The following is a 57,671-nucleotide window of genomic DNA, read 5'->3' as shown; positions in this document are numbered from 1 at the left end:
ATCCGCCGAAAGCGTTCCACTACTGGACGGAATACCGGTGGGCACGGATTGGCTCGGCACCGGAGCCGGTTCCGGCGCCCTCCATTGCGCTGGTGCATCCGGTGCCGGCGCTACAGATCCAGAGAATGAGCTATCCGGAGCCGCGAACGTCTGCAGCGGTTCCGAATTCTGCTGCGGCACCATAACCGTGACGCCCGACTCTTGCGCAGCAGCAGGACTTGTCATGGCAGGCGGAACAGCCGGACGCTGAGCCTGCCGCGCCGAAACCTCTTCGGAAACAGGCGTTCCCGAGTCGACGACGGGTATCGCCCCTCGCTTAACCGTTGCGCAGCCTTGCACCAGCACAGCGGCCATCACAACTATCATCCATTGTTTGCTCAACATTCGAACCTCTTGAAATTCCATACAGCTGGCCGATCAGGGTAACCAGCCACGAACCCAATCCATGACCGATTCGGCCGGCGCCTGGATTCCACAACCAGGGCCCGGCGCAGGCTCGCTACCGCGAATGTAGGGGATCTGTACGGCGTCAGGACAGTTTTCCAGCGTCCCCTCACCGGTTCGAGCATCTACCCAGGCCATCTCGACATTCTCAGGCAACGCGGCCTGCAGCGGCAGCGGATCGGCACGGCGCATGAAATCTGCCCATACCTGCAACGCTCCGGTGGCGCCGGTCAGCGACGTTTTGCCATTGTCATCACGCCCCAGCCAGACCACCGCAAGCAGGTCCTGACTGAACCCGGCGAACCAGCTATCACGTGAATCGTTGGTGGTGCCTGTCTTGCCCGCCAGCGCTAATGACTTCGGCACGTGATTGTATGCTGAGCGGCCCGTCCCCTCGCGCATGGCGCGCTGCATGGCGTACTGGGTCAGATAGATAGCGCCGGCATCGAAACGCTGTTCGATCTTGAACGGATAGCGACTCAGCGGCTCTCCGTCGGCGGCCACGACACTGCGAATACCTCGTAGCGGCGTATTGAAACCTCCGTTGGCCAGCGTCTGGTACATGTCTGCAACCTCGATAGGCCGAAGCCCGCCAGCACCCAACAGCATCGAGGGATAGGCTGGCCAATCCGGCGAAGCGCCCAGTCGTTCCAGGGTCTTCAATACATGAGGCACCCCCAAATCGAGACCGAGGCGCGCCGTCGACAGATTGTAGGAATTGGCCAGCGCCTGATAGAGATAAACGGTACCGTGCGCGGTGCGCCCGTAATTCTGCGGCTTCCATACCTGGCCATCGGCGCCCTTGACCGAAAAGGGTTCATCTTCCAGCAGACTGGTCAGCGTGTACTGACTCGGTTTCTCCAGCGCCGCGAGGTAGATTGCTGGCTTGATCAGCGACCCGATGGGTCGCGACGCATCCAACGCACGGTTGAAACCGGCGAACCCAGGCTGACGACCACCAAGCATCGCCTGCAACTCTCCGGTTTCCGGGTTGGTCACGAGCATCGCTCCTTCGACGCCTTCGGCGGCCTTGCCGAGGCGTTTCAGCGTTTCGCTCATCGCCCTCTCGGCCTTCATCTGCAGAATCGGATCGAAGCTGGTGAAGACCCGCAGCCCCTCTTCCGTCAGATCCTCGTCGCGGTAATCCTCGCGCAGCTGGCGCTTGACCAGATCGAGGAATGCCGGATAGGAACTGTCCGCCAGGCTGCCCCGCTGCGTCACCCCGAGCGGAGCTTTCCGAGCCGCTTCCGCTTCTTCGGAAGTGAGTACCTGCTGCTCGGCCAGAAGGTCGAGGATAAGGTTGCGGCGTTCGAGCGCCCGTTCCGGATGGCGCCGCGGATTATAGTAAGTCGGACCCTTCACCATGCCGACCAACAGCGCGATGTGCTGAACCTTCAATTCGGCCAGTGGACGACCGAAGAAGTATTGACTGGCCAGACCAAACCCGTGAATGGCTCGGCGACCGTCTTGCCCGAGAAACACCTCATTGAGGTAGGCCTCGAGGATTTCGTTCTTGTCGTAATGCAGCTCCAGCAACACGGCCATCATCGCTTCGGTGGCTTTGCGGCTGAGGCTGCGCTCGTTAGTCAGATAGAAGTTCTTGACCAGCTGCTGGGTGAGCGTGCTGCCACCCTGGCGCACTTCGCCGGCAGTCAGGTTAACCCAGACGGCGCGCGCGATGGATTTGGGTGAAACACCAAAGTGATTGAAAAACTCCCGATCCTCGACCGCGACCAATGTCTCGACCAAATAAGGCGGCGCCTGCTCGAGCTGGATCAGGATGCGGTCTTCGTTATGAGCCGGATAAAGTCCACCGATTGTTACAGGCTCGAGGCGGGCCACCGGCAGCTCGTCACCATTGGCGCGAGTGAGACCGGCGACGAAATCGCCAGAAAAACGCACGCGGATGCGCTGCGACTCTTCGATCCCTTCGTAAAACCGGAACCCGCGGGTGTGCATTTCCACGGTGCTTGCGGCAACCGACATACTGCCAGGACCGCTGACAGCCTTTTCGCGGCGATACCCCAGCGCATCGAGCTCCGTCAGGAAGTCGTCCTTGGCGAGCTTTTGCCCAACGAACAATTCCAGCGGTCGCGCATAGACCGTCGCCGGAATGGTCCAGCGTTTGCCGGAGAATTTCTCCTGCACCACGGCATCGAGGTAAACGGCGACGCCGGCGAGTATCACCAGGGCCACGATAGATAGCTTGATTACCCAGCCCAGCCAGGGGCGAGACCCACTGGAACGGCGCTTGGTACGGGATCGAGAGGAGCGTGCTTTAGTCATGGCGGCGCATTATACGCACTTTGATTTGCCCGGAAGACGGCCTCCTGGCGGTTTGCAGGTCTGGTCGGGGAAGACATAATGGAGCGCTTTCGACTGTGTGATCTGCGTCCCATTGGACCCGCACACCCCATCGACAAACTGCAAGGAATGACCGTGAGCCAAGCATTGATCGCCGCACTGCAAGATCCGGCCCTCTACCCACATCCGGTCGACGGCTTCCGGGTCATCGAAACCCATATCTCCTGGGTCATCCTCACCGGCACCTATGCCTACAAAATGAAGAAGCCGGTGGATTTTGGCTTTCTCAACTTTACCGACCTGACGGCTCGCAAGCACTACTGCGAAGAAGAGCTGCGTTTGAATCAGCGAATGGCTCCAGACATCTATCTGCGCGTCCTGCCTATTACCGGCAGCGTTGACGCCCCGGTGATCGACGGCGACGGCGAGCCGATCGATTACCTTCTGCAAATGCGCGAGTTTCCGCAGACTCAACTAATGGCCGAAGTGCAGGCACGCGGCGAGCTGACCGACGCACATATCGACGCCCTCGCCGAGCAAATCGCCCAGTTTCATCTGAGTATCCCTCAGGTGCCGGCGGGCCACTCGCTGAACAGCGCCGACGCGATCGTCGCGCCGATGCGGCAAAACTTCGAGCAGATCCGCCCCTTACTAAGCGAGCAGTCCGACCTGCAACAACTCGACGCGCTACTCGATTGGACCGAAACGAGCATTGCCCGATTGCAACCGCTGCTGCAGCAGCGCACCCAGCAGGGGTTCATCCGTGAATGCCATGGCGACCTGCACCTCGGCAACGCAACGATCATCGACGACAAGGTCGTGCTGTTCGATTGCATTGAATTCAACGAGCCCTTCCGCCTGATCGATATCGCTTCCGATGCGGCGTTCCTGGCGATGGACCTGGAAGACCGCGGCCTGAAGTGCCAAGCACGCCGCTTCATCAACGGCTGGCTGGAGCGCACCGGAGATTACGCCTCGCTCGAATTGCTCAGCCTGTACAAAGCCTATCGGGCGATGGTTCGTGCCAAGGTCAGCCTTTTCCGGCTGCATCAGGAGCAGGACGCGGTACAGCGCCGCGTGATCCTGCGCCAGTACCGCAGCTACGCCAATCTGGCGGAAAGCTACAGCGCCATTCCTTCTCGCTTTCTCGCCATCACCCATGGCGTCTCGGCAGTGGGCAAAAGCCAGGTTGCGCTACGTCTGGTCGAGGCGTTGGGCGCCATCAGGTTGCGTTCGGATATCGAGCGCAAGCGGTTGCATGGTGAGCAGCCGCAAGGCCTTGTCGCCGAGCTGGACGCTGGCATTTATAGCGCCGAAGCGGGCGAAGCGACCTACCAGCGGCTGCACTCAGTGGCTGTGACCGCACTGAATGCCGGCTTTTCGGTGGTGATCGATGCAACGTATCTCAAGCAGCAGCAGCGTCAGACGGCGTGGCAAGTGGCTGAGTCGACCGGCGTCCCGTTCCTGATCCTCACGTGCGAAGCGCCCGAGGCGGTGATCGAGCAATGGCTTACCCAGCGGCAGGCCGAAGGCGGTGACCCATCCGACGCGACCATGGCCGTGATCAAGGCGCAACAGGCCTCCCGTGAGCCGCTGACCGAACGCGAACATTTGCTCAGCCGCCAGATCAACACGCCCGAGGCAGGCAGCCTCGACAACCTCGTCAGTGTGGTTCGCCAGCGGCTGCCAGGGCTCTAACGCACGGATACGACATCCCGCAGGCGCAACGCGACAGCATTAGCGCACCGCTACGGGCAGAACCCGGCGGTGCTTCTATACTTGGCGATGCCTGCCTGCGGAAGTCGACCATGCCACACTGCGCTCTGCCTCTAGTGCTGCCGGACCATCACCATGGGTGACAGCGTCCGGCTTTTTTCGATTCGCTCCGACGAATATGCACAGTTCCGCCCTACCTATCCGGACGACTTGTTCCGCTGGCTCGCTGATAGGAGTCCACGACGTCGCTATGCCTTAGATGTCGCGGCTGGCAGTGGCCAGGCGACGCTTCCTCTGCTGGATCATTTCGAGCAGGTCCTTGCCTGCGATGCCAGCCCTCACCAACTGAGCGGCAGTTCGGGCTGGCGGTCCGCAACGCGCCTCGCTGCCGAGGCCGAGCGGCTGCCGTTGCGCGAAGGCATGGCCGATCTACTAGTCGTCGCGCAGGCGTTGCACTGGTTTGCTACCCCAGCGTTCTTCGCCGAGGCAAAGCGAGTGCTCGCGCCCGACGGTTTCTTCTGCGCCTGGTGCTATTCCCTGCTTCGTATCGAGCCGATGCTGGATGCGGTCATTGCTTGTCTGCATGGCGATACACTGAACGGCTACTGGCCACAAGGACGCGCCAGTGTCGATGCAGGCTATCGCGATATTCAGGCGCCCTTCAAAGCCCTCGAGCCTCCGAACTTCGCAATCGAGGCCCATTGGAATCTGCCCCAACTGCTCGGCTATATGCGGACATGGTCAGCCGTCAAACAGTGGCAAAAGGTCCATGGGAACGATCCGATAACTCAGCTCGAACCCGAACTCGCGCAGTGTTGGGGCGATCCGGAGCGACAGCGCAGGGTTCGCTGGCCGCTTCACTTCGTTGCCGGCTATCCGGGCCGATAGGAGCAACCGTGCACGACGAGCTGCTGACCCTGAAAAACCTCGGTAAGACATCCGCGCAATGGCTGCACGCCTCGGGTATCCATACAGCCGATGACTTGCATCGGCTCGGCGCGGTCAACGCTTACCAGGCGGTCAAGTCACGTGGATTCAACGCATCGCGCGTGTTGCTTTATGCCATCGAAGGGGCATTGCGGGACATGAACTGGAAGGAGCTTCCGGACACGCTCAAGAATGAATTGAATCAGCGGCTCAATGGCAGCGACGCTGGAGACAAGAGCTAGCTCACAACCTCTACGTAGCGTGATTTACTCCTACCCCTCGGCAGCATTATCGTGAGTGCGCGCATCGCTCAACCGTTCTGAGCCCGCTGTTCAAGGACTGTCGTCATGTATCTACTCGGGGAACAACCGGCTTATGCCGATCAGCTGATCAACCGCTTGCAGGGGATCCCCGCGCAACTTCTGGATGGCCTGGCACCTACTGCCCCACCTATCGAAATCAAGGGTTCTGACGATTTCACCGATGAATTGCCCGAACAGCAACTGTTCATCATCGAGAGCGGGCTACTGCATGCCCTCGTTGATGAGCGACCGTTGTTCTATATGCAGGAAGGGGATCTTCTCGGCCTTCGCCAAGGCATCGACTTGCCGGCTTGTCGTTATCGCAGCGACGAATCGATCCGCCTGATTCCGTATTCACGCAGCGCGGTGTTTCAACATATCCATGCCGATCAGCACCGACAGGAGCTCTTCACGCAATATCTCATCGGCCAGACGGTACTGTTATCCGATGCGCTGGCCCGCCTGAAGCAGCCCGAAATTCATCCGACGACCGGATTCCAGCATTTTGCTGCTGGCGAAGAGCTGATCCGTCAGGGCGACGATGCAGACAATGTATTCATCATCATCGAGGGTCACGCCGAAGCGATTGTCGACGGTCAGAAGGTCGGTGATGTCCAGCGCGATGAAATCTTCGGCGCGATGGCTGTGTTCACTCACGAAAAGCGCAGCGCGAGCGTCGTTGCGACGTCCGCCTGCACCGTCATGCTGATTCCCAAGTATCAGTTCCTCGGTTTGATGCAGAACAACCCAAAGATCGCGCATAGCCTGATAGAAAGCATGGCCAGGCGGATCGACCTGCTCAACAAGGAAGTCACGCAGTTGCGCCTGCCAATCCCCGCTTAAGCGCGCAATGAAGCCGATTTATTCTGACGGAAATTATTTCGAATTAGCCATTGACGTCGAAATGAGAATTGTTACTATTAGCACCACTGATCGAGAGATCAGTTGGTAAGCTGGAAGGCCAGGCAGTCGGACTTTCAGGTTATCTCCTCATCAGGCTAATCACGGTTTTGACCCGGCTCTTGCCGGGTCTTTTTTTGCCTGAGATAAATGCATTCCGGCTCGCTTGCCTGAAACAGCTACTGCAATTTCTTACCAAACTCGGCGCAATGGTCCTGCTGCGGCTGGGCCGGTGTGAACCAAACGAAATCAGCCTGCTCCGCACTCAAGGTCTCGCCTACCTCGACGAGCACCAAGACCTTCGTGTCACGATTCGCAAGATGCAAGGGCACGCCGAGGTCACGTCGCACATGAAAGGCTCCTGCCAGCAGCACCGCAGGTTTCGGGGCCGCGTTCAGTTGCTCGGCCATCCGGCGGTCACGCTGCTGTTGCACGGCCAGCATTGGCGGCAGCTGGGCCTCAGGTAGCATGTCGCAATGAGAAGCGCGTATCTGCGCTAGCAGTTTCTTTTGCACTGGCTCCGCAGCTGCGCGCCCCCTCAACTGCGGTTTGCGGCGGTAGATATCGGTGATCTCAGCGCGATCGAGATTCGCCGCCAGCATCGGATAAGGTTGCGCCAAGGCATACTCGACTACTGGCGCGTAAAGGTCCCAATCCCAGCCCCTTTGCCATGCAAGCGCTTCGGGCAGATCCGCCGGCCATTGCCCTCGCCCGATAGACGCCTGCACGCGCGCGACGCGCTTCTGTTGATCCGGGTTTAGCATTTCCAATAGCAGGCTGCCCTGCTCGCGCCGCTGAGCCAGCGCCTGAAGAAGCCAGCGCTGTAGCGTGTGATGGTCGGGGTTATCATGGCGCTCACCAATCAACACCTGATCGACATCGGCCAATTCGCTCACCAGCTGCTGCGCCGAAAGCCGTTCACCGCTGCGCAGATCTATGATCTGACCAAGATCAGAATGCGCCAGGCCCTCGGGGCTCTGCCAGGACGGCAATGGCGGGGGCAATTGACACGCCGCCAGCAAGATCAGGGCAATAGGTAACAAAATTCGCATCGACAGCTCCTCAGGTGCAATGGCAAACGGGTTTCCCTTTCCAGGGTGCCGTTGTATCAAACATCGAGGCCGAATACCGATCTCAGCGAATCGGCACACAGCACTGCCCGGGCGCGCCGATTAACCGGGGCCGACCAACAGACTTCCCAAATGGGGCACCAGCAACCCAACGAACCCGATCATGCCCGCTGCAGCCACTCGGGCGAAGGAAAAGCCAGCCAGCCGGTCCGCCACCTTTAATCCGTCTTGGTTCTCCACCAATCCGAGCACCTAGGTGATAATCCCGGGCTGACAGGGGGAAACATGATTCGATTATGCGCCGCGAGCGATATCGCCGAAGGCCAGAGCAAAGGCTTGGAAATACAGGGGCAGCGCCTGCTCGTTATACGCAAGGACGACATCGTGCATGTCTACGAGAACCGCTGTCCGCATCGAGGGATACCCTTGGAATGGGTTCCGGACCGGTTTCTCGACAGCAGCGGCAGCCTGATCCAGTGCGCCACCCACGGCGCGCTGTTTCTCATCGACAGCGGCGAGTGCGTTGCCGGCCCCTGTGCCGGTCAAGCCCTGCGAGCACTGCCAAGCACCGAGCGCGACGGCATCATCTGGTTGCAAAACGCGCGGTAGTGCGACGTTGCGCCCAGGCGACGATTCGCCACGTTGGGTATCATTCGCCCACTGCCCCAAGTGAGATGATCATGCGCCGTTTGCTGTGTCTGCTGATCCTGCTATTCACCCTTCCTGCCACCGCGGGCCTGTTCGATGGTCGCCCGAGTGCCACCCTGGGCGGCCTGGACAACAGCGCCGACTTTCTACCGGTGCGTGAAGCCTTCCGCCTGAGCTTGGTAGACGCAACGCCCGAGCGGATCAAACTGCGCTTCATCGGCGCCGAGGGCTACTACCTCTACCGGCATCGCTTCGAGTTCAAGACGAGCGACGCCGGTGTGATTCTCGGCGACGCACAGCTTCCGGCAGGCGAGCAGAAGACGGACGAGTATTTCGGTGAGGTCGAAGTCTATTACGGCATTCTCGATATAGAGCTGCCGGTGCAGAACCCCGACAACCGACCCTTCACGCTGCTGGTCGGCTACCAGGGCTGCGCCGACAAGGGGCTGTGCTATCCACCTGAAACCGAGTCGTTCGAGATCACCGCAAGTGGCACTCCGGCCGCCGCTGCACCCAGCGATACCAGCGATGGCGATACGCTTTCTTGGCGCTCCGTAGCGCTGTTCTTTCTCGCCGGCCTGGGCCTGACCTTCACACCCTGCGTGCTGCCGATGCTGCCGATCCTTTCCGGCGTGGTGCTGCGCGGTCAACCCGGCGGCATGCGCAGCTTCCTGTTGTCGCTCGCCTACGTATTGCCGATGGCCGGCGGATTTGCCCTGTTGGGCGCACTGATGGGCGTGTTCGGCGCCGAACTGAACCTGCAGGCACGCCTGCAATCTCCCTGGGTGTTGGTGCCCTTCGCGCTGTTCTTCGCGGCGTTCGCGCTGGCGATGTTCGGTCTGTACGAACTGCGCCTGCCACAGGCACTGAGCAGTCGTCTCGATCGTCTAGCCGGGAACGCCAAGGGCGGCTCGTTCACTGGCGCCGCCCTGCTCGGCGGCGTCTCCAGTCTACTGGTCTCTCCATGCGTATCAGCGCCATTGGCCGGCGCCCTGCTGTATATCAGCGCCAGCGGCGATGCGCTGGGCGGGGGATTGAAACTGTTCGCGCTGGGCCTCGGCATGGGCGCCCCGCTGGTACTGTTCGCCACCAGTGGCGGTGCGCTGCTGCCCAAGAGCGGCCCTTGGATGATCAGCGTACGCAACACCTTCGGCGTGCTGCTACTCGCCGTGGCGGTCTGGATGCTCGAACGCGTGCTGCCGGGCCCGCTGGCGCTGGCGTTGTGGGGGTTGCTGGCCGCTGGTACGGCGTTGTTTCTGGGCACGCTTGAACTCACTTCCAAGACGCCTCGACAGAAGCTCGCACAGCTGCTTGGCCTGGTATTGCTGGTTTACGCCCTGGCCGCATGGATCGGGGCATTACAGGGCGGCTCCGATCCGTTGCGGCCGCTGCCACATGCCACATTCGTTGCAGGCAGCGGGGCCGCGCAGGCTGAAAACTGGCACACCCTGTCGACCCCAGCGGAACTCGACGCGCAACTGGCAGCCGCTCGCGCTGCCGGAGAACCGCTGATGCTCGACTGGTATGCCGACTGGTGCATCAGCTGCAAGGTGATCGAGCGCGAAGTATTTGCCGATCCGCTGATCGCGCCTCGCCTAGCGGACTACCGCCTGATCCGCTTCGATATCACCGAGAGCAATGCGCAGCAGCGAGCACTTCTCGATCGCTACAAACTGTTCGGCCCACCGGCCGTCCTGTTCTTCGATCACAGCGGCCAGGAAATCTCCGATGCCCGTGTCGTCGGCGAAATCGACGTAGCTCAATTCGCTGAACGGTTGAACCGCGCGGAAGCATTGCGCTAGCGCCTGCCCCGCTTCGCCGCGATCACAGCGAAACGGGATTACGCCCCAGCAACCTTGCGGCAATCTCCACTTATAATGCGGGCATTTACGCCGATCGCAGCATGACTGGACAGTCAGCCCCTGCTTCGTGCATAGTTTTTCCCCTTCTCGATCAGCCCCGCCCTACTGGCGCGATCGGGCACAACAACAAGGAATATTCATGGCGACGTTTCTGGTCCTTCACGGCCCGAATCTGAATTTGCTCGGCACCCGCGAACCGGGCGTCTACGGCTCGATGACGCTGGCGCAGATCAATCAGGATCTGGAGCAGCGCGCGCGCGATGCTGGCCATCATCTGCTGCACCTGCAATCTAACGCCGAATACGAATTGATCGAGCGCATTCACGCCGCTCGAAATGAGGGTGTCGATTTCATTCTCATTAATCCTGCCGCCTTCACACATACAAGTGTCGCGTTACGTGACGCGTTGCTGGCAGTGAGCATCCCATTCATCGAAGTGCACCTCTCAAACGTGCACAAACGTGAACCTTTCCGCCATCACTCCTACTTTTCGGATGTCGCGGTAGGTGTGATCTGCGGCCTGGGCGCCAGCGGCTATCGGCTGGCATTGGAGGCCGCCCTGGAACAACTCGCTGCTTCCTGACGGGCCTGCGCGCAAGCATGCCGGGGCTCGATAAAGCGAGCGGCAACACCCTTTGAACTTACCTGGGAGTCAACGCTTCATGGATATTCGCAAAGTCAAGAAACTGATCGAACTGCTGGAAGAGTCCGGGATCGACGAACTGGAGATCCACGAGGGTGAGGAGTCGGTACGCATCAGCCGCCACAGCAAACAAGTAGCCATGCAACAGCCGATCTATGCACAGGCCCCCGCCGCACCAGCAGCGGCACCAGTGGCTGCTGCCCCGGTCGCTGATGCCGCTCCAGCTGCTCCGAAGCTGAACGGCACCGTGGTTCGCTCGCCGATGGTCGGCACCTTCTACCGCGCCTCCTCGCCAGAATCCAAGCCGTTCGCCGATGTTGGCCAGAGCGTCAAGAAGGGCGACATTCTCTGCATCGTCGAAGCCATGAAGATGATGAACCACATCGAGGCCGAAACCAGCGGCACCATCGAATCCATCCTGGTGGAGAATGGTCAGCCGGTCGAATACGACCAGCCGCTGTTCACCATCGTTTGAACCGCGGAGAGCCAGCGATGTTGGAAAAAGTATTGATCGCAAACCGCGGTGAAATCGCCCTGCGGATCTTGCGAGCCTGCAAGGAGCTGGGTATCAAGACCGTCGCGGTGCATTCCACTGCCGACCGCGAACTGATGCACCTGGCCCTGGCGGATGAGTCCGTTTGCATCGGCCCGCCCCTTGCCACCAATTCATATCTGCACATCCCGTCGATCATCGCCGCGGCAGAGGTGACCGGTGCCACCGCCATTCACCCCGGCTACGGTTTTCTCGCCGAGAACGCCGACTTCGCCGAACAGGTGGAAAAATCCGGCTTCGCCTTCGTCGGCCCAAAAGCGGAGACCATCCGCCTGATGGGTGACAAGGTGTCTGCCAAGGACGCCATGATCAAATCCGGCGTACCCGTGGTGCCCGGCTCGGACGGCCCGCTGCCGGAAGACGAGAAGGAAGCGCTGCGCATCGCCCGTGAAGTGGGCTATCCGGTGATCATCAAGGCCGCCGGCGGCGGCGGTGGTCGCGGCATGCGTGTGGTGCACAAGGAAGAAGACCTGATCAAGTCGGCCAAGCTGACCCGCACCGAAGCCGGTGCTGCCTTCGGCAACCCAATGGTCTACCTGGAAAAATTCCTCGGCAACCCGCGCCACGTCGAAGTTCAAGTGCTTTCCGACGGTCAGGGCAACGCCATTCACCTGGGCGATCGCGACTGCTCCCTGCAGCGTCGCCATCAGAAGGTCCTGGAAGAAGCGCCAGCCCCTTACATCGATGAAAAGGCCCGGGCGGAAGTACTCAAGCGCTGCACCGACGCCTGCGTCGAGATTGGCTATCGTGGCGCCGGCACTTTCGAGTTCCTTTACGAAGACGGGCGCTTCTACTTCATCGAGATGAACACCCGCGTGCAGGTCGAACACCCGGTGACGGAAATGGTGACTGGCGTTGATATCGTCAAGGAAATGCTCAGCATCGCCGCCGGTAACAAGCTGTCGATCAAGCAGGAAGACGTCGTCATTCGCGGTCATTCTCTGGAGTGCCGGATCAACGCCGAAGACCCGGAGAAATTCCTCCCGAGCCCCGGCAAGGTCAAGCACTTCCACGCACCGGGCGGCAACGGCGTTCGCGTCGATTCGCACCTGTACAGCGGTTATTCGGTTCCGCCGAACTACGACTCGCTGATCGGCAAGCTGATCACCTACGGCGCCACGCGCGAAGAAGCCATGGTGCGCATGCGTAATGCCCTGGACGAAATCGTCGTCGACGGCATCAAGACCAATATCCCGCTGCACCGGGATCTGGTCCGTGACGAAGGCTTTTGCAAAGGCGGCGTGAACATCCACTACCTGGAAAAGAAACTGGGTATGGATAAGCACTAAGCTGCAAGCGATATGATGTGCACCCGAAGGGAGCGGCTTAGCCGCTCCCTTTCTTTTTCTTGCAGCTTGAGGCTTGTCGCCTGAAGCCGCTTTCGAAGGGAGCTTCGCATGCCCTGGTTACAACTCCGCCTCGCCATCAGCCCCGAACAGGCACAGCCCCTTGAAGACGCCTTGCTCGGCGTCGGCGCGGTATCGGTGACCTTCATGGACGCCGAGGACCAACCCATTTTCGAGCCGGACCTGGGCACCACGCCGCTGTGGTCGCATACCCATCTGCTGGCCCTGTTCGAGGCCGATGTGGACGAAAGCAACCTGCTCGCGCATCTGCGGTTGCTGGTCGACGGCCAATTGCCCGCCTACGAACTGGAGCGCATCGAGGACCAGGACTGGGAGCGCAGCTGGATGGACAACTTCCAACCCATGCGCTTCGGCCGTCGTTTGTGGATAGTGCCCAGCTGGCATGCCGCGCCCGAGCCAGAAGCGGTGAACCTGTTGCTCGATCCCGGCCTTGCCTTCGGCACCGGCACCCACCCCACCACCGCGCTATGCCTGGAATGGCTGGATTCTCAAGAGCTGACCGGCCTGCAGGTGCTGGATTTCGGTTGCGGCTCGGGCATTCTCGCCATTGCCGCGCTGTTGCTGGGTGCTGCCAAGGCGGTTGGTACCGATATCGATATTCAGGCCATCGAGGCCTCTCGCGACAATGCCGGACGCAACGGCATCGACCCGGCACGCTTCCCGCTGTATCTGCCCGAGCAACTGCCGGAAGGCCAGTCCGACGTCGTAGTCGCCAATATCCTGGCCGGACCGCTGGTGGAACTGGCGCCACAGATCATTGAGCGCGCCAAACTTGGTGGGCGCCTGGCTTTGTCCGGAATTTTGGCTGAACAAGCCGAAGAGGTTCGCGCCGCTTACGCGGGCCACTTCGACTTGGACCCCACCGCTGAAAAAGACGGCTGGGTGCGGATCACGGGAACTCGACGCTCTTGAGCAAAGCGTCGAATCGCGGCAGCAATGCCGCGATTTCCGTTGCGAGACGCCACTGCCGTACATTGATGCGCATGCGCTAGACTACGGGCATTTTTCGCCGGACCAACGCATGACCAGCTTCGTCACTCAGTGTCCTCATTGCCGTACAAGCTTTCGTGTCAGCCGCGCTCAACTCGCAGCTGCCCAAGGCGTAGTGCGTTGCGGCGCCTGCATGGAACTGTTCAATGCAGCCCGCTACCTGCAAGGGGACGATATCGCAAGCGACGTTGCCCTCGATTCGGCAGCAGCCAGCCAGCCCTCCCGCAGCGAACCGGCACCGGCTCACGCGACGTCACCCGCGCATCCCACCGCTGACGAAACGCTCTGGATCCATGATGACCTTGATCTGGACAGCCTCGACCTGGACGAGGAACTGGCGAAGCTCGAACGCCAGGAATTGGAGTTGTCGCGAGAGTTTCTGGAGCTGGAGCCTCAACCTGGCGAACGCCTGCGCGCGCCAACGGATGAACTCTCGTCGGCCGATGACGAGGCCTGGGCCGAGCAGCTGCTGAGCGCGGAAACTGACACGCCGACAAACCACAACCGAACGCAAGCGGAGCCAGCGCTCACTGCAGAGCCATTGGCCAAGACGGCCGATCTTCGCTTCACGCCTGTAAGCGCCGAGCATCCCGTGCCGCCAAGTCCATTGACAAGCCGGTCCGTTCCGCTGAACGAGCACCCCGATTCGCGGGAGCGCGTCGAGCCTGTCTTCACCAGCCTGATCGAGCCGGAAGTCGCGGCCGAACCGAGGGGCGACGCGGAGCAGGCTCCTGACCGAACGACTCGCAGGAACCGTGAGGACCCGCTGTTCGAACTCGACGACGAGCCCCTGCAACTCGGCTGGGAGGCGCACCGCCGCCCCTGGGGACGCTGGCTGGGCTGGGGCCTGCTGAACTTAATCGCCCTGCTTGCGCTCGCTGGCCAATATGTTGCGTACAACTTTGATGAAGTGTCGCGACAGGACCAATATCGCCCGTGGCTGGAGCGAGTCTGTCCCGCTCTGGGCTGCGAGCTGCCGCCCAGGGTCGATATCAGCCAGATCAAGAGCAGCAATCTGGTGGTGCGCAGCCACCCCGACTTCGCCGGAGCGCTGGTGGTCGATGCGATCATCTACAACCGCGCGTCGTTCGCCCAACCGTTTCCGCTGCTGGAAATCCGCTTCGCCGACATCAACGGGCAGACACTGGCGCAGCGCACGTTCAAACCTGGCGAGTACCTGTCGGGGGAGCTTGCCGGTCGGCGGGAAATGCCATCGCAGATTCCCATTCATATCGCCCTGGACATCCTCGACCCAGGCGCAAAGGCAGTTAACTACAGCCTGAGCTTCCGCTCGCCGGATTAGTGCCAAGCACGCTATAGCCTCCACCGCCTGTCGTATCGGCGTGCCAATCCCTGCGCTGGTTATAAGCTTAGGGCTGCTCAGATTTTGTTCAAAACAACCTTTAACCCGTCATCCGGAGCGGGTATTATGCACACCCTTTTTTGCTGTCCCGATCGACCTAACAAGCAGGCTCCAAGCAGGGAATCTTCATGTCAGCGGTACGCATCGGCCCCTATACCCTTCCGAATCGATTGATCCTCGCACCCATGGCCGGTGTGACCGATCAGCCGTTCCGCCAGCTTTGTCGGCGTCTCGGCGCAGGTCTGGTGGTGTCAGAAATGGTGACCAGTGACGTACGCCTGTGGAACAGCCGCAAATCGCGACTGCGCCTGCTGCATGAAGGTGATCCGGAGCCGCGTTCAGTGCAGATCGCCGGTGGCGATCCGCAGATGCTGGCCGAAGCCGCCGCTCGCAATGTCGAGCTGGGCGCGCAGATCATCGACATCAACATGGGCTGCCCGGCGAAGAAAGTTTGTAACAAGGCCGCCGGATCGGCGTTGATGAAAGATGAACGGCTCGTCTCTGAAATTCTGGAGGCCGTCGTCGGTGCGGTTGATGTTCCGGTGACCTTGAAGATCCGCACCGGTTGGGACAGGCAGAACAAAAATGGATTGACGGTGGCGAAGATCGCCGAACAATCCGGAATCGCAGCCCTGGCCGTACATGGCCGTACCCGTGCCGACCTTTATACGGGCGACGCCGAGTACGACACCATCGCGGCGATCAAGCAGGCGGTGTCGATACCGGTATTTGCCAATGGGGATATCGATACGCCGCTAAAGGCGCGTCAGGTGTTGAGCGCAACAGGTGCCGATGCACTTTTGATTGGCCGAGCGGCACAGGGCAGGCCCTGGATCTTTCGCGAGATCAATCACTACCTGGCGACCGGCGAGCTGCTGGCTCCGCCGGGTCTGGCCGAAATCGAAGACATTCTGCTGGAACACCTGAGCGCGCTGCACGCCTTCTATGGCGATGTCATGGGTGTGCGCATCGCGCGCAAGCATGTCGGCTGGTATCTCGCAACACTACCCGGCGCGCGTGAATATCGCGCCCGGTTCAATGGTTTGGAAGACAGGGACGCGCAATGCGCCAGTGTTCGAGCATTCTTTGCCGAACGCCGAACAGGCCCTGACTCGGGGGAAGGGAAAGGGGTGGCTGCATGACGCTGTTGAACGAAACACTGGTAACTGGAACAACATCCGTGAGCGACAACGTGAACCTCAAGCAACACCTCAACACGCCGAGCGAAGCAGGCCAGACCCTGCGTGGCAGTGTCGAGAAGGCGTTGCACAATTACTTTGCCCATCTGGAAGGTGCGGACGTCACGGACGTTTACAACCTGGTCCTTTCCGAAGTGGAAGCACCACTGCTCGAAACCGTAATGAATTACGTCAAGGGCAACCAGACCAAGGCCTCAGAACTGCTGGGCCTGAATCGCGGCACTCTGCGCAAGAAACTCAAGCAGTACGACCTGCTGTAAGCCGAACCAAAGCTGGAAGCCGGACGTTTCCAGCCTCGGCATACGGCTCGACTTCTAGCTTCTAGCTTCTAGCTTCTAGCTTCTAGCTTCTAGCTTCTAGCTTCTAGCTTCTAGCTAGCTGACCCGAATCCGCCTCCATCGACTGGAATAAAGATGACCGACCATTCCCTCCGCCTTCCCGTCTGCCGCGCGCTGATCAGCGTGTCCGACAAGACTGGCGTCGTTGAATTCGCCCGTGAACTCGCCGCCCTCGGAGTCGAGATCCTGTCCACTGGCGGCACCTTCAAGCTGCTGCGCGAGAACGACATCGCCGCCGTCGAAGTCGCAGACTACACCGGCTTCCCGGAAATGATGGACGGTCGGGTCAAGACCCTGCATCCGAAGATCCACGGTGGCATTCTCGGCCGCCGCGATCTGGACAGTGCGGTCATGGCCGAGCATGGCATCGCCCCGATCGATCTGGTCGCGGTCAACCTCTACCCGTTCGCCGCCACCGTCGCCAAACCCGGCTGCACGCTCCCGGACGCCATCGAAAACATCGATATCGGCGGTCCGACTATGGTTCGTAGCGCTGCGAAAAACCATAAAGACGTGGCCATCGTGGTCAATGCTGATGACTACGCCGGCATCATTGAGAATATGCGCAACGGCGGCCTGACTTACGCGCAGCGCTTCGATCTGGCCCTCAAAGCCTTCGAACACACCGCTTCCTACGACGGCATGATTGCCAACTACCTGGGCACCATCGACCAGAGCGTCGAAACCCTTTCCACCGAAGGTCGCAGCCTGCTGCCGCGCACCTTCACCACGCAGTTCGTCAAGGCGCAGGACATGCGCTACGGCGAGAACCCGCACCAGATCGCCGCCTTCTACGTCGAGCAGCCCGATGAAGCCTGCGTCGCGACCGCTACCCAACTGCAGGGCAAGGAACTGTCGTTCAACAACGTGGCCGATACCGACGCCGCACTGGAATGCGTGAAGAGCTTCGTCAAGCCGGCCTGCGTCATCGTCAAACACGCCAACCCTTGCGGCGTCGCCGTGGTGCCGGAAGACGAAGGCGGCATCCGCCAGGCCTACGAGCTGGCCTATGCCACCGACAGCGAATCGGCGTTCGGCGGCATCATCGCCTTCAACCGCGAGCTGGACGGTGAAACCGCCCGCGCCATCGTCGAGCGTCAGTTCGTCGAAGTGATCATTGCGCCGAGCATTTCCGCCGAAGCCCGTGAGGTTGTCGCCGCCAAGGCCAACGTGCGGCTGCTCGAATGCGGCCAGTGGCCGGCCGAGCGCGCGCCGGGTTGGGACTACAAGCGGGTCAACGGCGGCTTGCTGGTACAAAGCCGCGACATCGGCATGATTACCGCGGACGACCTGAAGATCGTGACTCAACGCGCCCCGACCGAGCAGGAAATCCACGACCTGATCTTCGCCTGGAAGGTGGCAAAGTTCGTCAAATCCAACGCCATCGTCTACGCCAAGAACCGCCAGACCGTCGGTGTCGGCGCCGGTCAGATGAGCCGGGTCAACTCAGCCCGCATCGCCGCCATCAAGGCCGAACATGCTGGCCTGCCGGTACCCGGTGCGGTCATGGCCTCGGATGCCTTCTTCCCCTTCCGCGATGGTATCGACAATGCCGCCAAAGCCGGCATCACCGCGGTGATCCAACCGGGCGGCTCGATGCGCGACGCCGAAGTCATCGCCGCAGCAGACGAAGCAGGCATTGCCATGGTGTTCACCGGCATGCGTCATTTCAGGCACTAACTGACGGTCGCACTCGGATTGGCACCTGCTGGTTGCCCGGCTCTTTCCCAATGCTCATTTGCCAGAAGGCAACCGCTTGGTGAAGAGCCGGGCGCATTGCATCTACCGACCCGATTACGACCTCGAGATCCGTAGGTTGGGAGGAGCGAAGCGATACCCAACGATCCGGCATCGTCCGGACCCATCAGGAGAATTTCATGAACGTACTGATCATCGGCAGCGGCGGCCGCGAGCATGCGCTGGCCTGGAAGGTCGCGCAGGATCCGCGCGTTGCGAAGGTTTTCGTCGCGCCAGGCAATGCCGGTACGGCGACCGAGGCCAAGTGCCAGAACGTCGCCATCGACGTGCTGGCCATCGAGCAACTGGCGGACTTCGCCGAGCAGAACGTGCAACTGACCATCGTCGGTCCGGAAGCGCCGCTGGTCAAAGGCGTGGTCGATCTGTTCCGTTCGCGTGGCCTGGACTGCTTCGGCCCTACCGCCGCCGCCGCACAGCTGGAAGGCTCGAAGGCCTTCACCAAAGACTTCCTCGCTCGTCACCAGATTCCTACCGCCGACTATCAGAACTTCACCGAGGTGGAGCCGGCGCTGGCTTATCTGCACGAGAAAGGCGCCCCCATCGTGATCAAGGCCGACGGCCTGGCCGCCGGCAAGGGCGTGATCGTCGCCATGACCCTGGCCGAAGCTGAAGAAGCCGTACGCGACATGCTCTCGGGCAACGCCTTCGGTGATGCCGGCGCACGCGTCGTGATCGAGGAATTTCTCGATGGCGAAGAGGCCAGCTTCATCGTCATGGTCGATGGCGAGAACGTCCTGCCGATGGCCACCAGCCAGGATCACAAGCGCGTCGGTGACGGGGACAGCGGGCCGAATACCGGCGGCATGGGCGCCTACTCGCCCGCTCCGGTGGTCACTGCTGAGGTTCATCAGCGTGTCATGGACGAGGTCATCTGGCCGACCGTCAAGGGCATGGCCGCCGAAGGCAACGTCTACACCGGCTTTCTCTATGCCGGCCTGATGATCGACAAGGCCGGCGCACCGAAGGTCATCGAGTTCAATTGCCGCTTCGGCGACCCAGAAACCCAGCCCATCATGCTGCGCCTGCAATCGAGCCTGGTGCTCCTGGTCGAGGCCGCACTGGCGAAGGCGCTGAATAAGATCGAGGCACAATGGGATCCTCGCCCGAGTCTGGGCGTCGTTCTCGCGGCTGGAGGCTACCCCGGCGATTACAGCAAGGGCGCGACGATTCGCGGCCTGGAGGCTGCAGCGCAACTGGAAGGCAAGATCTTCCATGCCGGCACGACGCTGGCGGACGGAGCGATCACCACCTCAGGTGGACGCGTGCTCTGCGCAACGGCCATGGGCGAAACGGTCTCGGCAGCCCAGCAGAACGCCTACGCGCTGGCTGCACGCGTCGAATGGGACGGCCACTTCTACCGCCATGACATCGGCTACCGTGCAATTGCGCGCGAACAGGGCAAAAGCTGAGCGAGAAACTCGCTGGAATGTGCGCAACGGCAGAGCTTATCTTCCGTTGCACGCATTACAGGGGCACATGGCGATGGCTATAATCTGCCGTCAGACAGATGAAGGGACTTCAATCGTGCGTCGACTCAGAGTCGCCATTGCTTTTGCCTTCAGTCTATTGCTGGCTGCGCTGTCGTCATTCGACGCGGTAGCCGAGCCACTCCCTCCCGACCCCGCTGCCGCCACGCAACAAACGGAACCCAACTGGCGATTGCTCGTCGACCAGTCAGGCCTGCTTACGCTCGACGAGGTTCTGGATCAGCGTAGTCTGTTCCAGCGAATCGACACCCGCTCCTATGCTGCTCCGGCAAGCGACAGCGCCGTTTGGCTACAGGTGAGCCTCCCCCCCTTCACTCAGCCGAACTGGCTGTGGGTATTCGCCCCTCGCGTGCAATATCTCGATTTCTACCTGCTACGCGATGGGCAGCTCGAGCAACATATTGAAACCGGCGAGCTGAGACCGCTGGATTCGCGCCCTCTGCCGACGCGCGCTTACCTGTTCTCGCTGCCCAACGACGATGCGCCTCGCGAGGCCTACGTTCGGTTGCAGTCGTCGCACCCGATCATGACTTGGTTCTATACGATCGACGAAGCTGGGCTGGTCGAGCAGGCCCGCCCGGCGTACCTGTTCGGTGCGTTGTTCGGTGCCCTGGCGCTGCTGATGGTCTACAACCTGCTGCGCTTCGCCTACACGCTCAGTTACAGCCATGTATGGCTGGCTTTGCTACACGGCGCGCTGCTGATCTGCGCCATGGCGAACCTCGGATTGCTGGCGGTATGGATACCGAACCTGATCTATAGCCAGCCATTGATTGCCGATATGGCGGCGCTGCTCACCTGCCTGTCCTTGCTTGCCTACACCTTTGGTTTCTTCCAGCACCGCACGCGACCCTGGGTGACGTGGTTGCTGGCGACGCTAGCAGGCGTTGTCATCGCTTTGGCAACCATCATATTGCTCACCGGCGAATTGTGGTTCAGCTGGCTGATCTACGTCTCGGTATTGGTCACTGCGCTCAGCGTTACCGCGGTGGCGATCCATCATTGGCGGCAGCGCTATGAGCCCGCCAGACTAGTGGTCGCCGGTATGCTGCTGTTCGATGGCGGCTTTGTATTCGTTCTGCCCATTCTGCTGGGCTTCGACCAGCTCGATCCCAACTGGCTGACCGGCATCATGTTCAGCGTCGCGACATGCTCAGGGCTGATCCTCAGCTTCGCATTGCTGGAGCGACAACGGCAGATCCAAGCCAACAGTCGCAATCAACACACTGCTGAGGCGGTCACCAGCGCTGAGCTACGGACCAAGGCAGACTTTCTGGCCAAGATCAGCCACGAAATTCGCACCCCCATGAACGGGGTGCTGGGTATGAGCGAGTTGTTGCTGGACACTTCCCTGTCGGCCAAACAGCGCGATTACGTACAGACGATTCACAGCTCCGGCAACGAACTGCTCAACCTGATCAACGAGATCCTAGATATTTCCAAGCTGGAGTCCGGACAAATCGAACTGGACGATGTTCAGTTCGACCTCAATGCGCTGATCGAGGATTGTCTGAGCATCTTCCGGGCCAAGGCCGAACAGCAGAAGGTCGAGTTGATCAGCTTTGTTCAACCGCAGATTCCACACGTCGTCGCAGGCGACCCCACCCGTCTGCGCCAGGCCTTACTGAACCTGCTTGAAAATGCCTTCAAGCAGACGGAAGAAGGCGAAGTCCTGCTGATCGCAGCGGTGGACGAGCACGAAGCGCCTCCGCGTCTGCGCATCACTGTGCAAGACAGCGGGCGACCCTTGGAAGCGCAGGAACGCGATGCGTTGCTCAATGCAGCCCTAGATAGCCGCGACTTCCTCGCCGCTACCCGCCACGGCGGCCGACTCGGTCTGATCATCGCCAGACAACTCGTTCACTTGATGGACGGTGAGTTCGGCATCCAGACCGGCGGCATCTCGGGCAACACGTTATGGATAAGCCTGCCGTTGGGTGCTGAGCTTACCGAACAACCCGCCAGCGATCTCGACAGCCAATTGAAAGGGGCACGCCTGCTGGTGGTCGATGACAACGACACCTGTCGGAAGGTAATCAGCCAGCAGTGCAGCAGCTGGGGCCTGGATGTCAGTGCCGTGGCCTCTGGCAAGGAGGCGCTTGCCTTGCTCCGCACCAAAGCGCACCTGCACGAATACTTCGATGTCGTCCTGCTCGATCAGGACATGCCCGGCATGACGGGTATGCAGCTGGCCAGCAAGATCAAGGAAGACTTCAGCATCAACCACGACATTCTGCTGATCATGCTGACCGGTATGAGCAGCGCGCCGAGCAAGATCATTGCGCGCAACGCCGGAATCAAGCGCATCCTGGCCAAACCCGTTGCCGGCTACACCCTGAAAACCACCCTCGCCGATGAGATCTCTCGCCGCACCACTACCGTAGCCTCCACCGCCATTCAATCCAACACATCGTTTTCGGTACCGGACGACTTCCGCATCCTGGTCGCCGAGGACAACAGTATTTCCACCAAAGTCATCCGAGGCATGCTGAACAAGCTGAACCTCAAGCCGGACACGGCCAGCAACGGCGAGGAAGCGCTCGAACTGATCAAGACGCAACCCTACGATCTGGTGCTGATGGACTGCGAGATGCCTGTCATGGACGGCTTCGAGGCGACCGCGAGGCTACGCGCCTGGGAGTCTTTGGCAGGCCGCCCGCGAACGCCTGTGGTGGCGCTGACAGCTCATATTCTCAGCGAGCATCGAGAGCGCGCCCGCGAAGCCGGCATGGATGGGCACATGTCCAAACCCGTCGAGATGTCGCAACTGCGTGAACTGATCGAACGTTGGGTAGATATCCGAACGGCAGCCTCTGCGGATCGGCACAACCGCCCCTGATCAAAGCTGGGAAATTGGCGGCACGCTGCGCACATCCTCAATTATCAGGAGGCTTTCCGGTTGCGCTGGCATTCGTGAAGCGTCCATCCGTAAATCCTGAGCAGGGACCGCGTAAGTCATCCGTCGCGTCAGCATGCGCAGTGCACTCATCAGCAGTGAGATCGCCAAGGGCTCGCCGGGACAGCGATGCCCTGTCGCGGCATCGCCACCGCCCTGAGTGATGAAATTGAACGCGCTGCCATCCCAGGTGGCGAAACGTTCGGGACGAAACGCTTCAGGCTCAGTCCAGAGCCGCGAGTCTCGATTGGTCCCGTAGAGGTCCAGGAGCACTCGCGTACCTTTTGGGAAGTGATAGCCCCGCCATTCGAAATCCTTTCGCACGCGCGCCGCCGTGAAAGGAAAAAAGGCATGGAGTCGGCGAACTTCCTGTGCAAAGGGTTCCAGCGCAGCATCATCTCGCTGCAACCGCTGCTGCCATTCTGGATGCGCCAGCAACTCCAGCGCGGCGTAGATGATGAAGCGTGTAACCGCTACAGTCGGGCGCAGCAGGTTGAGCATTTCGACCGCCGCCGCTCTCTCATCAAGCGCCTTTCCGCCCAAATCGAGATACCGCGCAACCACGGCCAGAGCCCGAGTTTCATCGACCTGCAGCTCCCCGGCTCGCACTCGGCTGATCAGCCCGATCATCCAATTTTCCGCCTCTTTACGCGCCTTACGCGCTCGCAAATGGCGGGCTCCAATACCACCTGCGCCATCGATCATGGCGGCCAGCTGATCACGACGCAGTAGTACTTCACCCTCGGCGAGCGGTACGCCGGCCCACTCACACACCGAACGGGTGAGAATCGCCTGGACCTCGGGCATGAGGACGATGCGATCGCTACGCTGCCACGTCTCGATCGCTGCCTGCCAGTGGGTCTCGCTCAGCCGCACCAATTCAGCGACCGCACCGTCGGTCAGTAACGACATAAATAGTCGCTTGCGATGCCGATGGGCCTCACCATCCAGCCCCTGCACACCGCCTTGGCCAAACAGCGTTTTCTGCAGCATGCGCGGTGCGGCGTGCTGACGCTCGAATAGCTGCTCGTCGTAAAACAACTTCGCAGCCTCTTCGCCGCTCATGCAGATCGTGTTCTGTAGCAGCAGGCGGACCTGGAAGATGTCTGATCCAAGCCGCTGACATCGGCTGGGTATGAACGAGTACCCTTCGCTGAGCAACGAAAGCGAACTCTCTGCTTGTAGATCACGCGGGATATCAGGCACTACTGTTTCCTCCCTTGATGTCTGGCACTACGGTGGACCTCATCCCGTTGTCTCGGTGCCCGTTCCTGCTCACACCGATGCCAGAATGAACAAAACGCGCGCTCCGATGCCGATAAAAGACTGGCCGAACTATTCCGCGACGCTTGTGACCCATTGTCCGAACCTTCGCTTCGAGGCATAAGCCGTCGCCAAGGAGCCAACCCAATGATGAAGAGGAGCGATGTCGTCTGGACCTTTGTCGGCATCACCGCGGTACTGCTTTCCGGCTATCTGCTCTATCAGGAAATTCACAATCTCTCGTTGGCCGACCTCACCGAAAGTCTCGAGGCCATCAGCTATCGGGACTGGCTGCTGGCCGGCCTGGCGACGCTTGGTGCCTACACTGCGCTAGCCTGGTATGACCGGATTGCCATAGCCCACCTGGGCAAGAACATCTCCTGGTGGTTCATCACGCTTTGCTCGTTCACCACCTATGCCCTGGCGCACAACGTGGGCGCGTCGGTGTTTTCCGGCGCGGTCGTGCGTTATCGCGCATATCGCAGCAAGGGACTCAGTCCGCATGAGATCGGCGTACTGATCGTATTCTGTTCCCTCACGTTTTTTCTTGGCACCTTGCTGGCTGGCGGGGCCGTTCTGATTCTGCGGCCGGATTTGCTGAGCAGGCTCATCGACGCAGAGCCTTGGCTTTCGTTCGCCATTGGGACGTCCCTGCTGTGCCTAGTCGGTCTTTACGTGATTGGGGCCTGGCGACATTTCGCACCCATGCATCTTGGGAAATGGCGAATCGATTACCCACGCCTTCCGATCGTCGGCAGGCAGCTGATTGCCGCACCACTGGAGCTCGCCTGCGCCGCGGCAATCATCTACTTTGCACTGCCCGAAGCGCAGAACCCCGGCTACCTGGTGGTACTGGGAGTATTTCTCGCATCCTTCTCGCTGGCGTTGTTGTCCCATGCACCCGGCGGGCTCGGGGTGCTCGAAGTGACCTTCATCGCAGCCTTGCCGGAGCTGCCTACCGCCGATGTCCTGGCTGCACTGATCGTATTCAGGGCCTTCTACCTTCTGCTGCCATTCGCCCTGGCGATATTGATCGTGATGGTATTCGAAGCCACCCAGTGGTCGGCAAAACGACGCACCGGCATCGGCTCCGGTCAGTAAACTACGGAGAACACCACCATTGCAGTATGGCTATGTTCGCTCGCTCGGGTGATCATTCGCCTCCATCCGAGATGAAACACGAAATCAAATGACCGATACCCGCACCACCCGACCAGGCTCCAATCAACCGCCCGAGCACAAGCCAAGGCCCTTGATGGACCTGGCGATCAGCATCGTGATCCCATCATTGATCCTGATGAAGCTTAGCGGCGAGAACCGCCTTGGCGCCGACGGCGCACTTCTGCTGGCGCTGGCGTTTCCGCTCGGCTGGGGTCTCTTCGAACTGGCGAAATATCGTAAATTCAACTGGATCGCCCTGCTGGGCCTCGTCAGCGTGCTGCTTACCGGCGGCATCGGCCTGCTGCAACTCGACCCCCAATGGCTGGCAGTCAAGGAAGCCGCGATTCCCGGCATCATCGGCATTGCGGTACTGGCCTCGACCCGCACCCGCTTCCCGCTGATCCGCACCCTGCTCTACAACCCCAAGGTGCTCAACGTCGACAAGGTCCACGAGCAACTCGAGCGCAACGGGCAAACCGCTCACTTCGAAACGCGGCTGCTGCGCGCCACTTACTTTCTCAGCGGCACCTTCTTTTTCTCTTCTTTCATGAACTATGTACTGGCCAAATGGATCGTCAACAGCCCGGCCGGCAGTGAAGCCTTCAACGCCGAGCTGGGTCGCATGACCCTGCTCAGCTATCCGATGATCGCGATCCCGAGCATGTTGATGATGATGGCGATCTTCTATTACCTCTGGCGCACCATTCACGGCCTGACCGGCCTGCGCCTCGAGGACATCATCGCCCCGCACGCGCACGCCGATCGGCGTGATGGAAAATCCTGACCGCCTCGGCGATCACGCCGACATCAGCAACATCCACAACGGCAGGCTGATCGCCGCAAGCATGGTCGAGAGAAACACCGTCGAACTAACCGCGCGGGTATCGTCCGGATTGGACACGAAAGCGAGCACGTTCACGCCACTCGGACAGGCCGCCAGCAGTACCAGCACGCTACGGGCTTCATGACTCAGTCCGGGCAACAATCCGCTGACGTACCACACCAGCAACGGAAACAAGCCCAGCTTGACGAGTGTCAGCGCCAACGCAGCAGTGCTGGGGCGCAGCCGGTAGCGTGACAGACTGATGCCCAGCACCAGCAACGCGCAAGGCAACGCCGCCTGGGCCAGCCATTCGGCGATGCGCCAGATCGGCTGCGGCAGACCGAAGCCCGAAACGTTCAGCAAGGCGCCGAGCAGCAGCCCCACGATAAGCGGATTGGCCAGATTCTTCAGCAGCGCCTTGCCACTGACCTTTTGCCCCGAGCCGAATGCGCTGTAGAAGCTTTGCAGCGAGAACAGGATCAGGCTGTGAAAAACCAGAATGGCGAACACGTACACCAGGCTCGGCTGCCCGAGCAAGGTGGTCACCAGTGGGATCCCGACCAGCACGTTGTTGGAATAGGCGGCCGTCAGCCCCAGCGGCGAGGCGCGCCCCAGCACGCGATGCGCAATCAGCCCCACGAAAATGAATACGGCGAGCACCGGACCGAAATACGCCAGCAACAACATCGGTGACATGCCGTCGCTCAGCTGAGCGCGAGCGATACCGGTGAACAGGACGGTCGGCATGAACAACTTGAAGGTGATGTTGGCAAGTCCGGTTGCCGCTTCGCCAGCGAGCCAGCCTCTCCAGCCCAACAGATAGCCGAGCATGATCAAGCCAAAGATGGGCAGGATTGCCTCGAACACGACCACGTGGCGTCTCCAGCGACCGGTACGGCCTTATGCCGCCCCGTAAGAAGGTGGCAAAGAATACCGACTCGGGGGCAGGATCACCAATCAGGCGTAGCCCAGCTTGTGCGGCGTCGAAATTCGCAGCTGACGGTCAGACCTGGGGAGGCGCAGCGACCTTCGCAGTATTCTTCTCCGCTACGGCCAGCGTATCGAGCACGACCGACAGGTCGTCGTGCCAGTCATGCGTGTCGATGCCGAAGGTCGTTTCGAAACGGGTGCAATCGAGCACCGACCAGGCTGGCCGGCGTGCGGGCGTCGGGTATTGCGCGGTCGTGATCGAGGAGACTTGCGGCTGTTTGGCCAGCATGCCCTTGGCGGCTGCCTGGCGAAAAATCTCTACCGCAAAATCGAACCAGGTGCAGGGCGATCGGCCACTGTAGTGATAGAGGCCCCAGGCAAGCGAGCCTTCGCGAGCATAGCGCCGAGCCAGCTGCAGCAGCGCGTCGGCAATGCTGCCGGCCTGGGTAGGGCAACCGAACTGATCAGCGACCACCGAAAGCGAATCGCGCTGACGCCCCAGGCGCAGCATGGTCTTGACGAAATTGTGACCCTGCGCGCCGTAGACCCAGCTGGTCCGCAGAATCAGGTGCTCATCCAGCACAGCACGAATGGCCTCTTCACCCGCCAGCTTGCTCGCGCCGTATACCCCTGTTGGCGCGATCTCGTCATCTTCGCGGTAAGGCGTTCGGGCTTCGCCGGAAAACACATAATCCGTGGAGATATGTAGCAACGGGATGGAGGCATACCGGGCGGCTTCGGCCAGTCTGGCGGGACCTTCGCAGTTCACGGCGAACGCCTGTTCCCTATGCGTCTCGGCGTTGTCGACGTGCGTGTAGGCTGCCGCGTTGATGATCATCCCTGGCTTGAACAGGGCCACGACCGCTGCCACCTGATCGGCATCGGTGATGTCCAGCTGCCCACGAGTCATGCTAAGCGCCTCTAGACCATACTTATTCGCACGGTCTACCAATTCGTGGCCAACTTGGCCACCGGCACCGCATACAAGGATTCGCATCTGGTTATCACCTCAGTCAAAGCTCGCCGACAACGGCAAACCGGTTTCGTAAAACAGATTCGACACATACGCATCGCTGTAACCGCCGAGATAGCGCGGTTGAAGCTAGGTCAGGCCAGCATAAACGAATTTTGTTCCGTCGAAAGCAAGGTCCGATAAGAATTATTCCCAGTTCGTCGCCCAAGCATGGCGGCAGCGTGATTGCAACTTCATGACCACTGCTCGCAAAGCCGGCAATGCCAACCGGCGTGAAACTCGGCACAGCTGGTGGGGACCAACACAAAGAGGTGTTAATGCGGGGCCTGAGACGCCCGGACCCACACGCCTCGCATCGCTCATGCCGTGGAGGAACCGTTATGCCTAGAGGTGAGAAAACCAAGTACACCGACAAGCAACAGCGCAAAGCCGAACATATCGAACAGAGCTACGAAGAACGCGGCGTGCCAGAGAAGGAGGCCGAAGCCCGTGCGTGGGCCACCGTGAACAAGCAGTCGGGCGGCGGCGAGCGCAAGGGTGGCTCGGGCCAGAAGAAAAACGAGACAGCCAAGCGCGCCGACCGCAAGGATTCTGCACATCGCGCAGCGAAGACACGTGCGGGCGACTCGCCCAACAAGGGCTCGGCACGCAGCAATCGCTCCGGCAGCAGTTCGCTCACGGAGCTGACGCGGGACGAACTGATGCAGAAGGCCCGCGAGCGGGACGTCCGTGGCCGATCGAAGATGCGCAAGGATGAGCTGATCAAGGCGCTCAGCTGATGGAGACCGACATGCATGCCCCCGATCCGCGGGACGATGGAACGCCCAGTCCTATTCCGGAACCGGAGCGCAAGGACCCGGGCGAGCCGGTTCCCATCGAGGAGCCCGGCAACCCTGACCGGCCAGAGAAAGACGGAGCCGGATAAACTTTCTTAGCTATTGTCCATCACAACAAAGGTCAACAGACCTAACGCCCAGCGAGACGCCAACAGGCGCGGCGGCGGTATAGCTGAATAGCCCTACAGAACCAGGAGACCGTGATGAGCTATGTACAACTGAGCGACAAACAGACGTTGCGCGAGCGAGCCCGGCAACATGTCGAGAACGGTGCGGTGACCGAAAGCTATTCGGCGGATCGCGACACAGTGATCAATCTGCTCAACGAGGCATTGGCCACCGAACTGGTCTGCTACCTGCGCTACAAACGCCATTACTACATGGCGACCGGATTGAAATCGAGCGTTGCAGCAGCCGAATTCCTCGAGCACGCCAACGAAGAACAGGAACATGCCGACCGACTGGCCGAACGCATCGTACAGCTGGGTGGTGCGCCTGACTTCAATCCGGACAGCCTCACCGAGCGAGCGCATGCGCAATATGCCGAGGGCAATGGTTTGCGCGATATGGTCTTCGAAAACCTGGTTGCCGAGCGCATCGCCATCGACAGCTACCGCGAGATCGTGCAGTACATCGGTGACAAGGACCCAACCACACGACGGATCTTCGAGGACATCCTCGCGCAGGAAGAAGAGCATGCCGACGACATGGCCAGCCTGCTCGACGGAATGAACTGAACCGCAAGACGAAAAAAAGGCCACCCTAAGGTGGCCTCAAAAAAGAAGGAGAGTACTACTCAGCCGGCAGCTGCCGGACGCATGTAGGAGATCGGTGCGGTCTGGGAATCATCGAACGTCACCATTTCCCACGCATCCTTCTGTTCCATCAAGGTGCGTAGCAAGCGGTTGTTCAACGAATGTCCGGATTTAAAGCCGCGGAATTCGCCGATCAGACTGGTGCCCAGCAAGTAAAGATCACCGATCGCATCGAGTATCTTGTGCTTCACGAATTCGTCCTCATAACGCAGGCCGTCTTCGTTGAGCACATGGTCTTCGTCGACCACGATCGCGTTTTCGACGCTTCCACCCAAGGCCAGGTTATGCGAGCGGAGGAATTCGATGTCGCGCATGAAACCGAACGTTCGTGCACGACTGACTTCCTTGACGAAGGAAGTGCTGGAGAAATCCACGCTGGCAGTCTGGGTGCGTCCCTTGAATACCGGATGGTCGAAGTCGATCTCGAAACTCACCTTGAAGCCTTCGAATGGTATGAACGTGGCGCGCTTGTCGCCGTCCTCCACCGTGACCTCGCGGATGATGCGGATGAACTTCTTCGGGGCGTCCTGCTCCTGCAGGCCGGCTGATTGAATCAGGAATACGAAGGGGCCAGCGCTACCGTCCATGATCGGCACTTCCGATGCGGAAAGCTCGACATAAGCGTTATCGATGCCAAGTCCAGCCATGGCCGAAAGCAAATGCTCCACCGTGTCGACTTTGACATCACCGCTTACCAGGGTGGTCGACATGGTTGTCTCGCCGACGTTCTCGGCCCGTGCGGCGATCTGCACGGGCGGGTTGAGGTCGGTGCGACAGAACACGATTCCAGTATCCACGGGTGCCGGCTTCAGGGTCAGGTATACCTTTTCCCCCGAATGCAGGCCGACGCCAGTGGCGCGAATGATGTTCTTCAAGGTGCGTTGTCTGATCATGGCTTGGTTTCGCTATTGCGCTGTTGCGAATGGTTTCCAACAAAGGTGGCGATCATAGCAGAACCCCAGTTTGCTGAATACCAATCAACCCAATACTCCTGATAAATCAAATCAATCAGCCTGACGACGCAAGAAAGCCGGAATATCAAGGTAGTCCAAGTCCTCCTGAGGATTCATTTTCGCCGCAGTCGCCACGTTGGCCTGATTGCGCATGATGGTCGGACGGTCCAGATCACGATAGTTCACCGCTGCCTGATCCTGACGAGGCGCCGGCGCTGCCTGCGGCGCGACCGCTGCGGTTTGCAGAGTGTTGTCAACAACCTTGACCGGCTTCTCATGACGTGGGCCGAGTCCGGTAGCGACGACGGTAACGTGCAATTCGTCGAGCATATCGGGATCGATCACAGCACCCACCTTGACGGTCGCTTCATCGGACGCGAACGCCTCGATGATCTCGCCGACGGCGGCGTATTCACCGAGCGAAAGATCAAGACCAGCGGTGATGTTGACCAGAATGCCGCGAGCCCCCTGCAGATTGACGTCTTCGAGCAGCGGATTGCGGATAGCCGCTTCGGTGGCTTCGCGAGCGCGGTTGGGGCCGGTGGCACAACCCGTACCCATCATCGCCATGCCCATTTCACCCATGACGGTCTTCACGTCGGCAAAGTCGACGTTCATCAGGCCGGGGCGCTGCATGATGTCGGAAATACCGCGCACGGCGCCGGTGAGTACGTCGTCGGCCTTAGCGAAAGCCGCGAGCAGGCTCGCATCCTTGCCCAGTATGGTCAGCAGCTTTTCGTTGGGGATGGTGATCAGCGAGTCGACGCACTCGGAGAGCTGACGAATACCCTCGTCGGCGACCTGCATGCGGCGGCGCCCCTCGAACGGGAACGGGCGGGTCACTACTGCTACGGTCAGAATGCCCATTTCCTTGGCAACCGAAGCGATGACCGGCGCAGCGCCGGTACCGGTACCGCCGCCCATGCCGGTGGTGATGAACACCATGTCGGCGCCCTGCAGCACTTCGGCGATGCGCTCACGGTCATCCATGGCAGCCTGACGACCGATATCGGGATTGGTGCCGGCGCCCAGTCCTTTGGTAATAGCGGAACCCAACTGCAGTACGGTCCGCGCTTCGATTTTCTTCAGCGCCTGAGCATCGGTGTTGGCGCAGATGAATTCGACGCCTTCGACGCTGTTGCGCACCATGTGATTGACGGCGTTGCCGCCGCCTCCGCCTACGCCAATGACCTTAATCACTGCACTTTGCGGGGTATGATCTACGAGTTCGAACATTTCCCTCTCTCCTTCCAGCTTTCTAGTTGTGGTTACTGCTACTGCCGCACTGCTCAGAAATTGCCTTGGATCCAGCTTTTGAGCCGGTCCACGACAGATGTTTTGGGTTCTTCGGCGAAGTGGCCGAGACCGGACATGGTCGTGCCATCGGTCTGCTTGCGCATGCCGTATAGCAACAGGCCCACGCCCGTTGAATAGATAGGATTGCGGACCACATCCGTGAGTCCGTTGATGCTGTGCGGTACGCCCAGGCGCACCGGCATGTGAAAGATTTCCTCGGCCAGCTCGACGGCGCCTTCCATCTTCGCCGTACCGCCGGTGAGAACGATCCCTGCCGGGACCAGATCCTCGTAGCCGCTACGACGCAGCTCGGCCTGGATCAATGTAAAGAGTTCGTCATAACGCGGCTCCACGACTTCGGCCAGCGCCTGGCGTGAGAGTTCCCGCGGCGGACGATCCCCGACGCTCGGTACCTTGATGGTTTCGCCAGGGCCCGCCAGCTTGGCCAGCGCGCAGGCGTAGCGGATCTTGATCTCTTCGGCGTACTGCGTCGGCGTACGCAGAGCCATGGCGATATCGTTGGTGACCTGGTCACCGGCGATCGGAATGACTGCCGTATGCCGAATCGCGCCTTCGGTGAAGATGCAGATGTCGGTGGTGCCGCCGCCGATATCCACCAGGCAGACGCCCAGTTCCTTTTCATCATCGGTCAGTACGGCGTGGGCCGATGCGAGTTGTTCCAGAATGATGTCGTCGACTTCCAGGCCGCAACGACGTACGCACTTTTCGATGTTCTGCGCTGCGTTGACGGCGCAGGTGACGACATGGACCTTCGCTTCCAGGCGCACACCGGACATGCCCAACGGCTCGCGAACGCCCTCCTGGTTATCGATCACGTAGTCCTGCGGAAGCGTATGCAGCACCCGCTGATCCGCCGGAATCGCCACCGCTTGCGCGGCATCGAGCACGCGTTCGAGATCCGCTGTACTGACTTCGCGATCACGGATCGCGACGATGCCATGGGAGTTGAGGCTGCGAATATGATTGCCGGCCAGACCGACGAAGGCGGAGTGGATACGGCAGCCCGCCATCAGCTGCGCCTCTTCGACAGCACGCTGGATCGACTGAACGGTGGACTCGATGTTGACCACCACGCCCTTCTTCAGGCCACGCGACGGATGGGTGCCGATCCCGACGATTTCGAGTTCGCCGTCCGGCGTCACTTCACCCACCAGCGCCACCACCTTGGAGGTGCCGATGTCGAGGCCGACGATCATCTTGCCGCTTTGCACGCTAGACATGTGTTTCATTCCTCAATTCTTCGCAACGACGGATTCGTCCGTCGTGGTCGGGCTCGGCTCGCGCCACGCAACGGCCAGGCCATTGGCGTAGCGGAGGTCGATCCGCGCAATTCTTTCGCTCTCCGGCGCCAGCTCCTGCTGATAGATGGCCGTGAAGCGCCGCATTTTTTCGATTATCTGATCCCTTCCCAGTAACAGCTCAACGCCCTGCCTGGTCGTCAAGAACCAGCTGCCCCGAGCGCGCAATTCCAGACGGGCAATGGAGAACCCGAGCGGCCGAAGCATCTGGCTGAGCATCTGGTATTGCTGCATCACTCGCTGCTGGGCCCGTTTCGGACCATGCAACTGCGGCAGGTGTTCATACTGAGCCAGGTCATTGGGCGCAAAGGCCTGACCGTTGTTGTTCAACAGCGCCTCATCGCCCCAACGGGCGATAGGCAATTGCTCATCGAGGCGCACCATGACCTCATCCGGCCAGATACGGCGCGCTTCCACATGCGCGATCCACGGCATTTGTTCCAGGTCGCGACGCAGGGCATCGAGATCGACCTTGAAGAAGCTGGCCTCGACGAACGGAGCCATGCGCGCCTGCACGACCTGCTGATCGACATAGCTCAGCTCACCCCGAACGCTGACCTTGGCGATGGGCCGATCGGCATAAGGCGCGAGCCGCTCGACCAGTTCGTAAAGCCCGACCACCAGCGCAACCAATAGCACCGGCCAGAGGACACGCTTGAGCGAACTCAGGCTTGGGCGCGGCAGGCGCGCGGAAAGCGGTTCACGTTGCACCAGCCGGCTCGCACCCCGCTGCGCCGGTTTGCGCGAAGCGCGGCCGGTAGCGGGTTGTGAGTGACGCAGCGTGGTAATCATGAGTTAGTTACCTGCCGCCAGGCTGGCGTCGAGAATGGCCAGCACCAGCTGCTGGAAATCCAGCCCCGCCGCGCGCGCCGCCATCGGCACCAGACTGTGATCGGTCATTCCCGGAACGGTATTCACCTCCAGCAGCCAGAAGGCGCCGGCGCTGTCCTGCATGACATCGACACGCGCCCAGCCCTGAATACCCACGGCCTCGCAGGCACGGGCGGAAAGATTCTTTAGTTCTTCTTCCTTGGCCGCATCCAGACCGCAGGGAATGCGGTACTGGGTATCGCTGGCCAGATACTTGGCGTCGTAGTCATAAAATGTGTGCGGGGTACCCAGCCCGATCGGCGGCAAGACCGAACCGCGAAGCGTGGCGACCGTGTATTCCGGCCCTTGAATCCATTGCTCGACCAACACCTGAGAGTCATAGGCACTGGCAGCGCGCCAAGCGGCAATCAGCTCGGCGATGCCGCCGACCTTGGCCATGCCGATGCTCGAACCTTCATGCGCGGGTTTTACGATCAGCGGAAAGCCCAGGCTTTCGGCCGCAGCGTGGCAGTCAGCCTCAGTCGTCAGCACGGCATGGCGCGGGGTTGGCAGACCGAGGCTCTGCCACACCTGCTTAGTGCGCAATTTGTCCATGGCCAGCGCCGACGCAAGAATGCCACTACCGGTATAGGGGATGCCGGCGCACTCGAGCAGGCCCTGCATGCTGCCATCTTCGCCGCCACGGCCGTGCAGCACGATGAAGGCGCGGTCAACATGCTCGCTGTTCAGGCGAGCCAGCACATCGTCGCCGACGTCGATGCCGAACGCATCGACACCTGCCGACTGCAGCGCGGCCAGTACCGCAGCACCGGACTTCAGCGACACTTCACGCTCGGCACTCTTGCCGCCGAACAGCACGGCAACCCGGCCAAACGCCTTGGGATCACGGGTCGATTGCAGGCCAGTCATTCACTCTTCCTCGCGGCATCGCCAGCAAACAGGGGACTGTTGATAAGTTGCGGGGCCAGGCCGCCGATATCGCCAGCGCCTTGGCAAAGCAGAATGTCGCCTGGGCGCAGCAGCGGCTTGACCAACGGGGCGAGCTCGATGCCCCGCTCGATATAGATCGGGTCCAGTTGCCCACGCTGCCGGATGCTGTGAGCCAGATGACGACTGTCAGCACCCGGAATGGGCTCCTCGCCAGCCGGATAGACTTCCATTAGCAGCAGCACATTGGCGTCGTTCAATACCTGCACGAAGTCGTCGTACAGATCACGGGTTCGGCTGAAGCGATGGGGCTGGTAGACCATGACCAGCCGGCGCTCGGGCCAGCCGCCGCGCACTGCCTGGATCACCGCGGCCACTTCACGCGGATGGTGGCCATAGTCGTCGACCAGCATCACGCTGCCGCCTTCGACAGGCAGCTCGCCGTAGACCTGAAACCGCCGACCGACACCGCCGAATTGCGACAGCCCTTGCACAATGGCTTCGTCGTCAATGCCCTCGTCGGTGGCGATGGCGATGGTGGCCAGCGCGTTGAGTACGTTGTGGTTGCCCGGCATGTTGACCGATACATCGAGCGCGTCGAAGCCGTCACGCAGCACGGTGAAGTAAGTGCGCATCCCTTCCTGTCGGATGTTGACGGCCCGTACATCGGCGTCTTCGCGAGTGCCGTAGGTGGTAATTGGCCGGCCGACTTGCGGAATGATCTCGCGTACCACCGGATCATCCACACAGAGCACTGCCAGTCCGTAAAACGGAAGGTTGTGAAGGAATTCGACGAAGGTTCGCTTAAGCTTCCCGAAGTCACCGCCATAGGTGCTCATGTGGTCGGCGTCGATGTTGGTCACAACCGCAACCATTGGCTGCAAGTGCAGGAAGCTCGCGTCGCTCTCGTCGGCTTCGGCAATTAGATAGCGGCTGGTGCCCAATTGCGCATTGGTACCGGCGGCGGTCAGGCGCCCACCGATGACGAAGGTCGGATCGAGTCCGCCGGCAGCAAACACCGATGCCAGCAGGCTGGTCGTGGTGGTCTTGCCGTGGGTGCCGGCAACGGCGATCCCGTGGCGATAGCGCATCAGCTCGGCCAGCATCTCGGCACGCGGCACCACCGGGATCCGCTGTTCAAGCGCAAATGCGACCTCGGGGTTGGAAGCATTCACCGCACTGGAAACCACCAGCACATCGGCCCCAGCCACATTGCCGGCCTGATGTCCGATATAAATTTGCGCACCGAAACTCTGCAGTCGCTCAGTGCTCGCCGATTCTTTCAGATCCGAGCCGGAGACGTCGTAGCCGAGATTCAGCAGGACTTCGGCGATGCCGCACATGCCGACGCCGCCGATACCGACGAAATGAATTCTGCGGATGCGGCGCATGCGGCGCACTTCGGCCTTGACCGCTGCGGGAGACTTAGCCATGCGCCACCTCCAGGCAGATATCAACGACGGTACGGGTGGCGTCCGGCCGAGCCAGGCGGCGTGCCGTGGCCCCCATGGTCTTGAGTTTTTCCGGCTGCATCATTACCTCGGTCAGCTGCGCGGCCAGCGCGGCAGCATCGGTCTTTGCTTGTGGGAGAAGAACGGCAGCGCCCTCCTTCGCCAGATATTCGGCGTTGCGGGTCTGGTGATCGTCGATCGCATGGGGCAAAGGCACCAGGAACGATGGCAACCCGGCCGCGGCCAGCTCGCAGACGGTCAGCGCACCCGCGCGGCAGATCACCAGGTCAGCCCAGGCGTAGGCACGGGCCATGTCTTTGATGAAGGGAGCGACTTCGGCCTCGACGCCCGCGGCGGTATAGCGCTCCCGGGTGATATCGGCGTGCTGCTTGCCCGCCTGATGGAACACCTCGGGGCGCAGCTCGTGCGCCAACTGACCGAGGGCTTCGGGCAACAGTTTGTTCAACGGCTCGGCGCCCAGACTGCCACCCAGCACCAGCAGACGAGGACGACGCCCTAGCAGCGTTTGCCGGGGCGTTTCGAGAAACAGTTCGTGGCGCACCGGATTACCGGTCGTGCGGCGCTTCGCGCTGTTGGCGAAGGTATTCGGAAAGGCCTCGCAGACCCGCTGCGCGAACGGCACCAGACTACGATTGGCGGTTCCAGCGACGGCATTCTGCTCATGGATCACCAACGGCACACCGGCCAGCTTCGCGGCCAATCCGCCGGGCCCCGTCACGTAGCCACCGAGCCCCAGTACGCAGACCGGCTTGAGCTCACGCATGATCCGACGGGCTTGCCCGAGCGAACGCAGCAACTGGAAAGGAGCCTTGAGCAAGGAGGCCACACCCTTGCCTCGCAGCCCGCTCACCTGGATCAGATGCAGCGGCAGACCGGCGGCCGGCACCACTTCGTTCTCAATCCCGCGAGGCGTGCCCAGCCAATGCACGCTGTAGCCGCGACTCTGGAATTCATGCGCACAGGCCAGCGCGGGGAAAACGTGTCCGCCAGTGCCACCGGCCATGATCAGTACGTTAGCGGCCATGGGCGACCCCCTTGGCCTTGGGCGCCGGCACTTCGGCGAAGTCTTCTTCGCTGAACTCGGCGTCTTCGCTACCCAATACGGTGCGGCTCTCCCACTCGATACGCAGCAACAAAGCCATGCTGGCGCAGGTCACCACCAGCGAACTGCCGCCATAGCTCAGGAATGGCAGGGTCAGCCCCTTCGTCGGAAGGAGCCCCACGTTCACACCGACGTTGATCAGAAACTGTCCGAGCCACAAAAACGCCACGCCCCAGGCGATATAGGCGGCGAAGAACTGGCGTGCGCGCTCGGCTGCCAGCCCGATATACAGAGCGCGTACGCCGACGAAGGCGAACAGCAAAATCGTCAGCAACGCGCCGACCATGCCGAGTTCTTCCGCGAGCACCGAAAACACGAAATCGGTATGCGCTTCAGGCAGATAGAACTGCTTCTGCACGCTGTTACCTAGACCGACACCCAGCCATTCGCCCCGCCCGAACGCGATCAGCGCCTGGGTCAATTGGTAGCCGGCGCCATATTGATCGGCCCAGGGATCGGTGAAGGTGATCAGACGCTGCAGGCGATACTCCTGGGTCTGCACCAGGATGAACACCGCGCCGACCGCCAGCAGCACCAGCAGACTGAAGCGGATCAAGCCGACACCACCAAGGAACAGCATCGCCACCGCCGCGCCCATCATGACGACGGTCGCACCGAAGTCGGGCTCGAGCAGCAACAGCATCGCCATCGGCAGCAGCACCAGGAATGGCTTGAGAAAGCCCCAGAGGCTTTCGCGTACTTCTTGCTGACGGCGCACCAGATAACCGGCGAGATAGACTACGACGAAGAGCTTGGCCAACTCCGACGGCTGCACGTTGAAGGCGCCGAAGCCGATCCAGCGCATGGAGCCGTTGACCTCACGCCCAATGCCCGGGATCAGTACCAGGATTAGTAACGCAAACGCGGCTAACAGCAGCATCCAGTCCGACCGCTGCCATACGGACAAGGGCACCAGCAACACAACCGCCGCGGCCCCCAGACCGAGCAGCACGTACACCAGATGGCGAACCATGTGGTACAGCGAATTGCCGGCATTCACCGCAGCGACTTCCGAAGACGCTGAGGTAATCATCACGAGCCCCAGGCCCAACAGCGCCAGGCAACCCGCGAGCATCGGAAAATCGAGATCCAGGCCACGGCGGCTGAATAGCGGAGACGGCGCACTGCGCAGGAAGGCGAGCATCAGTTGAGCGCCCCCACCGCAGCGGCGAACTGACGTCCGCGATCTTCGAAATTGATGAACATGTCGAGGCTGGCGCAGGCCGGAGACAGCAATACCGCATCGCCAGGCTGCGCCAGCTTGGCCGCCTGCTGCACAGCCTCCTGCAGGGTCTGGACACGGTGAATCGGCGCAGCGCTATCGAGCGCAGCCGCGAGCAGCTCGGCATCACGCCCCAGCAGAACGACATGGCGGCAGTGATGCGAAACCGGACTACGCAGCCCCGAGAAATCGGCACCCTTGCCGTCGCCGCCGGCAATCAACACCAGCTTGCCGTCGATATCGCTGCCCAAACCATCGATGGCGGCCAGCGCAGCGCCCACGTTGGTCGCCTTGGAGTCGTCGTAATAGTGAACGCCCTTGCGCTCACCCACCCACTGGCAACGATGGGCAAGTCCGGCGAAGCGGCGCAACGTAGCGAGCATCGGTTCGAACGGCAGCCCCGCCGCATGCCCCAGGGCCAGAGCGGCCAGCGCGTTGGATTGGTTGTGCGCACCGCGAATCTTCAACTGATTAGCAGGCATCAGAGCATCGAACTGGAAGGCCAGATACTTTTCTCCGTTCTCCTCGAACAGCCCGAAGCCCTTGAAGTCAGGTTTGCCAAGGCCGAATGACCATGCTGGCACGTCATCACCGATCAACGGACGGCTCAGACGATCGTCACGATTGATCACGACTTGCCGTGCGCCGCGGAAAATCCGGTGCTTGGCCTGGTGATACGCCGGCAGCCCGTCGTAGCGATCCATGTGGTCTTCGCTGATATTCAGACAGGTCGCAACCTGTGCGTTCAGCTGATCGGTCGTTTCCAACTGGAAGCTGGAGAGTTCCAGCACATAGAGCTCGACGTCGTCGTCAAGCAGATCCAGTGCGGGGGTTCCGAGATTCCCGCCCACCGCGACCTTGCGACCGGCTGCAGCGGCCATTTCGCCGACCAACGTGGTTACGGTGCTTTTGGCATTGGAGCCGGTGATTGCAATGATCGGCGCCTTGGCTTCGCGGGCGAACAGCTCGATGTCGCCTGAGATCTTCACGCCTCTGGACGCGGCGACTTGCAGCGCCGGTGTGCTGAGCGGCAGGCCGGGGCTGACCAACAGCTCGCTGGCGCGGCAGAGAAACTCGGCATCGAGCTCGCCACAACGGACTTCGACATTCGGATATTGCGCTTGCAGAGTGGCCAGTTCCGGCGGATTCGCGCGCGTATCGACCACGGCAAACGGCACGCCACGGCTCGCCAGATGGCGAACCAGGGACATGCCGCTCTTGCCGAGACCGACGACGATGCGGAACTGATCGGAAGCGATGAGCACTCTTTATTACCTCAGTTTCAGGGTGGCGAGACCAACCAGCACCAGAATCACCGTAATGATCCAGAAGCGCACGATGACCCGCGGCTCGGGCCAGCCCTTGAGTTCGAAATGGTGGTGAATCGGTGCCATGCGGAAGACCCGCTTGCCGGTCAGCTTGAACGAGGCGACCTGGATCATTACCGACAGGGTCTCCATCACGAACACACCGCCCATGATGAACAGCACGACTTCCTGACGAACGATCACGGCGATCGTGCCCAGTGCAGCGCCGAGTGCCAGGGCACCGACGTCGCCCATGAAGACTTGAGCCGGGTAGGTGTTGAACCAGAGAAAGCCGAGCCCGGCACCGATCAGCGCACCGCAGAACACGATCAGTTCGCCTGCGCCGGGGATATAGGGAATCAATAGGTACTGGGCAAAGTTCACGTTGCCCGAGAGGTAGCAGAAGATACCCAGCGCGCCACCGACCATCACGGTCGGCATGATCGCCAGACCATCCAGGCCGTCGGTGAGGTTGACCGCATTGCTCGAGCCGACAATGACGAAGTAGGTCAGCACCACGAAGCCGATCCCGAGCGGAATCTCGATGTTTTTCAGCAGCGGCAGGATCAACGTGGTTTCGACGGGCGTCTGCGCAGTCATATAAAGGAAGATTGCCGCGCCGACTCCGAACACCGATTGCCAGAAGTACTTCCAACGGCTCGGCAAGCCGCGCGAGTTCTTCTCGATCACCTTGCGATAGTCGTCGACCCAACCCACCGCCCCGAATAACAACGTGACGGCCAGCACCACCCAGACGTAGCGGTTGGACAGGTCCGCCCAGAGCAGCGTACTGATGGCGATGGCGCTGAGAATCAAGGCGCCACCCATGGTCGGGGTACCGGATTTAGACAGGTGCGTCTGCGGCCCATCAGTCCGTACGGACTGGCCGATCTGGCGCAGCTGCAGGGTGCGGATCAGCCAGGGTCCCATCCACAGCGAGAGCACCAGCGCGGTAAGCACGCCGAGGATTCCGCGCAGGGACAGGTACTGGAAGACCGCGAAGCCCGTGTGGAACCGTTGCAGATACTCGGCGAGTAGCAGCAGCATCAATGTTTCTCCATGCCGGACGCAGAAAGCGCGGCGACGACCTTATCCATCGCGGCGCTCCGTGATCCCTTGATCAATATTGTTGTGGCGTTGCCCTGCTCCAGGCGCAACGCATCGATCAGGCTCTGCTGATCGACGAAATGACGACCGCCAGCCCCGAATGCATCGACGGCATGCTTCATCAGCGGCCCGACCGCGAACAGTGCTTCCACCTTGCCTGCGGCGTAGCTGCCCACCTCGCGATGGCCCTGTTCGGCCCAATCGCCCAGCTCGCCCATGTCGCCCAGCGCCAGCACGGTACGCCCGGCGAAGCCAGCCAGCACGTCGATGGCGGCGCAGATGGAGGCTGGGTTGGCGTTGTAGGTATCGTCGATCAGGCGAACGCCATTGCCGAGCATCTGCGCAACACCCCGGCCCTTGACCGGCTGCAGGCTCTCGAGGCCCGCGACGATATGTTCGCGCGCGACACCCAGCGCGTGCGCGGCGGCCGCGGCGGCGAGCGCATTGGCCACGCTGTGGCGACCGAGCAGATTGAGCTGGACGCGAGCGGACCCGGACGGGCCGTTCAAGACGAAGTTCGGGCAACCGCGTTGGTCATAAGCGATCGATGAGGGATGAAAGTCCGCCAGGGGGCTTTGTATCGCGAAGCTGAGCACCGATTTTCCAGCCACCCGCTGCTGCCAAGTGGCATAGGCGCGGTCGTCGCGATTGAGCACGGCGATGCCATCAGCCGCGAGGCCGTCAAGAATTTCACCCTTGGCCTCGACGATCTTCTCGGGGCCGCCAAACTCGCCGACATGAGCGGTTCCGGCGTTGGTAATAAGACTGACATCCGGCTGCGTCAGGCTGACGGTATAAGCGATCTCTCCGAGCCGCGAAGCGCCCAGCTCGATCACCGCGGCCTTGTGTTGAGGGGACAGCTCCAACAGCGTGAGCGGAGCGCCAAGATCGTTGTTGAGATTGCCCCGAGTGGCCAGTACCGCATCGGCGCCAAAGGCGGCGCGCAGGATGCTGGCGAGCAGCTCCTTTACGCTGGTTTTGCCACTGGAGCCGGTAATTGCCGCGACCGGTCCGGTAAAGGCGGCGCGGTTCAGCGCACCCAGCTGACCCAGCGCGATGCGGCTGTCAGCCACCACCAATTGAGGCAGCGAAATATTGTCCACGTGCCGCTCGACCAGAGCGGCAACGGCGCCCTTGGCAGCGACCTCGGCCAGATAGGCATGGCCGTCGAAGCGGGGACCGGTCAGCGCCACGAACAACTGCCCTGGCTCGATGGCACGACTGTCGGTGCTAACCGAACTGAACGCCACATCGGCATTCAACAGCCTGGCGGACAGCGACTCGACTAGATCACTCAGGCGAATGGTTTCAAGCATCGGAACCCCTCCAGGCAGCCAGGGCGATCGATGCCTGGTCGAGATCGGAGAACGGCAGGCGCTCTCCTTTTATCTCCTGATAATCCTCATGGCCCTTACCGGCCAGCAGCACTACGTCATCAACATGGCTATCGGCGATGCAGCGGGCGATGGCGTCGGCGCGACCCGGCACGAAAGCAGCCTGCTCGGGTGCGCCGAAGCCGGCACGAATCTCATCGAGAATCTGCAGCGGATCTTCATTTCGTGGATTGTCATCAGTCACAACGACGCTGTCCGCCAGGCGCTCGGCGACCTGCGCCATCAGCGCACGCTTGCCGCGGTCGCGATCGCCACCGCAGCCGAAAAGGCACAACAACCGGCCACGAGTATGCGGACGCAGTGCGCTGAGAACCTTTTCCAGGGCGTCAGGCGTATGGGCGTAATCAACTACGACCAGCGGACGCTCACCACCACCCAGACGCTGCATGCGTCCAGCAGGACCGTCGATCTCCGGCAGTACGGCGAGGATTTCATCCAGCGGATAGTTCATTCCCAGCAGCGCGCCGATCGCCGCGAGCACATTGCTGACGTTGAAACGGCCAAGCAAAGGGCTACGCAGCGAGCGTTCACCCTGCGGGGTAATGAGGCGTGCATGGATTCCGTTGTCGTCCAGCCGCGCCTCTGGGCAGTAAAGGTATGCGGAGGCATCGTCCAGGCTGTAGGTGATCAGCCGCGATTCGCCTTTTTCAGCAGCAAGAACGCGCCCGAACGCATCATCCAGATTGATCACGCGGCAGCTGAGCTCCGGCATCTTGAACAACCGGGCCTTGACCTCACCGTAGGCTTCCATGGAGCCGTGATAGTCCAGATGATCGCGTGAAAGATTGGTGAACACGGCGACATCGAACGCCAGCGCGGCAACCCGTCCCTGATCCAGACCATGGGACGACACTTCCATCGCAACGGCCCGTGCGCCTTGCTTGCGCAGATTTGCCAGGTTGGCTTGCACGCCGATGGCATCGGGCGTCGTGTGCTGGCCGAGTATCAGCTCGCCATGAAAACCGGTGCCCAGCGTACCGATGATGCCGCAACGCTCGCCTAGGCGATCCAGGGCCTGAGCGACCAGATAGGTAATGCTGGTTTTGCCGTTGGTTCCGGTAACGCCGACCAGGTGCAGACTGCGGCTCGGCTCGCCATAGAACCGTCCGGCTATCGCCGACAACTGTTCCGCCAGATGACGCACGGGAACCAGCACGGCACTTGCGGCGGTCATTTCGCCCGCGCCTTCGCCCGCGCCTTCGGCTTCGTAGGCCACCGCCGCCGCGCCGCGGGAAACGGCATCGGCAATATGCACGCGACCGTCCTGCTGGTAACCAGGCACAGCCAGAAACAGGTCGCCCGGCCGCACCTTGCGGCTGTCTAGAGTCAGCTCACGAATCAAGGTGGCGCTGTCGGCCTGAGGCAGCAACTGATTCAACGGCATCGGCATCAGATCCGTCCTCCCTTGACCTTGGCCGCCTCGGCGGTTTGAACATCTGCGGGTGGCGGTAGGTTGTCTGGCGCAACGTTCATCAATCGCAACGCGCGAGCGGCCACTTTGCCGAACACCGGCGCGGCGACCAGCCCGCCGTAATACCCGCCCTCGCTGGGCTCGTCGACCACGACGACGACGGCGATGCGTGGATTGGAAACCGGTGCCACTCCGGCGAAGAACGAACGATAGGCGTCCTTGGTATAGCCGCCGGTTCCGGATACTTTTTTCGCCGTGCCGCTCTTGCCGGCCACGTGGTAACCCGGAACCTTGGCACGGGTGCCGCCGCCGCCCTCTTCCTCGACTACGGACTGCAACATCCGCAACACCGTGGCGGAAATCGTCTTGTCGATGACTTGCACGCCTTCCTGCGGCTGGTCCAGACGCAGCAGCGACATGGGTACGTTGTTGCCTTCGTTACCGAGTACGGCATAGGCATGAGCGAGCTGCGCCGCCGTCACGGACAAGCCGTAGCCGTACGCGAGCGAAGCGGTCTCCGCATCCCGCCATTTGCGGTGATTGGGAAGGTTGCCGACGCGCTCGCCTGGAAAACCGAGACCGGTCGCCTGACCAAACCCTGCCTGCTGCATGATGCTGTGCACTGGCTCCGGACCGATATCCAACGCGATCTTGCTGATCCCGACGTTGCTGGACTTCATCAGAATGCCGGTCAGGTTGAGCATGCCCCCGCGAGAAACGTCGCGGATGGTGTACCGGCCGATACGCATCCAGCCCGGCAAGGTATTGACCACCGACTCTGGCTGATATTTACCTGTCCCGAGCGCTGCCGCGATGCTGAATGGCTTGACCGTCGAGCCGGGCTCGAACACGTCGATCAACGCACGATTGCGCATTGCCGATGGCTGAAGATTGCGGCGATTGTTGGGGTTGTAGGTAGGCTGGTTGGCCATGGCGAGGACTTCGCCGGTTTGCACATCAACCATCACCAGACTGGCAGCTTTGGCACCGTGCTCCTGCACCACTTTGCGCAACTCGCTATGAGCCAGATATTGCAAGCGCAGATCGATGGACAACGCCAGCGCCTTGCCGGGCTTTGCGTTCTTGACCACCTGCACATCCTTGATCAACCGGCCACGGCGGTCCTTGAGCACTTGACGCTTGCCGGGAACGCCGGCCAGCCACTCGTCATATGCCAGTTCCAGGCCTTCCCGGCCACGATCGTCGATATCCGTGAAGCCAACCACATGCGCGGCAACCTCGCCGGCGGGATAGAAGCGACGGAACTCCTCCTGGGCATACACGCCCGGAATGTCGAGATCCAGTACGCGCTGGCCCTGTTCGGGTGTCAGCCCACGCACCAGGTAGATGAATTCGCGCTCGGCTTGCTCTTTGAGGCGCTGCTGAAGCGCGACCGGTTCTTGGCCTAGCGCCTTCGCCAGCTCTGGCCAACGCGCCTGCGCAGCCTGGAGCTCACGCGGATTGCCCCAAAGCGTGGTAACCGGCGTGCTGACTGCCAGGGGTTCGCCGTGGCGATCGGTAATCAGGCCGCGATGCGCCGGGATGGGAATGTGCCGCACACTCCGAGCGTCACCCTGATTCTGAAGAAAGCCCTGGTCGATCACTTGCAGATCGACGATACGCCACGCAATGGCACCGACCATCAGCGCCAGCAACGCCAGTACGATACGAAAGCGCCACGGATACAGCGCGCCCTGGAGCCTCATTGAGCCACCAGCCTGACATCAGCCGCTTCAGGGATGAGCATCTTCAGCTGCTCGGTCGCCAGCGTCTCGATACGGCTATGCGCCGTCCAGGTGCTCTGTTCCAGAATCAAGCGCCCCCACTCGGCCTGCGCCTTGTCGCGTACGCTGAGTTCGCCATACAGCTCGTTGAGCAGCTGGCGGTTCCAGTGCGCGCTATAGGCAACCGCGATCGCCGACAAGAGCACGGCAATGAACAGCACCAGCATCATCAGGCTGCCGTTGGGCATGGCGCGTCGTAGCGTATTCACCGCAGCTTCTCCGCAACGCGCATCACGGCACTGCGTGACCGGGGATTGGCTTTGACCTCTTCGGCGGATGCGTACTGCGGCTTGCCCAACAGCTTCAGACGCGGCACGAACTTCTCAGGAATGATCGGCAGGTCGCGCGGCAGGTTGTCGGCTTCGCCTTTGGCGTGGCGGCGCATGAATTGTTTGACGATGCGGTCTTCAAGCGAATGAAAGCTGATCACGACCAGCCGGCCACCGACGTCGAGCACCTCGAGGGCAGCCTCGAGCCCGGCCTCCAAATCACCGAGCTCATTGTTGATAAAGATGCGCAGCCCCTGAAAGGCGCGAGTCGCCGGGTTCTTGCCTTTTTCCCAGGCGGGGTTGGCAACGGTCAGCACCTGAGCAAGATCGGCCGTGCGCTCGAACGGACGCTCGGTTCGCCGCTGCACCAAGGCGCGCGCCATGCGTTTGGCAAAACGCTCTTCGCCGTAGTCCTTGAATACCCGCGCGATATCTTCCTCGCTGGCCGTGGCGATCCAGTCCGCAGCACTGACTCCGCGACTGGGATCCATGCGCATATCGAGCGGGCCATCGTTGAGGAAACTGAAGCCGCGCTCCGGATCGTCCAGCTGAGGCGAGGACACGCCGAGGTCCAGCAGCACGCCGCTCAACGTACCGGTCCAGCCGCGCTGCGCAACTTCGGCGCCGAGCTCGGCGAAACTTCTCTGCACAACGACAAAGCGGCCATCCTCGGCCGCCAGTGCTTGCCCCGTAGCGATTGCTAGCGGGTCTTTGTCGAATCCTAGCAAACAACCCTCAGGCCCAAGCTGCCGCAATAGCAGGCGGCTATGGCCTCCGCGCCCGAACGTGCCATCCAGATAGCGGCCATTCGGGCGCACAGCGAGCGCCGCAACGGCCTCGTTGAGCAACACGGTGACATGGTTATAGCTGCTGGTCTGGGTCACAGGATTAGATCACGCAATGCTTCCGGCAACGCGCCGGGTTGTTTTATGGCCGCCAGGTCCGCATCCGCTTGTGCGTTCCAGTCGTCCTCGTTCCACAGGCTGAACTTGTTCAGCTGACCTACCAGCATGGCCCGCTTGTCCAGACCAGCGTATTCACGCAGGCGTGGCGGCACCAGCACGCGCCCGCTACCGTCCATTTCCAGATCCACTGCGTTACCGATGAGCAAACGCTGCAACCGGCGACTTTCCTCATGCAGCGATGGCAACTCGCGGAGCTTGGCTTCGATTTGCTCCCACTCTGGAAGTGGATAAATGCAGAGGCAGCGATCCACGGCGTCGATAGTGATGATCAACTGGCCCTCGCAGCGCGAAACGAGCTCGTCGCGATACCGGCTGGGCATAGCTAGCCGCCCTTTGGCATCGAGACTGATGGCGTTTGCTCCGCGAAACACGGCTGCGCTTCCTCTGAATTTAGCTATCCGTATCCATAATTACCCACTTCACTCCACTTTTTACCACTCGTGCGCACTATAGAAATGCAGCAGCCCCACCGTCAAGGTGAGCCTGAACGGAAAAAGCCTTACGGAACGGCAATTTAGAGAAAGGGAAGGGGATGAACGGCAAAGCAATGAACTTGCGAGACGGTCTTTTACAGGCAAACCAAAATGCTGCACCACAAAGTTAATGTGCTTTGTGAAGAGCAATAATATTTTGGACTAAGAAGAAGGGGTGTTACGGAGGAAGAAGTCGGAGAGTCGATCTGTAAGCCGGGTTCTGTCGAGGACAGTCATTCCTCTACGACAGCCATCGCTGACTGCCTCTAGCAACCTACCCGGATCCAGCGCGGGCCACGCCAATGGATCCCTATTTGGTCTTGCTCCAAGTGGGGTTTACCTAGCCACGGACTGTTGCCAGCCGCGCGGTGCGCTCTTACCGCACCTTTTCACCCTTACCGGCGCCGAAGCGCTTAGGCGGTTATTTTCTGTGGCACTTTCCGTAGGCTCACGCCTCCCAGGCGTTACCTGGCACTTCGCCCTATGGAGCCCGGACTTTCCTCCCTCCCTTTTTGCCGGAACAAAAAGAGACAGCGACTGTCCGATCGACTCTCCGGGCGCTAGGGTACTTTGCGCAACCCCAGCCTGCAAGCTGACAGACTGTCCACCCGCACCGTGCGAAGGTGAGGGCGACTACTGCTCCGAACCCTTTTCCTGCAGCGCGAGCTGGTAAAGCACGTTCTTCCTGACACCGGTAACTCCGGCGGCCACAGCTGCCGCACGCTTGACGGGCAACTCCGCCAACAACAAACGCAGCACACGAAGCGCATTCGCATCGACCGTCTCTTCGCCTTGTGGCGCCTGCCAGCCGCCCAGCACCAGCACGCATTCGCCACGTTGTTGATTGCTATCGGACGCCACCCAGGCGCGCAATTCAGCCAACGGCAATCCTTTCAGCGTCTCGAATGTCTTGGTCAGCTCACGCCCCAGAACAGCAGGCCGCTCTGGACCAAACACTTCCTCCATGTCGGTCAGGGAATCGAGAATACGATGTGGCGCCTCGTAGAAGATCAGCGTCCGCGGCTCCTCTCTCAGAAGCTCAAGACGAGCACGACGCGCGACCTGCTTTGCCGGCAGAAAACCTTCGAAGATGAAACGGTCAGATGGCAAACCCGCAGCGGAAAGCGCTGCAACAAGTGCGCAAGCGCCAGGCAGCGGAACAACTCTTATACCGACCGCACGCGCCTGTCTGACGAGGTGATAGCCGGGATCGGAGATCAATGGCGTGCCGGCATCGGAAATCAGCGCCACATCCTCACCGGCCAGAAGCCGCTTGATGAAGCGACCACCTTCGTCCCGTTCGTTATGCTCATGACACGCAGCCAATGGAGTGGAGATACCGAAGTGTTGTAACAGACGAGCCGAGTGACGCGTATCTTCTGCCGCGATGAGCGCCACCTCGGTCAGCACGCGCAACGCCCGTGCACTGATATCTTCGAGATTGCCGATAGGCGTGGCGACGACATAGAGCGTGCCTGCAGCGGAATTCACATCATCTGGCGCAGTCACAGGGCGTACCTCAATCACGGAAAACGCGCATTGTAGCCCGTTTAGCGGTCACGACATCGCAGCCCCTGCAACCCTTGGGTACAATCCCCCGACACTCGCAGCGCCTCCAGGAATGATCACATGATGGCTCGCTTTCGCCCGCTTCTCTTCTTATGCATTGCCGCCGTGCTTTCGGCATGCGCCAGCTCGCCGTCCTCTACCCTGGGCGAGCTGCCGCGCACTCCCCAGGCGTCGACACAACAATTGCTGACGGAAGCCGATGCCAGCGACCCGGCCGAAGCTGCACTGTTGCGTTTGTCGGCTGCCGACCAAAGCATCCAGCAAGGCAACCAGGCGCAGGCTCGGCAGATACTCGAACAAATCGATATCGAGCAGTTGATGCCGGCTCAGCAGATGTTCGCCAAAACTCTGGAGGCGGAACTGGCAATAGCGGACGGAGAGCCACAGCGCGCCCTTCAAGCCTTGCGACATCCCGCCTTTCAACGCCTCGCAGAGCTGCCGGTAGATCAGCAGCTGCGCACCCAACTGGCGCGCGCGCAAGCGTTTGAAGCCAACGTCCAGCCCCTCGACGCGGCGCGCGAACGCACTTTCATCGCACCACTCCTGAGCGGCGAAGCAGCGGAGCGGAATCATGAAGCGATCTGGTCGCTGGTTTCGAGCCTGCCGGCAGATCAGCTGCAACCGACCGCAGACGCGGACCTTTCCGGCTGGTTAGCGCTGGCCGCGACGGTGAAACAGGCCGGAACCATAAGTCAGCAGCAGCGGGCGATTGACGCCTGGGCGCAGCAGAACCCCAACCATCCCGCCGCGCGACGCCTGCCCGAGTCGCTGGCAAAACTCCGAGAGCTGGCAGACAAACCGCTGACTCACGTAGCGTTACTGCTACCCATGGATGGCCCGCTGGCCAGCGTAGCACGTGCACTGCGTGACGGTTTTCTCGCCGCGCACCTAGAAGCACAGCAAGATTTGAAAATCGAGCTGTTCGACAGCTCCCGTCTATCTTCGCTTGATGACTTCTATCAACAGGCAGAGGCGTCAGGGGTCCAGCTGATCATCGGCCCACTGGATAAGAAGATGGTGCACCAGCTGGCCGACCGTGAGCAGCTTCCGATAACCACCCTTGCTCTCAATTACAGCGACGCGAACCAGGAGGCGCCGCCTCAGCTGTTTCAGTTCGGCCTCGCTGCAGAGGACGAAGCGCGCGAGGTTGCGCGCCGCGCCTGGGCCGATGGGCATCGCCGCGCGATAGCATTGACGCCGCGTGGTGACTGGGGCAATCGCGTATATGAAGCTTTCCGCCAGGAGTGGCAGGAACAAGGTGGAACCGTGGCTGCCGCCGCGCCGCTGGCCGAACCCGTCGAACTGGCCAATCAGATAGCTGACCTGCTGCAGGTACGCAGCAGCGGCGCCGCATCACAGCCATCGCGACGCCAGGATGTCGACTTCCTGTTCCTTGCAGCGACACCGCAACAGGCGCAGCAGGTTAAACCCACCCTGATATTCCAATATGCCGGGGATTTGCCCGTATACGCGACCTCGCACCTGCACGCTGCAACCGACAATCGCACCCAATACCTTGACCTCGAAGGTATCCGGTTCACCGAGACACCCTGGCTGCTGAATCCCCAGCTGCCCCTTCGCCAGGAAATCGAACGCAAATGGCCGCAAGCGCGGGGAAGCCTGGGCAGGCTATACGCCATGGGGGCTGATGCCTACCTGCTCGCGCCGCGCCTGAATCAACTGCTGGCGCTGCCGGAAACACTACTTGACGGCCTGTCCGGCACGCTCAGCATCACCCCCGAACAGCGAATCGAGCGACGCCTGCCATGGGCCGAATTCCACGATGGTCAAGTCCAACCGCTCGCGGACACACCCTATTGAGCACAACCAGCAAACAGATTAGCGGGCAGCTCGCCGAAGACTCCGCACAGCGCCACCTGCAGCTTCACGGACTGCGCCTGCTTTGTCGAAACTGGACATGCCGCAGTGGCGAGCTTGATCTGGTCATGCTCGATGGCGATACAGTAGTATTTGTCGAGGTTCGCTACAGGCGCCACGCCGCATGGGGTGGCGCTCTCGAAAGCGTCGACTTGCGTAAACAGCAGAAGCTGATCAAGGCAGCCCAGCTCTTCCTGCAGAAGGAGCCCCGCTGGGCGAGGCACCCATGCCGCTTTGACGTAGTCGCCATAGGGGCGACAGCGAACGCCTCGGAAAAGCCCAACTGGATCCGAAATGCGTTCGACAGCTGATCAGGACGCTCCGCCGCGTATCGCCAAAACCGCATCTGACCAATTTCCTTACGGCGCGGCCCAAGCAGCCCAGCCCGTCACCTGAAGGTTAAACTCCGATGGACATGCAATCCCGTATACGTCAGCTCTTCCAGGCCAGCATCGAAACCAAGCAGAACGCCATGGAGGTGCTCGCCCCTAGTATCGAGCAGGCCGGACAGGTAATGGTCAACACGCTGCTCAGTGAAGGCAAGATCCTGACTTGCGGCAACGGTGGATCGGCGGGCGATGCGCAGCATTTCTCATCCGAGCTGCTGAACCGCTTCGAGCGGGAGCGCCCCAGCCTGCCCGCGATAGCCCTGACGACCGACAGCTCAACGCTGACCTCCATCGCCAACGACTACAGCTATAACGAAGTTTTCTCGAAGCAGATCCGCGCGCTGGGTCAGCCGGGCGACGTGCTGCTGGCGATCTCCACCAGCGGTAATTCTGCGAACGTGATCCAGGCGATCCAGGCTGCGCATGATCGCGAAATGGTGGTCGTCGCACTGACCGGACGCGACGGCGGAGGAATGGCTTCGCTGCTGCTGCCAGAAGACGTCGAGATTCGCGTTCCGGCAAAAGTGACCGCGCGCATCCAGGAAGTTCACCTGCTCGCCATCCACTGTCTGTGCGACCTAATCGACAACCAACTGTTCGGGAGCGAAGAATGAAATCGGTTCGACTGCCTGTACTGACGCTGGCACTGAGCCTGGCCGTAACCGGCTGCAGCTCGGTCCTCACCGCCACGCGAGACGACCCCATCAACGACAACCGCGGAACCCGCACGATCGGCAGCAAGATCGATGATTCGCTGATCGAAACTAAAGCCGCCGTGAACATCGCCAAGGCTCATGCAGATCTGGACAAGGCGTCGCATATCGTCGTTGCCAGCTACAACGGTGTGGTGCTGCTGGCCGGCCAGACTCCAAGGGAAGAGCTGAAGCAAATGGCCGAACAGGCCGCCAGTTTGGTACAGCGCGTCAAACGCGTACACAACGAGCTGCAGGTGCTTACGCCCTCTTCCGCGCTGGCTCGCAGCAACGACTCCTGGCTTACGACCAAGATCAAAGCACAGATGCTAGCTGACGAAAACGTTCCCGGCTCGCGCATAAAAGTCATCACCGAGAACGGCATTGTCTATCTGCTGGGGCTCGTCACTCGTCAGGAAGGCAACCGTGCCACAAACGTGGTGCAGGGCGTTTCAGGCGTACAACGCATCGTCAAACTGTTCGAATATATCGATTAGAGAGCTGGAAGCTGGAAGCTGGAAGCTGGAAGCTGGAAGCCAAGCGTAGGGTGGATATTGCCTTTGCAATCCACCATCGCTCTGACCCAGCCAGGTCTGCTTTTCGTTCAGCCTTCCAGCCAGCCCCAAGCGCGCCTTCGGCTTCTCTATTTAACGACTTTCAAACTAGGACGGCCCGCAGAGGCCGGGCGTGATGGTGCGCCTGCTCCAACCGAGGCATCATCGGTGGGCGCATCGTCATCCGGCGGGGTCGGCTCGATGTCGAACACCATGCCCTGCCCATTTTCCCGAGCATAAATCGCCATGATCGCCGCGGAAGGGACATATAGGCTATGCGGTACGCCACCGAATCGGCCTTCGAAGGTGATCGTCTGGTTGCTCATTTGCAAGTCACGAACCGCACTCGGTGCGACATTCAGCACGATCTGGCCATCGCTGGCAAAACCATCAGGCACCTGAACACCTGGATAGTCGGAATTGACCAGCAGATGCGGAGTGCAATCGTTATCCACGATCCATTCATACAACGCCCGAACCAGATAGGGACGACTTGAAGTCATATGCAGCCTCTCTTAGCGCATGCCGCGCTCAACGGCGGATAGACTGACCTGGAAGGCCTCGCGAGCGAAATTGGTTTCCATGTAATCGAGCAGCGGCTTTGCAGCCCGGGGCAACTCGATACCGAGTTTGGGCAAACGCCACAGGATAGGCAACAGACAGCAATCCACCAGACTGAACTCTTCACTCATGAAATAGGGCTTTTCGGCGAACACGGGCGATACGCCTGTAAGACTCTCGCGCAGCTCCTTGCGAGCCTGCACCCGAACCGCGTCTGTAGTGCGGCGATCGAGAATTCGGTCCACCACAGCACACCAGTCCCTTTGAACTCTATGCGCTAGCAGACGGGTATTGGCTCTTGCCACGGGATACACCGGAAGCAACGGGGGATGCGGATAGCGCTCCTCCAAGTACTCCATGATTACGCCTGGCTCATACAAAGCCAGATCACGATCCACCAGCGTAGGCACGCTGGCGTATGGATTCACCTCTGTCAGCCTGACAGGACAACGCACCGGATCGACGTCGATTATCTCGGCGTCGACACCTTTTTCAGCAAGCACATAGCGCACCCGATGCGAATAATGATCGGCGGGATCGGAATAGCAGGCCAACCGATTGGTCACGGCCATGGGGTCCCTCCTCATTGAAATTTATGGCGCAGCAGAAAAAAACGCGCGCCCAAAAGGGCGCGCGCAGGGTACCGCATAACAGCGAAGGATTAGTGGACGTCTTTCCAGTATTCCCGCTTGAGCAGATAGGCGAATACGAAGAAGACCGCCAGGAACAGCAGCACGTACGTACCGATGCGCTGGCTCTCCAGCTTGACCGGGTTGGCCGAGTAGGCCAGGAAGGTCACCAGATTCTTGATCTTCTCGTCGTACTCCGCTTCGGTCAGCTCACCGGTGCCCGGCACAACCGTCATTGCATTGCAGTCTTCATGCGTGATCGGCGTACCCGTCAGCGGATCGAACTGCTTGCGGCCATCCTCGACAACCTGGACCTGCTTGCAGGCAACCGACTCCCCTTCCGGCAACTTGCTCGGCAGGACCTGACGGCCTTGCAGCGGCGCCAGGACGTGCGGCATGCCCACGTTAGGGAAGACCGTATTGTTGACGCCATACGGGCGCGCCGGATCTTCGTAGAAGCTACGCATGTAGGAGTATAGCCAGTCGTTGCCACGCACTCGCGCTACCAGCGTCAGATCCGGCGGAGCCGCACCGAACCAGCCCTTGGCATCATCCGGCTTCATACCGATTTTCATGTGATCGCCAATCTTGGCGTCAGTGAAGACGATATTGTCGAGCATGACTTCTTCTGGAATACCTAGATCCGTCGCAACACGCTCATAGCGCTGGTACTGCGCGCTGTGACAACCCATGCAGTAGTTGGTAAAGGTTTTCAGGCCGTCCTGCAGCGCCACCTTGTCAGTCAGATCGATATCGACTTCATCGAGGTGAACGCCGCCACCAGCGGCGAAACCAAATGCCGGCACCAGTGCAAGAATCAATGCAGCAAATTGCTTTTTCATCAGCCAGCCACCCTTTGCGGAACTACTTTGGTCTTCTCGAGCTTGGTGTAGAACGGCATCAGGATGAAGTAACCGAAGTAGAAAGCAGTACAGATCCGAGATACCAATGTGCGCTCAGGAGTAGGAGACAGCACGCCAAGCACGCCGAGGATGATGAAGGAGATACAGAAGAGCACGAGAGCTACCTTGCTCATCCAGCCCTTGTAGCGCATGGACTTGACTGGGCTACGATCCAGCCATGGCAGCACGAACAGCACAGCGATCGCGGCACCCATGGCGATTACGCCCAGCAGCTTGTCCGGAACGGCGCGCAGGATCGCGTAATAAGGCGTGAAGTACCAAACAGGCGCGATATGCTCGGGCGTCTTGAAGGCGTTCGCCGCTTCGAAGTTCGGCTTCTCGAGGAAGTAACCGCCCATCTCCGGAAAGAAGAACACGACAGCACAGAACACGAACAGGAACACCACCACACCGACAATATCCTTGACCGTGTAGTAAGGATGGAACGGGATGCCATCGAGCGGCACGCCAGCCTCATCCTTGGTCTTCTTGATATCCACACCCATCGGGTTGTTCGAACCCACTTCGTGCAGTGCCAGGATGTGAAGAACCACCAGGCCAAGGATCACGATCGGCAGCGCGATGACATGCAGCGCGAAGAAGCGGTTCAGCGTGATGCCGGAGATCAGGTAGTCACCGCGAATCCACTGGGTCAGGTCAGCGCCGATGACAGGAATCGCACCGAACAGCGAAATGATCACCTGGGCACCCCAGTAGGACATCTGTCCCCAAGGCAGCAGATAGCCCATGAAGGCCTCGGCCATCAGAGCCAGATAGATCATCATGCCGAAGATCCACACCAGCTCCCGCGGCTTCTGGTAGGAGCCGTAGAGGATGCCCCGGAACATGTGCAGATAGACGACAACGAAGAACGCCGATGCGCCGGTGGAGTGGAGGTACCGGATGATCCAGCCGTATTCCACGTCACGCATGATGTATTCGACGGATGCAAATGCACCTTCTGCGGACGGCTCGAAGCTCATCGTCAGCCAGATGCCGGTGAGAATTTGGTTGACCAGAACCAGCAACGCCAATGAACCGAAGAAGTACAGAACGTTGAAGTTCTTCGGCGCGTAGTACTTGCTTAGATGGTCTTCCCACATCTTGGTCGCGGGGAAGCGCGCGTCGACCCATTCCATGAATTTGCTCATCACGCGCTCTCCTGATCCACGCCGATGACGACCAAAGAGTCCGTCTCGTAGGTGTGAGGGGGAACCGGCAGGTTCAAGGGCGCAGGCTGCCCCTTGTAGACGCGGCCAGCCATGTCATATTTCGAACCATGGCACGGGCAGAAATAGCCACCGAGCCAGTCGGCACCCAGATCAGGCGCCGCGACTTCAGGACGGAAGGACGGGGCGCAGCCGAGGTGCGTACAAAGCCCGACCACAATTAGCACTTCCGGCTTGATTGAGCGAACCGCCGGATCAACATAAGTTGGCTGTTCGGAAGCCTCGGAATTCGGATCAGCGACCGCATCGGTGAGCTTGCCCAGATTGGCCAACGCCTCCTCGGTACGACGCACGATGAACACCGGCTGACCGCGCCACTCGGCAACCATCTGCTGACCTGGCTCGATCTTGCCGATATTTACCTTAACCGGTGCACCGGCCGCCTTGGCTTTGGCACTCGGGAACCACGATCCCACGAACGGGACCGCGGCACCCACCGCTCCTGCAGCACCTACTACCGAAGTAGCGGCTACGAGGAAGCGACGCCGGCCAGCATTCACGCCGTCATTGCTCATTCAGTCGTCTCCCATCAGTTTCTTATGGCCTACCGAAAGCAGGCGTCTACTACGTGCGTCTACCGTAAAACTAGGCCGCGAAAAAATTCGCCAAATGGTAAAGAAAAGCCCCTTGCATGACAAGGTAATAACCGGACACAACCAGGCGCCAGGCCCCGAAAGTCGGGACTTTCTAAACGCGACACGCTGTCGCATGGATAAAAATCAGCCCAAAAAAAAACGCCCAACTTTGTATAAAGCTGGGCGTTTTTTGTGAAGCGGATTAACGCTTCGAGTATTGCGGACGCTTACGCGCTTTACGCAAACCGACTTTCTTACGTTCAACTTCGCGAGCATCGCGAGTAACGAAGCCAGCTTTGCGCAGAGCAGGACGCAGTGTTTCGTCGTAATCCATCAGCGCACGAGTAATGCCGTGACGGATGGCACCAGCCTGACCACTTACACCACCGCCAAGAACGGTAACGTAGATATCGAACTTCTCGACGGTTTCGGTCAGCTCCAGCGGCTGACGAACCACCATGCGAGCGGTTTCGCGCCCGAAGAAGTTGTCCAGCTCACGATTGTTGATGGAAATCTTGCCAGTGCCCGGGCGCAGGAACACGCGCGCGGTTGCAGTCTTGCGACGGCCAGTGCCGTAATTTTGAGTCGCCGACATAATGAACTATTCCGTTAAATCTTCAGTTCTTGGGGCTGCTGAGCGGTGTGCGGATGATTGGCACCCTTGTACACCTTCAGCTTACGATACATGTCGCGACCCAGCGGGTTCTTAGGCAGCATGCCTTTGACCGCGGTCTCGATCACACGCTCTGGCGCCTTGGCGATCAGCTTCTCGAAGTTGATCGACTTGATGCCACCCGGGAAGCCGGAGTGAGAGTAGTACATCTTGTCGGTGGTTTTCGCACCGGTAACACGCACTTGCTCAGCGTTGATAACAACGATGTAGTCACCGGTATCGACGTGAGGCGTGTATTCCGCCTTGTGCTTGCCACGCAGGCGGCTAGCGATTTCGGTTGCCAGACGACCCAGGGTCTGGCCGGCAGCGTCGACGACGAACCAGTCGCGCTTGACGGTTTCCGGTTTAGCAGTAAAAGTCTTCATTCGTTATAGCCTCAGGGGCCGCCCTGAAAATAAGACGGCGAATCTTACTGAATGGTGCTCGCCCTGGCAAGGCCAGGACAGCCGGAAACAGACGCTATCGGGGGCTCGGGTCAGCGCGTCCGCTACGGCAGTGTTCGGCAGGCTAGGCATCCCCTACCTTGGTTTTGCGTCAGCGGGCTAGGCATCCCCGGCGACAGGCTGCGGAATTATCCGGATTACGCGCAAAATTGCAAGCATGTTAGTAGGCGAATCATC

55 protein-coding genes and 1 other RNA gene (1 of these 56 running past the window's edge) are annotated in these 57,671 nt (G+C 60.6%); 25 read left to right on the top strand and 31 right to left on the bottom strand.

Annotated features, from left to right (window positions below; genetic code table 11):
* Positions 1 to 366, bottom strand: partial view of a tetratricopeptide repeat protein gene (locus NA647_RS16960; RefSeq protein WP_256058762.1) — the 5' portion only. It extends 330 nt beyond the left edge of the window; only the first 366 of its 696 coding nucleotides appear in the window; its start codon is at positions 364 to 366; its stop codon lies beyond the left edge, outside the window.
* A gap of 51 nt (positions 367 to 417) precedes the next feature.
* Positions 418 to 2,730 carry a penicillin-binding protein 1B gene (gene mrcB, locus NA647_RS16955; RefSeq protein WP_256058754.1) on the bottom strand — a complete coding sequence of 771 codons (2,313 nt, stop codon included), beginning with the start codon at positions 2,728 to 2,730 and terminating at the stop codon, positions 418 to 420.
* A 153-nt stretch (positions 2,731 to 2,883) separates the two neighbouring features.
* On the opposite strand from mrcB, the gene NA647_RS16950 reads away from it, so the two are divergent.
* The 4 genes from NA647_RS16950 (at position 2,884) to NA647_RS16935 (ending at position 6,536) form a co-directional block, all read left to right on the top strand.
* Entirely contained in the window at positions 2,884 to 4,446 is a 1,563-nt protein-coding gene (locus tag NA647_RS16950) for an AAA family ATPase (RefSeq protein WP_256058753.1), read from the top strand.
* Between the two features lie 153 nt (positions 4,447 to 4,599).
* Positions 4,600 to 5,352 carry a class I SAM-dependent methyltransferase gene (locus NA647_RS16945; RefSeq protein ID WP_256058752.1) on the top strand — a complete coding sequence of 251 codons (753 nt, stop codon included), beginning with the start codon at positions 4,600 to 4,602 and terminating at the stop codon, positions 5,350 to 5,352.
* An 8-nt stretch (positions 5,353 to 5,360) separates the two neighbouring features.
* A complete protein-coding gene (locus NA647_RS16940; RefSeq protein WP_256058751.1) occupies positions 5,361 to 5,633 on the top strand; it encodes a TfoX/Sxy family protein in 273 nt (90 codons plus the stop codon).
* Between the two features lie 105 nt (positions 5,634 to 5,738).
* On the top strand, positions 5,739 to 6,536 hold the full coding sequence (locus tag NA647_RS16935) for a Crp/Fnr family transcriptional regulator (RefSeq protein WP_256058750.1): 798 nt from the start codon (positions 5,739 to 5,741) through the stop codon (positions 6,534 to 6,536).
* A gap of 236 nt (positions 6,537 to 6,772) precedes the next feature.
* On the opposite strand, the gene NA647_RS16930 is transcribed toward NA647_RS16935, so the two are convergent.
* Complete coding sequence (locus NA647_RS16930) at positions 6,773 to 7,645, bottom strand: ChaN family lipoprotein (protein ID WP_256058749.1); 873 nt, start codon at positions 7,643 to 7,645, stop codon at positions 6,773 to 6,775.
* Between the two features lie 303 nt (positions 7,646 to 7,948).
* On the opposite strand from NA647_RS16930, the gene NA647_RS16925 reads away from it, so the two are divergent.
* From NA647_RS16925 to NA647_RS16870, 12 genes are all read left to right on the top strand, one after another.
* Complete coding sequence (locus NA647_RS16925; RefSeq protein ID WP_256058748.1) at positions 7,949 to 8,272, top strand: Rieske (2Fe-2S) protein; 324 nt, start codon at positions 7,949 to 7,951, stop codon at positions 8,270 to 8,272.
* A 71-nt stretch (positions 8,273 to 8,343) separates the two neighbouring features.
* Positions 8,344 to 10,113: a protein-disulfide reductase DsbD gene (locus NA647_RS16920; RefSeq protein ID WP_256058747.1), complete on the top strand. Its 1,770-nt coding sequence runs from the start codon at positions 8,344 to 8,346 to the stop codon at positions 10,111 to 10,113.
* A gap of 199 nt (positions 10,114 to 10,312) precedes the next feature.
* Positions 10,313 to 10,756, top strand: a complete 444-nt coding sequence (gene aroQ / locus NA647_RS16915; RefSeq protein ID WP_256058746.1) for a type II 3-dehydroquinate dehydratase — start codon at positions 10,313 to 10,315, stop codon at positions 10,754 to 10,756.
* 79 nt (positions 10,757 to 10,835) lie between these two features.
* Positions 10,836 to 11,291, top strand: a complete 456-nt coding sequence (accB, locus tag NA647_RS16910; RefSeq protein ID WP_131649976.1) for an acetyl-CoA carboxylase biotin carboxyl carrier protein — start codon at positions 10,836 to 10,838, stop codon at positions 11,289 to 11,291.
* Between the two features lie 17 nt (positions 11,292 to 11,308).
* Positions 11,309 to 12,658 carry an acetyl-CoA carboxylase biotin carboxylase subunit gene (accC, locus tag NA647_RS16905; protein ID WP_131649975.1) on the top strand — a complete coding sequence of 450 codons (1,350 nt, stop codon included), beginning with the start codon at positions 11,309 to 11,311 and terminating at the stop codon, positions 12,656 to 12,658.
* Between the two features lie 108 nt (positions 12,659 to 12,766).
* Positions 12,767 to 13,648 carry a 50S ribosomal protein L11 methyltransferase gene (gene prmA / locus NA647_RS16900; RefSeq protein ID WP_256058745.1) on the top strand — a complete coding sequence of 294 codons (882 nt, stop codon included), beginning with the start codon at positions 12,767 to 12,769 and terminating at the stop codon, positions 13,646 to 13,648.
* Positions 13,649 to 13,757: 109 nt separating this feature from the next.
* Positions 13,758 to 15,029: a DUF3426 domain-containing protein gene (locus NA647_RS16895; protein ID WP_256058744.1), complete on the top strand. Its 1,272-nt coding sequence runs from the start codon at positions 13,758 to 13,760 to the stop codon at positions 15,027 to 15,029.
* Between the two features lie 188 nt (positions 15,030 to 15,217).
* Positions 15,218 to 16,231: a tRNA dihydrouridine synthase DusB gene (dusB, locus tag NA647_RS16890; RefSeq protein WP_256049841.1), complete on the top strand. Its 1,014-nt coding sequence runs from the start codon at positions 15,218 to 15,220 to the stop codon at positions 16,229 to 16,231.
* Positions 16,228 to 16,548, top strand: a complete 321-nt coding sequence (fis, locus tag NA647_RS16885; protein WP_131649971.1) for a DNA-binding transcriptional regulator Fis — start codon at positions 16,228 to 16,230, stop codon at positions 16,546 to 16,548. The genes dusB and fis overlap by 4 nt, the downstream gene beginning before the upstream one ends.
* 153 nt (positions 16,549 to 16,701) lie before the next feature.
* Complete coding sequence (gene purH, locus NA647_RS16880; RefSeq protein ID WP_256058743.1) at positions 16,702 to 18,306, top strand: bifunctional phosphoribosylaminoimidazolecarboxamide formyltransferase/IMP cyclohydrolase; 1,605 nt, start codon at positions 16,702 to 16,704, stop codon at positions 18,304 to 18,306.
* Between the two features lie 197 nt (positions 18,307 to 18,503).
* A complete protein-coding gene (purD, locus tag NA647_RS16875) occupies positions 18,504 to 19,793 on the top strand; it encodes a phosphoribosylamine--glycine ligase (RefSeq protein ID WP_256049843.1) in 1,290 nt (429 codons plus the stop codon).
* 115 nt (positions 19,794 to 19,908) lie between these two features.
* Positions 19,909 to 22,710 carry a hybrid sensor histidine kinase/response regulator gene (locus NA647_RS16870; protein ID WP_256058742.1) on the top strand — a complete coding sequence of 934 codons (2,802 nt, stop codon included), beginning with the start codon at positions 19,909 to 19,911 and terminating at the stop codon, positions 22,708 to 22,710.
* On the opposite strand, the gene NA647_RS16865 is transcribed toward NA647_RS16870, so the two are convergent.
* A complete protein-coding gene (locus NA647_RS16865; protein WP_336604964.1) occupies positions 22,711 to 23,973 on the bottom strand; it encodes a cytochrome P450 in 1,263 nt (420 codons plus the stop codon).
* Between the two features lie 204 nt (positions 23,974 to 24,177).
* Here NA647_RS16865 and NA647_RS16860 point away from each other — a divergent pair, with 204 nt between their 5' ends.
* Together NA647_RS16860 and NA647_RS16855 are read left to right on the top strand one after the other, a co-directional pair.
* Positions 24,178 to 25,131: a lysylphosphatidylglycerol synthase transmembrane domain-containing protein gene (locus NA647_RS16860; RefSeq protein ID WP_256058740.1), complete on the top strand. Its 954-nt coding sequence runs from the start codon at positions 24,178 to 24,180 to the stop codon at positions 25,129 to 25,131.
* Between the two features lie 88 nt (positions 25,132 to 25,219).
* A complete protein-coding gene (locus NA647_RS16855; protein ID WP_256049848.1) occupies positions 25,220 to 25,975 on the top strand; it encodes a VC0807 family protein in 756 nt (251 codons plus the stop codon).
* Between the two features lie 12 nt (positions 25,976 to 25,987).
* Here NA647_RS16855 and NA647_RS16850 read toward each other — a convergent pair whose 3' ends face one another.
* Complete coding sequence (locus NA647_RS16850; RefSeq protein WP_256058739.1) at positions 25,988 to 26,887, bottom strand: AEC family transporter; 900 nt, start codon at positions 26,885 to 26,887, stop codon at positions 25,988 to 25,990.
* A gap of 130 nt (positions 26,888 to 27,017) precedes the next feature.
* Complete coding sequence (rfbD, locus tag NA647_RS16845) at positions 27,018 to 27,941, bottom strand: dTDP-4-dehydrorhamnose reductase (RefSeq protein WP_256058738.1); 924 nt, start codon at positions 27,939 to 27,941, stop codon at positions 27,018 to 27,020.
* Positions 27,942 to 28,297: 356 nt separating this feature from the next.
* Here rfbD and NA647_RS16840 point away from each other — a divergent pair, with 356 nt between their 5' ends.
* From NA647_RS16840 to NA647_RS16830, 3 genes are all read left to right on the top strand, one after another.
* Positions 28,298 to 28,696, top strand: coding sequence for a Rho termination factor N-terminal domain-containing protein (locus NA647_RS16840; protein ID WP_256058737.1), 399 nt, complete (start codon positions 28,298 to 28,300; stop codon positions 28,694 to 28,696).
* A gap of 11 nt (positions 28,697 to 28,707) precedes the next feature.
* Positions 28,708 to 28,842 carry a hypothetical protein gene (locus NA647_RS16835; RefSeq protein WP_256058736.1) on the top strand — a complete coding sequence of 45 codons (135 nt, stop codon included), beginning with the start codon at positions 28,708 to 28,710 and terminating at the stop codon, positions 28,840 to 28,842.
* A gap of 114 nt (positions 28,843 to 28,956) precedes the next feature.
* Positions 28,957 to 29,490, top strand: coding sequence for a ferritin-like domain-containing protein (locus NA647_RS16830; RefSeq protein ID WP_256058735.1), 534 nt, complete (start codon positions 28,957 to 28,959; stop codon positions 29,488 to 29,490).
* Positions 29,491 to 29,549: 59 nt separating this feature from the next.
* On the opposite strand, the gene lpxC is transcribed toward NA647_RS16830, so the two are convergent.
* The 18 genes from lpxC to rsmI form a co-directional block, all read right to left on the bottom strand.
* Positions 29,550 to 30,461, bottom strand: coding sequence for a UDP-3-O-acyl-N-acetylglucosamine deacetylase (gene lpxC, locus NA647_RS16825; RefSeq protein ID WP_256058734.1), 912 nt, complete (start codon positions 30,459 to 30,461; stop codon positions 29,550 to 29,552).
* Between the two features lie 111 nt (positions 30,462 to 30,572).
* Entirely contained in the window at positions 30,573 to 31,757 is a 1,185-nt protein-coding gene (gene ftsZ, locus NA647_RS16820; protein WP_256058733.1) for a cell division protein FtsZ, read from the bottom strand.
* 53 nt (positions 31,758 to 31,810) lie between these two features.
* Positions 31,811 to 33,058, bottom strand: coding sequence for a cell division protein FtsA (gene ftsA, locus NA647_RS16815; protein WP_131649958.1), 1,248 nt, complete (start codon positions 33,056 to 33,058; stop codon positions 31,811 to 31,813).
* A 12-nt stretch (positions 33,059 to 33,070) separates the two neighbouring features.
* Positions 33,071 to 33,928: a cell division protein FtsQ/DivIB gene (locus NA647_RS16810; protein ID WP_256049852.1), complete on the bottom strand. Its 858-nt coding sequence runs from the start codon at positions 33,926 to 33,928 to the stop codon at positions 33,071 to 33,073.
* Positions 33,929 to 33,931: 3 nt separating this feature from the next.
* Positions 33,932 to 34,876 carry a D-alanine--D-alanine ligase gene (locus tag NA647_RS16805; RefSeq protein WP_256058732.1) on the bottom strand — a complete coding sequence of 315 codons (945 nt, stop codon included), beginning with the start codon at positions 34,874 to 34,876 and terminating at the stop codon, positions 33,932 to 33,934.
* A complete protein-coding gene (murC, locus tag NA647_RS16800) occupies positions 34,873 to 36,327 on the bottom strand; it encodes a UDP-N-acetylmuramate--L-alanine ligase (RefSeq protein ID WP_256058731.1) in 1,455 nt (484 codons plus the stop codon). The genes NA647_RS16805 and murC overlap by 4 nt, the downstream gene beginning before the upstream one ends.
* Positions 36,320 to 37,390 carry an undecaprenyldiphospho-muramoylpentapeptide beta-N-acetylglucosaminyltransferase gene (gene murG / locus NA647_RS16795; RefSeq protein WP_256058730.1) on the bottom strand — a complete coding sequence of 357 codons (1,071 nt, stop codon included), beginning with the start codon at positions 37,388 to 37,390 and terminating at the stop codon, positions 36,320 to 36,322. Before murG ends, murC begins: the two co-directional genes overlap by 8 nt.
* Positions 37,380 to 38,612, bottom strand: coding sequence for a putative lipid II flippase FtsW (gene ftsW, locus NA647_RS16790; protein ID WP_256049858.1), 1,233 nt, complete (start codon positions 38,610 to 38,612; stop codon positions 37,380 to 37,382). Before ftsW ends, murG begins: the two co-directional genes overlap by 11 nt.
* A complete protein-coding gene (gene murD, locus NA647_RS16785; protein ID WP_256058729.1) occupies positions 38,612 to 39,955 on the bottom strand; it encodes a UDP-N-acetylmuramoyl-L-alanine--D-glutamate ligase in 1,344 nt (447 codons plus the stop codon). The genes ftsW and murD overlap by 1 nt, the downstream gene beginning before the upstream one ends.
* Positions 39,956 to 39,961: 6 nt before the next feature.
* On the bottom strand, positions 39,962 to 41,044 hold the full coding sequence (mraY, locus tag NA647_RS16780) for a phospho-N-acetylmuramoyl-pentapeptide-transferase (RefSeq protein ID WP_256049860.1): 1,083 nt from the start codon (positions 41,042 to 41,044) through the stop codon (positions 39,962 to 39,964).
* Positions 41,044 to 42,420, bottom strand: a complete 1,377-nt coding sequence (locus NA647_RS16775) for a UDP-N-acetylmuramoyl-tripeptide--D-alanyl-D-alanine ligase (protein ID WP_256058728.1) — start codon at positions 42,418 to 42,420, stop codon at positions 41,044 to 41,046. Before NA647_RS16775 ends, mraY begins: the two co-directional genes overlap by 1 nt.
* Complete coding sequence (locus tag NA647_RS16770; RefSeq protein WP_256058727.1) at positions 42,413 to 43,888, bottom strand: UDP-N-acetylmuramoyl-L-alanyl-D-glutamate--2,6-diaminopimelate ligase; 1,476 nt, start codon at positions 43,886 to 43,888, stop codon at positions 42,413 to 42,415. The genes NA647_RS16775 and NA647_RS16770 overlap by 8 nt, the downstream gene beginning before the upstream one ends.
* Positions 43,888 to 45,615, bottom strand: a complete 1,728-nt coding sequence (locus NA647_RS16765; protein WP_256058726.1) for a peptidoglycan D,D-transpeptidase FtsI family protein — start codon at positions 45,613 to 45,615, stop codon at positions 43,888 to 43,890. The genes NA647_RS16770 and NA647_RS16765 overlap by 1 nt, the downstream gene beginning before the upstream one ends.
* The gene (gene ftsL / locus NA647_RS16760; RefSeq protein ID WP_256049922.1) at positions 45,612 to 45,881 is read right to left on the bottom strand and encodes a cell division protein FtsL; all 270 of its coding nucleotides are present in this window, start codon (positions 45,879 to 45,881) and stop codon (positions 45,612 to 45,614) included. Before ftsL ends, NA647_RS16765 begins: the two co-directional genes overlap by 4 nt.
* A 17-nt stretch (positions 45,882 to 45,898) precedes the next feature.
* Complete coding sequence (gene rsmH / locus NA647_RS16755) at positions 45,899 to 46,846, bottom strand: 16S rRNA (cytosine(1402)-N(4))-methyltransferase RsmH (protein WP_256058725.1); 948 nt, start codon at positions 46,844 to 46,846, stop codon at positions 45,899 to 45,901.
* Positions 46,843 to 47,298, bottom strand: a complete 456-nt coding sequence (gene mraZ, locus NA647_RS16750) for a division/cell wall cluster transcriptional repressor MraZ (RefSeq protein WP_256049865.1) — start codon at positions 47,296 to 47,298, stop codon at positions 46,843 to 46,845. The genes rsmH and mraZ overlap by 4 nt, the downstream gene beginning before the upstream one ends.
* A gap of 295 nt (positions 47,299 to 47,593) precedes the next feature.
* Positions 47,594 to 47,953, bottom strand: an RNA gene (gene rnpB, locus NA647_RS16745) — RNase P RNA component class A.
* A gap of 80 nt (positions 47,954 to 48,033) precedes the next feature.
* On the bottom strand, positions 48,034 to 48,909 hold the full coding sequence (gene rsmI, locus NA647_RS16740) for a 16S rRNA (cytidine(1402)-2'-O)-methyltransferase (protein ID WP_336604962.1): 876 nt from the start codon (positions 48,907 to 48,909) through the stop codon (positions 48,034 to 48,036).
* Positions 48,910 to 49,029: 120 nt separating this feature from the next.
* Between rsmI and NA647_RS16735 the strand changes: the two genes are divergently transcribed.
* From NA647_RS16735 to NA647_RS16720, 4 genes are all read left to right on the top strand, one after another.
* Entirely contained in the window at positions 49,030 to 50,790 is a 1,761-nt protein-coding gene (locus NA647_RS16735) for a penicillin-binding protein activator (protein ID WP_256058724.1), read from the top strand.
* Positions 50,736 to 51,158: a YraN family protein gene (locus NA647_RS16730; protein ID WP_423836491.1), complete on the top strand. Its 423-nt coding sequence runs from the start codon at positions 50,736 to 50,738 to the stop codon at positions 51,156 to 51,158. Before NA647_RS16735 ends, NA647_RS16730 begins: the two co-directional genes overlap by 55 nt.
* 98 nt (positions 51,159 to 51,256) lie before the next feature.
* Positions 51,257 to 51,850 (top strand): phosphoheptose isomerase, encoded by a 594-nt coding sequence (locus NA647_RS16725; protein WP_131649943.1) that lies wholly within the window; start codon positions 51,257 to 51,259, stop codon positions 51,848 to 51,850.
* Positions 51,847 to 52,425, top strand: coding sequence for a BON domain-containing protein (locus NA647_RS16720; RefSeq protein ID WP_256058722.1), 579 nt, complete (start codon positions 51,847 to 51,849; stop codon positions 52,423 to 52,425). Before NA647_RS16725 ends, NA647_RS16720 begins: the two co-directional genes overlap by 4 nt.
* A gap of 146 nt (positions 52,426 to 52,571) precedes the next feature.
* Here NA647_RS16720 and NA647_RS16715 read toward each other — a convergent pair whose 3' ends face one another.
* The 7 genes from NA647_RS16715 to rplM all read right to left on the bottom strand — a co-directional run bounded on the left by NA647_RS16715 (position 52,572) and on the right by rplM (position 57,416).
* On the bottom strand, positions 52,572 to 52,985 hold the full coding sequence (locus NA647_RS16715) for a ClpXP protease specificity-enhancing factor (protein WP_256058721.1): 414 nt from the start codon (positions 52,983 to 52,985) through the stop codon (positions 52,572 to 52,574).
* A 12-nt stretch (positions 52,986 to 52,997) separates the two neighbouring features.
* On the bottom strand, positions 52,998 to 53,615 hold the full coding sequence (locus NA647_RS16710; protein ID WP_256058720.1) for a glutathione S-transferase N-terminal domain-containing protein: 618 nt from the start codon (positions 53,613 to 53,615) through the stop codon (positions 52,998 to 53,000).
* An 89-nt stretch (positions 53,616 to 53,704) separates the two neighbouring features.
* Positions 53,705 to 54,514 carry a cytochrome c1 gene (locus NA647_RS16705; RefSeq protein ID WP_131649939.1) on the bottom strand — a complete coding sequence of 270 codons (810 nt, stop codon included), beginning with the start codon at positions 54,512 to 54,514 and terminating at the stop codon, positions 53,705 to 53,707.
* Positions 54,514 to 55,725, bottom strand: a complete 1,212-nt coding sequence (locus NA647_RS16700) for a cytochrome b (RefSeq protein ID WP_256058719.1) — start codon at positions 55,723 to 55,725, stop codon at positions 54,514 to 54,516. Before NA647_RS16700 ends, NA647_RS16705 begins: the two co-directional genes overlap by 1 nt.
* Entirely contained in the window at positions 55,725 to 56,318 is a 594-nt protein-coding gene (petA, locus tag NA647_RS16695; protein ID WP_256049872.1) for a ubiquinol-cytochrome c reductase iron-sulfur subunit, read from the bottom strand. The genes NA647_RS16700 and petA overlap by 1 nt, the downstream gene beginning before the upstream one ends.
* 262 nt (positions 56,319 to 56,580) lie before the next feature.
* A complete protein-coding gene (rpsI, locus tag NA647_RS16690) occupies positions 56,581 to 56,973 on the bottom strand; it encodes a 30S ribosomal protein S9 (protein ID WP_131649936.1) in 393 nt (130 codons plus the stop codon).
* 14 nt (positions 56,974 to 56,987) lie between these two features.
* Entirely contained in the window at positions 56,988 to 57,416 is a 429-nt protein-coding gene (rplM, locus tag NA647_RS16685; RefSeq protein ID WP_019342644.1) for a 50S ribosomal protein L13, read from the bottom strand.
* Between the last annotated feature and the right edge of the window lie 255 nt (positions 57,417 to 57,671).

Source organism: Stutzerimonas stutzeri, from assembly GCF_024448985.1.
Classification (GTDB): domain Bacteria; phylum Pseudomonadota; class Gammaproteobacteria; order Pseudomonadales; family Pseudomonadaceae; genus Stutzerimonas; species Stutzerimonas stutzeri_AP.
Note: the sequence above shows the minus strand (reverse complement) of the source record. Positions and strands in the feature narration are given on the sequence as shown.

Coding starts and splice junctions, on each gene's coding strand:
- mrcB (WP_256058754.1), bottom strand. CDS start 2,730: ATGACTAAAGCACGCTCCTCTCGATCCCGTACCAAGCGCCGTTCCAGT.
- NA647_RS16945 (WP_256058752.1), top strand. CDS start 4,600: ATGGGTGACAGCGTCCGGCTTTTTTCGATTCGCTCCGACGAATATGCA.
- NA647_RS16935 (WP_256058750.1), top strand. CDS start 5,739: ATGTATCTACTCGGGGAACAACCGGCTTATGCCGATCAGCTGATCAAC.
- NA647_RS16930 (WP_256058749.1), bottom strand. CDS start 7,645: ATGCGAATTTTGTTACCTATTGCCCTGATCTTGCTGGCGGCGTGTCAA.
- NA647_RS16925 (WP_256058748.1), top strand. CDS start 7,949: ATGATTCGATTATGCGCCGCGAGCGATATCGCCGAAGGCCAGAGCAAA.
- NA647_RS16920 (WP_256058747.1), top strand. CDS start 8,344: ATGCGCCGTTTGCTGTGTCTGCTGATCCTGCTATTCACCCTTCCTGCC.
- aroQ (WP_256058746.1), top strand. CDS start 10,313: ATGGCGACGTTTCTGGTCCTTCACGGCCCGAATCTGAATTTGCTCGGC.
- accB (WP_131649976.1), top strand. CDS start 10,836: ATGGATATTCGCAAAGTCAAGAAACTGATCGAACTGCTGGAAGAGTCC.
- accC (WP_131649975.1), top strand. CDS start 11,309: ATGTTGGAAAAAGTATTGATCGCAAACCGCGGTGAAATCGCCCTGCGG.
- prmA (WP_256058745.1), top strand. CDS start 12,767: ATGCCCTGGTTACAACTCCGCCTCGCCATCAGCCCCGAACAGGCACAG.
- NA647_RS16895 (WP_256058744.1), top strand. CDS start 13,758: ATGACCAGCTTCGTCACTCAGTGTCCTCATTGCCGTACAAGCTTTCGT.
- dusB (WP_256049841.1), top strand. CDS start 15,218: ATGTCAGCGGTACGCATCGGCCCCTATACCCTTCCGAATCGATTGATC.
- fis (WP_131649971.1), top strand. CDS start 16,228: ATGACGCTGTTGAACGAAACACTGGTAACTGGAACAACATCCGTGAGC.
- purH (WP_256058743.1), top strand. CDS start 16,702: ATGACCGACCATTCCCTCCGCCTTCCCGTCTGCCGCGCGCTGATCAGC.
- purD (WP_256049843.1), top strand. CDS start 18,504: ATGAACGTACTGATCATCGGCAGCGGCGGCCGCGAGCATGCGCTGGCC.
- NA647_RS16860 (WP_256058740.1), top strand. CDS start 24,178: ATGATGAAGAGGAGCGATGTCGTCTGGACCTTTGTCGGCATCACCGCG.
- NA647_RS16855 (WP_256049848.1), top strand. CDS start 25,220: ATGACCGATACCCGCACCACCCGACCAGGCTCCAATCAACCGCCCGAG.
- rfbD (WP_256058738.1), bottom strand. CDS start 27,941: ATGCGAATCCTTGTATGCGGTGCCGGTGGCCAAGTTGGCCACGAATTG.
- NA647_RS16840 (WP_256058737.1), top strand. CDS start 28,298: ATGCCTAGAGGTGAGAAAACCAAGTACACCGACAAGCAACAGCGCAAA.
- NA647_RS16835 (WP_256058736.1), top strand. CDS start 28,708: ATGCATGCCCCCGATCCGCGGGACGATGGAACGCCCAGTCCTATTCCG.
- NA647_RS16830 (WP_256058735.1), top strand. CDS start 28,957: ATGAGCTATGTACAACTGAGCGACAAACAGACGTTGCGCGAGCGAGCC.
- lpxC (WP_256058734.1), bottom strand. CDS start 30,461: ATGATCAGACAACGCACCTTGAAGAACATCATTCGCGCCACTGGCGTC.
- ftsZ (WP_256058733.1), bottom strand. CDS start 31,757: ATGTTCGAACTCGTAGATCATACCCCGCAAAGTGCAGTGATTAAGGTC.
- ftsA (WP_131649958.1), bottom strand. CDS start 33,058: ATGTCTAGCGTGCAAAGCGGCAAGATGATCGTCGGCCTCGACATCGGC.
- NA647_RS16810 (WP_256049852.1), bottom strand. CDS start 33,928: ATGATTACCACGCTGCGTCACTCACAACCCGCTACCGGCCGCGCTTCG.
- NA647_RS16805 (WP_256058732.1), bottom strand. CDS start 34,876: ATGACTGGCCTGCAATCGACCCGTGATCCCAAGGCGTTTGGCCGGGTT.
- murC (WP_256058731.1), bottom strand. CDS start 36,327: ATGGCTAAGTCTCCCGCAGCGGTCAAGGCCGAAGTGCGCCGCATGCGC.
- murG (WP_256058730.1), bottom strand. CDS start 37,390: ATGGCCGCTAACGTACTGATCATGGCCGGTGGCACTGGCGGACACGTT.
- ftsW (WP_256049858.1), bottom strand. CDS start 38,612: ATGCTCGCCTTCCTGCGCAGTGCGCCGTCTCCGCTATTCAGCCGCCGT.
- mraY (WP_256049860.1), bottom strand. CDS start 41,044: ATGCTGCTGCTACTCGCCGAGTATCTGCAACGGTTCCACACGGGCTTC.
- NA647_RS16775 (WP_256058728.1), bottom strand. CDS start 42,420: ATGCTTGAAACCATTCGCCTGAGTGATCTAGTCGAGTCGCTGTCCGCC.
- NA647_RS16770 (WP_256058727.1), bottom strand. CDS start 43,888: ATGCCGATGCCGTTGAATCAGTTGCTGCCTCAGGCCGACAGCGCCACC.
- NA647_RS16765 (WP_256058726.1), bottom strand. CDS start 45,615: ATGAGGCTCCAGGGCGCGCTGTATCCGTGGCGCTTTCGTATCGTACTG.
- ftsL (WP_256049922.1), bottom strand. CDS start 45,881: ATGCCCAACGGCAGCCTGATGATGCTGGTGCTGTTCATTGCCGTGCTC.
- NA647_RS16735 (WP_256058724.1), top strand. CDS start 49,030: ATGATGGCTCGCTTTCGCCCGCTTCTCTTCTTATGCATTGCCGCCGTG.
- NA647_RS16730 (WP_423836491.1), top strand. CDS start 50,736: ATGGGCCGAATTCCACGATGGTCAAGTCCAACCGCTCGCGGACACACC.
- NA647_RS16725 (WP_131649943.1), top strand. CDS start 51,257: ATGGACATGCAATCCCGTATACGTCAGCTCTTCCAGGCCAGCATCGAA.
- NA647_RS16720 (WP_256058722.1), top strand. CDS start 51,847: ATGAAATCGGTTCGACTGCCTGTACTGACGCTGGCACTGAGCCTGGCC.
- NA647_RS16715 (WP_256058721.1), bottom strand. CDS start 52,985: ATGACTTCAAGTCGTCCCTATCTGGTTCGGGCGTTGTATGAATGGATC.
- NA647_RS16710 (WP_256058720.1), bottom strand. CDS start 53,615: ATGGCCGTGACCAATCGGTTGGCCTGCTATTCCGATCCCGCCGATCAT.
- NA647_RS16705 (WP_131649939.1), bottom strand. CDS start 54,514: ATGAAAAAGCAATTTGCTGCATTGATTCTTGCACTGGTGCCGGCATTT.
- NA647_RS16700 (WP_256058719.1), bottom strand. CDS start 55,725: ATGAGCAAATTCATGGAATGGGTCGACGCGCGCTTCCCCGCGACCAAG.
- petA (WP_256049872.1), bottom strand. CDS start 56,318: ATGAGCAATGACGGCGTGAATGCTGGCCGGCGTCGCTTCCTCGTAGCC.
- rpsI (WP_131649936.1), bottom strand. CDS start 56,973: ATGTCGGCGACTCAAAATTACGGCACTGGCCGTCGCAAGACTGCAACC.
- rplM (WP_019342644.1), bottom strand. CDS start 57,416: ATGAAGACTTTTACTGCTAAACCGGAAACCGTCAAGCGCGACTGGTTC.